A 57,671-nucleotide genomic window follows, 5' to 3' on the forward strand; every position below is an offset into this window, starting at 1 on the left:
TGATCACAGTGCCCTGCGGTAACTCTTTTAACCACGGTTGAACGACATCATGAAGGTGATCAAACTTCATAGCTGTTTTAGCTCCTCATTGAGCGTGTCATTTGGCTCAGTCGAATGCAGCCAATGCGCTTCGAGTTGGCAATCTTTGCGTTGCCAAACTTCATTCATAAAAGATTGAAACTGTACACGATAGGCTTTATCGGCTTGATAGTTGCCAAGTGGCACTTTTTCCATCGCGATGTAGTCTATTTTTACATCAATTGCATCCAAGCGTCCAAGCGTAAATGCACGGCAAATATGCTCACCCTCTAACTCATAAGCCAAAGTCGCGTTGAGCATGCCATCAAGTTGCTCAGATAACACTTCAAGGGCAAACGCTACACCACCCGCCTTTGGTTTGAGCAGATGCTTAAACGGACTATTTTGATGCGTATGTTTGGCTTTAGTATGACGAGTACCTTCCACAAAATTAATTACCGTTGTGGGATGATCACGAAAATTGCGACAACTGGCTTTGGTACGCTCTACATCCATCCCTTTAAGCTTAGGGTTTTTGGCGATCTGCGCTTTACTCGCACGTTTCATAAATGGCATGCCCATAGCCCATGCACCAGTACCAATGAAAGGCACGTACTTTAATTCATCTTTTAAGAAAAATTTAGGTGCAGGTAGTACCTCCATGGCACTAAGCACAACGATATCAAGCCAGCTAAGATGATTGGAAATTAATAAATACCACCCTTGAGCGTGTAATTCTTTTGGCAAGGTCACTTGGATTTTGTCGCACGCGATGCGCAAACCAAGGTAATTGCCTTTGCACCACATACCGTAAAAAAAGTGCAGTGCTGTAGAGATAAACTTAACTGGCACAAGCAATTTTATGATGCCAAACAATAGCACCAATAAACCACACACAAAGGTATTCACCAGCAGCCACACACTGGCCGATAGCCCGAGAAACCACTTAGGTAGTATTTGTTTTAACATCACAACATCCTTCTACTACTTTTTATCGGCAAGCTCCACAAGTTGTGCATCTTTGGCTTGCCACAAGGCGTTTAATTCGGATTGGAAACGCACTCTAAATTCGGGATCATTCGTGTAGTCGCCGACCAAGTTTGCACTGACCGGCATTACTTCCACCTGAACATCTACTGACTTCACGTTACCAGCGATAAAGTCTGCAAAAGTTGGTACACCACCGGGATAATGAATGGTGACATTCACCACTTTGCTGATTTGCTCACCCATGGCCTGCATCACAAATGCGATGCCTCCCGCTTTTGGTTTAAGCAGGTGTGTGAATGGGCTTTTCTGCTTACTATGCTTGGATTCGGTGTAACGCGTACCCTCAACGAAGTTTACAATACTCACTGGCATTGTTTTAAACTTTTCGCATGCTTTTCGCGTCGTTTCTATGTCTTTACCACGCAATTTAGGGTTTTTCTTTAATTGCGACTTGCTGGTTCGCGTCATAAAAGGAAAATCGAGCGCCCACCAAGCAAGACCAAGTACAGGTACGTAAAGCAGCTCTTTTTTCAAAAAGAAATTCAAAAACGGGATTTTGCCATGAAGCACTCGCTGCAACACTAAGATATCCACCCAACTTTGGTGATTGGCAATAACCAAGTACCAGTCTTTACGTTTTAGCTCATCCAATCCGCTAACATTGAGCGTATACGGCGCAATGAGGTTTTGGCTCACTGAATTACACGCGACCCAGTTACTTGCGCACGCTTTAGCAATATAGCTCATGGCTTTTTGCAATGGTGGGATCGGCAGGAGCTTAATCAAGCCACAAATAAAGATCGGTATAAACCAAAATATAGTGTTAACGGCATACAGCAAGATGCTGATCACTTTACGAATAAACGACATTCATTCCCTCATCGTGTTTTACGGCAGAGCTGTATCATACCTTGAAAATCACACACAATTAAGCCGACCAGTTGGTCGGCTATAATTTATTCCATTTCACTATTTGAAAATCAATCTTCGAAGTAAGTATAACCTTCAAGTCCAGCGTTTAACTCTTGTAGATACTGAGCTTTAATTGACTCTGGCAACGACAAGGCCGCGACTTGCTGTGCGTAGTTCTCAGATAGCACCGCTTTGTCATAATGAACAAAGCGCAGTACATCTTCAACACTGTCGCCCTTGATTGCATTAGTGAGTTTATAACCCTCATCACAAAGCTCAACGTGTACTGAGTCTGTGTCACCAAATAAGTTATGTAAATCACCCAATATTTCTTGATAGGCTCCCACCAAGAACATCGCAACGTGATATTGCTCTCCCGGCACATACTCAGGAATGGGTAAACTTGATTCGATACCCGCGCCCTCAACATAACTGTTGATTTGACCATCAGAATCACAGGTAATGTCCTGAATAATCGCTCTTTGCGTCAACGGCTGATTGAGCTTGTCGATAGGCATCACCGGAAATAGCTGGTCAATACCCCAAACATCCGGCAGTGATTGGAACAACGAGAAGTTCACAAACAGCTTATCAGCCAGCTTTTCATTGAGGTCGTCTAGTACTTCTCGGTGTGCTCTCGCATTCTCATTTAAGCACTCACGCACTTTATGAAGTGTCGTGAAGTAAAGCTGTTCAAGCTGCGCCCACTCTTGCATGCTGATCAAACCATGCACGTATTGGTCGTGTGCATCGCTGAACAAGTGCATAGCGTCATGGTAAGTTTCTAAGGCCATGCGAGGAGTCAGTTGTGACAACGAATGCCATAACTCTTGCAACACCAATGGGCTGGTATCTTGTGGCTGCACCGGTTCGACTTGATTTGGTGCTTTTTCTACGTCAATCACATCCGTGATAAGCATCGCGTGATGGGCAGTTAATGCTCGGCCAGATTCAGTAATAATATCCGGATGCGGAATGTTATTGAGCTCCGCAATATCATGAAAAGCATGCACCACATTTTTCGCGTATTCCGCCACCGTATAATTCATAGAGCATGAACTACGAGAACCTGAGCCTTCATAATCCACTCCTAGGCCACCGCCAACATCAACGATACGCAGCGGAACACCTAGTTGGTATAGCTCAGCATAGTGACGCGCACACTCTTTAAGCGCACGTTGAATATCACGAATATTGGCAACTTGCGAGCCGATATGGAAGTGTACCAACTGCATTAAGTGCAACCGATTATGCGACTTAAGTAGCTCAACCGCTTGCAGCACTTGGCTAGCAGTAAGACCAAACTTGCCTTTTTCACCACCGGTATTTTGCCACTTGCCCTTACCAACTGAATTAAGACGAATACGAATACCAATCGACGGTTCAATGCCTAAATCGTCGATTTCCTGTAATAAGGTATCCAGTTCAGAGAGCTTTTCAACGACTACGTTTACTTGATGACCCATCGCTTGACCAATGCAAGCTAAGCGCAAAAACTCACTGTCTTTGTAGCCGTTACAGACAATGGTAATAGGTTGGTGTGCCACACCCAAAATTGCCATCAGCTCAGGCTTAGAACCGGCTTCAAGACCAACAAGACCGCTTGGGTGCGCTAGTAACTTGCTGACAACCGAGCGCTGCTGATTCACTTTTATTGGGTAAACGCAGGTGTACTGACCTTGGTAATCACGTTGAGTTCGTGCGGCAGTAAATGCTTGAGTCAAGGTATCGACACGATGTTTTAAAATGTCGGTAAAACGCACCAAAACCGGCAAAGTTAGCCCCTGCGCTTTAAATTGCTCAGTTAACTCTGGAAGAAGAATTGGTGGCTTAGTGCGATCACCATCAGGAAACGCCACTAACTGGCCCTGTTCATTGATATCAAAATAGCCGTCACTCCAGTGAGTAACGTTATAGATAGAACGTGCTGTTTGCAGACCCCAAGTCATTGCTGCTCTCAATTAATTCTTTATAAAGCTTCATTCTAATACGCGAGGCTAGTCAATGCGACCTAAAGTTGCGTTTTCATTAGCTTACAAACCTTATAAATAGCCCATGCTTGATTAGGACTAATATGAGGCAAAGTACAAAATGTTGACTAAAATTGATTGAGCAAAGGCGCAAGCACTGGCAAAATTGCCTTAATTTTTATCAAGTGTGAACACAATCATGGCAAACTTAGAAGCAAACCGTTGGTTTACAGAAATTAGCGACCGCGATGGCAGCGCTTTTTCACTTAGAGTCAACAAAAAATTAGACGAAATCCAATCACCATTTCAAAAAGTAGAAATGTTTGAAACGACGGATTTTGGTAACCTGATGATCATTGACGGTTGCACTATGGTGAGCACGCGTGAAAACTTTTTCTATCACGAAATGATGAGTCACCCGGCGCTATTCTCGCACCCTGCACCTAAAAATGTTGTGATCATTGGTGGCGGCGACTGTGGCACATTGCGTGAAGTACTAAAGCACCCTGGCGTTGAAAAAGTAACTCAGATTGATATCGACGAAGTTGTGACGCAAATGTCTTTGAAATACTTCCCTGAGCTTTGTGAGTCTAATAACGATCCTCGTGCAACTGTGATGTTTGATGATGGCATCAAATATATGCGTGAAGCCGAAGCAGAGTCTATCGACGTTATCATCGTTGATGGCACCGATCCTGTTGGCCCTGGTGAAGGTTTATTCAATCACGCATTCTACAAGAGCTGTTTAGCAGCGCTTCGTACTGGTGGTATCATGATCCAGCAAAGTGAATCACCTCTGATGCACATGCCATTGCTACTAGAAATGCGCGATGCAATGTTGGAAGTAGGCTTTGTTGATCTGCAAACCCTGCCTTTCCCACAGCCAATCTACCCAAGCGGCCTGTGGTCAGCAACAATGGCGCGTAAAGATGAAAAGTTTGCCGGATTCCGCGAGCAAGACGTTGACAACGCAACATTTGATACTGAGTACTACAACACAGGTATTCATAAAGGTGCATTAGCAACACCTAACTTTATGAAGCGTGCTTTCGAAAAGTAGGCCGAATCAAAACATAAACTCAATTGTTAAAGTGTAGTGACTCATATCTGACTCTACAGCCTTGATGATTGGGTTAATACTTCACCTGACCTGTAGTTATGAGCGAACAGTAGATGTTCGCTCTAGTTCGTTTTTGGACAAAAACGTTTTCGGCCGTCGGCTGCATTAGACGAATTTCGCATAAAAATTTCTATGGACTAACGCCGCCAGCACACGCGGCTTTGTAGTGAAGGTGAAGCCGCAACAGAAAAGCCGTCGCTGTGCCTGACCTTGTTATGACTACTTCGCTCGCTTGATGACACATGTTCCAGACCTAATAACGACATTGGTAGCTCGTTTTGCCATAACTGCTCAAATATATCTTTTTGCAAAGGCAACAACTTTAGAGCGCCTTGCCCAGAGATGAGCCAATAATTACTCCAAAACTCATGATAAGAGCTGCCGCAACAAATGCCGCTAACACAATCAGGCCAGTTTTCTGGGCTTTTGGTACTGAGCTCCACCAATTTTTAATTTCATTAATCATAAATCTTCCTTAAAACAACCGCACGCGAAGTTACTTAGCCATAACGTTTTAGTATTTATGTGACACGCAATTTGTGTTGCATAATCGCTTGTTGAACTGAGCCGCTACCTGCTCGGTGTAACAGAGTTGGTGTTGTTTATGCTATAGCTTACTTAGAAAAAATAGGCTTTTTGGAGGCTCTCACTTTCCTAGCTAGTGTTATGTAAGCTTTCCCTGCATTGCTCAGCGCTTATTATGTATTCATTACACCTAAATTTGCCTTAATAAGCAATTATATTTTTTACGCGTACAAAGACCTCTAGCCTGAACAATTAAGCAGGTTAACTCATTGATTGTAAAAAGCTATCTAGCTGCCACCTCGTTCGTTCTACTTTGGCCGTTGTTGCATCTAACTTGAATACGCCAATTAGCCGCAAGATACCTGCTCGACAATGCTGACAAGGCCAATGTGGTATCAGCGTCACGCTTTCTTCTGTCTTTGGCCTCTCCACTTTACCTGTGTGTGATTCTTGTGACTTTATTAATGCTAACTTTCGCTTGCGACATGAATTGGCTACTCATTTACTACAAAGTGGTGCAGATATCAGAACCGTGCAATCTAAATTTGGTCATTCCGATGTGAGACAACGCAAATATATACTCATGTTTTACAGCAAGACGCAAACGGAGTTGTTAGCCCTTTGAGCAAAATTTTCTAGCTTGTTTTGGGGCAAAAACGAGTTACGCCTGCGGGTTCGCTTCTGACACATACACAACGGTCATATTTGATTGAGCCCCGTTAATAAAGACTAACAGGTCAAATTAAGACTTATTCAGATAAAGGGCTTAATTGCCCTTTATTTTTTCTAAAAACAACCGTTTTTGTTCTGGGGTTGCCTGTTGCCACCAATAGTCCAACATGCCAACCACATCTGGGTGTGCTGACTTAGGCGCCGCTGGCGTTACGGCTCTTGTGGTGGTGCTTGGCGTTGAATAACGAGGTGCTGTGGATGTTGAGGGCTCACTTGCTATCGCTGTCGATACTCTTGGTCTTTCTTGTGTCACCACCAATGTTGTCGCTAACGATTCGTTGGGTGCTTGCAACATAACCAACGGCTGATCGGCAAATGCCTTTGCCGCAACCACATTGTCAGGTCGGTTAAATTCAACCTGATACTCGCCGTCTTGATCGATACTTACTTTCGCCCAGAATGGCTTCGACTCTATGGTTTCGTGGTCGTCATAGCCCACTTCATACAAATCGGTGTAACGCATTTTGACCGCATACTCTCCTTTTGCTAAGTCCAACTCTCGCACTTTGGAGAAGAATGAGTGTTCAATGGTTTTATCATCAACTTGCAAGGGAATAATTTCTTCAGGAAAACTTAGCAACGCAGCCTGTGAAAGCGGTGACAACAGTAAAACAGCGGTCGCAAGCGTATATTTTAAGCGCATCTATTCACTCCTTCGTGAGTACCAAATCATTTTATACCAATTGTATTAAGTAAATGAGCTATTTTGAAGCGGGGAAATAGCTTTAGTAGCAAGGCAAAAATTTTGCTATTTAGTTGTTCTAAATGAGAAATTTTTAACGAAGCTAATATGATATTTCACCCTTCAAATTGATTGAAGAATTAATTCAATTGGTATTACTTTCATGAGATTACTGCATACCTGCTTATATCTCTACCCTTTTAATTGATGTGCAGTGGGATAACGCATTAAATCTATTGAGTCTCCTTGAGAGTTAGCTATGCTAGAGCAATTCAATATGCAGATAAGGAAGGACCATGAGTTCAGAAACTATTTTTACCAAAATTATTAATCGAGAGATCCCAGCAGACATCGTTTACGAAGATGAACAAGCACTCGCGTTTAGAGACATTAATCCACAAGCGCCATTTCACGTCTTAGTTATTCCTAAAACAACAATTGCGACCATCAATGACGTGACGGAAGAAAATGCTCATCTTGTTGGTCATTTATATGTTGTTGCCGCCAAATTAGCGAAAGAGCACGGCTTTGCGGAAGATGGATATCGCGTGGTGATGAACTGTAATGATCATGGTGGTCAAACTGTCTATCACCTTCACCTACATGTATTAGCTGGAAAAGAAATGGGCTGGCCGCCTTACCAAAATACGAAAAAAGTACCACTTTAGATTATTCTCTGTTAAGCAATGTAAATAAGTAAGTTATTAACAGAAATTGTTAAAAGCTTACTTATTTCAACAAATTACATTTCAATACATATTCTGTACATAATTTCGATTTATTATTTCACTTTGTTATATAGCGGATTTCTCTATCTTGTACTAAAAATTCTAATACAAAAGGTCTGAATCCCATGTTAGCATTGAGAAATCGGAAAAATTAGAGTGTGTCCTAAAATGAGCAGTAGTGCTTTTTTGTTATTAGATAAAGAACCGGTTAACACCATTGGTATCAATGTGTTACAGCCTTTGTTAAAAACCCAAGGGTTGGATGTTACTATCGGAACTGATATCTCAGATGTGCCTGAAGGCACTCGATTACTTTTCATCGAAACCGCAGTGAACGATTCTTGGGGTCAATTAAAAGAACAACTAGTCAACCTCAAAGTTAAATGCGATATCGTGCTATTCAACTTAGATGAAAACCCAGAGCTTGCCAATCGTGCGCTGCTAAGCGGTATTCGTGGTGTATTTTACACGACAGACAACGCCGACGTGCTAATGAAAGGGATCCGTTTGTTGCTTGAAGATCAACTGTGGTATCGCCGTGACGTGATGTGTAATGTGTTAAATCGCATGTTGCAATTCAATAAGGATGCATTACATAAACTAACCGAAGGTGATATCGAACCTGTTAAGCTCACTAAGCGAGAAAAAGCAATTATCGCGCTAATGAGTAAAGGCGCGAAAAACAAAGAGATCGCTGAAGAGCTAAATATCAGTCCACATACGGTGAAAACGCATCTGTACAGTGCATTTCGTAAAACCAAATGTCGTAACCGTATCGAACTCCTTTCATGGGCTCAGCAGAATATTCCTGACGAAATTCGCTAAGCTTCATATGTCTTTAACCCGCTGACGCAAGTCGGCGGGGGAAGACAGCGCTGACATCGTGATATCGAAGCTTCTGTTTCATACGGGCTTTACTGCCTCAACGAATACCTCTATGCTAAGTTTTTTCGCAACAAAAAGCAGTTTTAGGTAAATGCTCGACCCAAAAACCCTCTACCTAACCAGCCTCGTCATGACGGCAATGATGGCACTCCTTACCTTTTTAACGTGGCGAGCGAATAAAAGCACTCCCGGAACGCTGCTCTATATTTTTTACCCTCTGGTTTTGCTTTGTGCGATTTCTTCCTTTGCACTACACGGCTATTTTGACAATTGGGAAACTATTCCCATTGCTAATACCTTGCTATTCACGGCCTCCATCATCCACTGTATGGCGATAAGGCAGTTTTTAGGGGTTAAAGGCCCATCCTTTAAAGTGTTTCTCGGCGTTACAGCAGGGCTTTTCATTTTGTTGATGTACAGCAGTATTTTCTCTCCTAGCCTGAGAGACAGGATCCTTATCTCAGACTTACAACACTTAGCTGAAGCGACACTCCTGCTCTATTTCTTTATCCGCTTTGCACGAAATAAATACCCTAACGGCAGCATAGTCTATATCACCATTCTACTTATTATATTGGTGATATTTACCGGCAGAACCCTATTAATGGGAGAAGTGACGCATTTCACGCTTTTCAAAGAGAACTGGTTTACCATCACTATTTTCTTCAATGGCGTCCTTGCTCCTATTTTTTATGCCACCGGCATGGCGCTGTTATGTAACGAGCAAAGAGAACAAAACCTTAATAAACTTGCATTAAAGGCACAACAAGACCTTGAGCTGCGCGGTATGTTTTTATCAACGATCAGTCATGAGATACGAACTCCGCTTAACGGTATCTTGGGCAGCGCCCAACTTGTACTGGGACGCACCAGAGATAGTCGCAACAAGGCCTACTGTGAGGCCATAGTAAACTCTGCTGAATCGCTAAACTTACTGATTGATAAAGTACTAGACTACGCCAGTTTGGAGCAAAGTGATGAAGCCTTGTACGAAGAGGATGTTGAGCTTAGAAGTTGGCTACAAAACCTTTGCTTATTGCTAAGTCCGCTTGCAGAGCAAAAGAGACTACACTTTGAACTGGTGTACGAACTGCCCGATCAGGTGTGCTATTACTTTGACCAACAAAAGCTGAGGCAAATTCTCATTAACCTCGTTGGTAATGCCATTAAGTTCACTGATAAAGGGGAAGTAAAGCTCAAAGTTGAGATTTTAAAAGACCAACAAATTGAGCATAAAGTGCGTTTTAGCATTACGGACTCGGGGCCAGGTATTGATAGTGAAGATATTAATAAACTGACCGAGCCATACGTGCAAAGTAGTGCGGGTAAAGTTAAGGGTGGTACGGGCTTGGGGCTTGCCATTACCAGTCGCCTACTCAACCGTTTGAATTCACAACTAGATATCCAAAGTGAGCTTAACAAAGGCAGTACATTTAGTTTTGATTTACTACTAAACATTGGTGAACTGAGCTTAGTAGAGCAGCGTCCGCAGCACGATAACTGTATCACCGGTCTGAAAGTACTGTTGGTAGAAGACCTGGATCTCAACCAAAAAATCGCTATTGAGTTTATGGCAGAAGATGAGCATAAGGTTAAATTGGCAACCAATGGTAAAAGCGCCATCGAGATGCTAATACAGCACCATTTCGATGTGGTGTTGTTAGACATGAACTTACCCGATCTTTCCGGGCAAGAAGTATTAAAGCAGCTACAAAATTGTGAGCATAAAAACAAACGAACCCCTTTCCTAGCCTTTACCGCAAGCCTCAGCCCTGATGAGGTTAAAGAATACTTAGCACTCGGCATTCGCGATATTGTTGGCAAACCGATAAAGCAAGAAAAATTACGCCAAGCGCTTAGCGAGTCTCAGTCTCCCAAAAAAGCCAATGTCAGCGTCGAGTTGCCCGATATCCTATACGATGAAACGGCTGTAAATGCCCTAAAGTCTGGATTTAGTGAAGATGAAGTCTCTTCGATTTACAACGAGTTTGTGTTGTCGGCTCGTAATAAACTCATCCATATTCAGCAGCTATTAGAGCAAGACGAAGATCAATGTATTAGACAGCTTCATCGTCAAGCCAGCACCGCGTTACAACTCGGGTTTAACCGCTATGGTTCAAATTTGAAAAAAGCAGAGCGCCGCTTATTGGATGGCAAATCCTGCCATGATGAACTCACAGAAGCCATGACGCTATGGCAAGACAGTCTCGCTGCATATCTCCACTTTGTTCGTAAAGAGGCGATAGGTTAAGCGTCATTAAACGCATGTTGTTCGACATCATAATAAAACTTGTTCATGCTTAGTAAGCATATACATTAACGCTAATTTAACCGAGGCAAACTGCTCGCCTTGGGCAATAACTATAAAATTAAGGGAACATCTATGTCATTTTTTAAATCACCATTAGCCATTGCTATTGGTGCTGCTGTGATTGGTTTGGCTCAGCCAGCCAGCGCTGATGATGCCGTTACAGCCACGCAAAAAGAAGAGAAGTCAACCAAAGGCTGGGATGTGCTCAACCCACCAGGTGAAAAGCAAACCATCACCATCGATACCAACGAAACCACATGGAGTAACTTAGATGTTAGCCCTGATGGTAAAAGCATCGTCTTTGATATGCTTGGCGACCTTTACATCATGCCAATTGGCGGTGGTAAAGCAACAGCCTTAACATCCGACATGGGCTGGAACATTCAACCTAAGTTTTCGCCTGATGGCAAGCACATCGCATTTATCTCCGATCGCGCAGGTGGCGATAACCTGTGGGTGATGGACGTAGATGGCAAAAACCTGCGTCAGGTATCAAAAGAAGTGAATAATATTGTTCACAACCCTGCATGGTCGCCTGATGGTCAATACATTGCAGTTAAGCAAGGTCAAGTAACGGGGCGTACCATTCCAGGTGGCTCTATTCGTATGTATCACATCAGCGGCGGTAAAGGCGTGTTGGTTCGCGAGCGTCTACATGGTGCAAAATCGCAAAAGAACGTTGCAGAGCCCGCTTTTTCTCACGATGGCAAGAAAATCTATTACTCAGTTGATGCGACCTCTGGCGTGCGCTGGGAATATAACAAAAACTCGCTCGACGCTGTATTCGAAATTCGTAGTTGGGATTTAGCAACCGGTGAAGAAGAGACAGTGATCCGTGGTGCTGGCGGTGCTATTCGTCCAACCGTCAGTCCTGATGGTAAATCTATTGCGTTTGTTAAACGCGAAGATAACGGCAACGAAATGATCGGTTCCTTATATATTAAAGATTTACACTCTGGCGTCGAAACTCGTGTTTATGCCGGCCTTGATCGCGATTTACAAGAAGCCAATGGCGCACATGGTAACACACCTTCTTTTGCTTACACGCCGGATGGTAAATCCCTCGTTTTTTGGGCGAAAGGGGTATTCAACCGCGTCAATATCGCATCGCACGAGGTCAACGTCATCCCTACTCGCGTTGTCGCTGAAAAACAAATCACACCGGCGCTACGCTTTGCGGTAGATGTCGCGCCTGACACTTTTAAAGTCAAACTTGCACGCTGGTCGCAAATTTCTCCTGATGGTGAAACTGCACTATTCCAAGCGCTTGGCTACCTTTACGTAAAAGACATTGCGTCAGGCAAAGTAAAACGCCTCACTAAGCAAACCGACCACTTTGAGTTCTACCCAAGCTACTCTCGCGATGGCAAGTCTATCGTTTACACAACTTGGAGTGATAAAGACTTAGGCGCAATACGTGTTGTGTCTGCAAACGGTGGTAAAGGTAAAGTGATCACCCAAGAACCTGGTCACTATATCTCACCTAGCTTTTCACCAAATGGCAAAAACGTGCTATTTAAAAAGGTAACTGGTGGCTACTTGCTAAGCGGTGACTGGTCAATGCATCCAGGGATTTATCTAGTTAATGCCAACGGCGGTGAAGCAAAACGCATCATTAAACGCGGCGACAATCCGCACTTTGGAGCCGACTCTGAGCGCATTTACTTCTCCACCATGAGTGATGAAACACATCGCGAACTAAAAAGTGTTAACCTCAATGGTCAAGAAGAACGTAGCCACTTCAAAGGTGATTACGTCTTTGACTTTAAGGTCTCTCCAAATGGCCAATATGTTGCATTTATCGAGCATTTCAATACGTTTGTTGCACCTTTTACCAGTACGGGTAAAACCTTATCCATTAACAAGGGTGAGAAAGCTTTCCCAGTTAAGCAAGTGTCAAAGTACTCTGGTGATTTCCTAAATTGGAAAGCGGACAGCAGCGCGCTAACTTGGGCATTTGGTCCCACACTTTATCAGCGCAAACTGACTGACACTTTCGCTTTCGTCGATGGTGCATCTGACAACACCGACGAGCTAACCGCTGAAGGTATCGACTTGAGTTTTGAGCAAAAAGCAGATAAGCCTGAAGGTATGATTGCGTTAGTCGGCGGTAAAGTAGTGACTATGCGTAACGCTGAGAACGAACAAGAAATCATCGACAATGGTGTGATCCTAATCAAAGAGAATCGCATCGTTGCAGTCGGTAAGCAAGGTGAGCTAGACGTTCCTAGCACAGCTAAAGTAATGGATATTAGCGGTAAAACCGTGATCCCAGGCCTTATCGATGCCCACGCACATGGCAGTTACGGTAGCTATAACCTACAGCCACAGCAAAATTGGAATCAGTATTCTAATCTTAGCTTTGGTGTAACGACTATCCATGATCCATCAAATAACTCTGCCGAGGTATTTTCTATGGCAGAACTACAAAGAACGGGTTTAACGGTCGCGCCACGTACCTATTCTGTTGGACGTATTTTATATGCTGGTCACGCGCCGGGTTATAAAACACCAATCAGTAACCTTGAAGACGCAGAGTTCCACGTTAAACGCCTAAAAGACGCTGGCGCTATTTCAGTGAAGAGTTACAACCACCCTCGCCGTGAGACACGTCAGCAAGTATTGGAAGCGGCGAAGAACATGGAAATCATGGTTGTGCCTGAAGGTGGTTCAAAATTCCAACACAACATGAACATGATAGTCGATGGTCATACCGGTGTTGAACATGCCCTGCCGATCCCGAATATTTACTCTGATATCGAACAAATGTGGGGACAAACAAACGTTGGCTTTACGCCAACTTTCGTTGTTGCCTATGGCGGTATCTCTGGCGAAGAATACTGGTATCAACACACTAATGTGTGGGAAAACGAGCGCTTAATGAGCTTCGTTCCTGAGTATGTGGTAAAGCCAAGATCAATTCGTCCAAGCAAAGCACCTGAACGTCACTATAACCATATCAATGTCGCCAAAACCGCAAAACAGCTTCGCGATAAGGGTGTGACTGTACACATTGGTGCTCACGGCCAGCGTGAAGGTCTAGCTGCACATTGGGAATTATGGTCTATGGCACAAGGTGGATTTACACCTTGGCAGGCGCTTCGCAGCGGTACAATCGACGGTGCAAGATATCTAGGTATGGACCGTGACCTTGGTACGATTGAACAAGGAAAACTCGCCGATCTTGCCATCATAGATGGTGATGTGCTGTCTAACATCCGTGATTCAGAGAAAGTTGCCTACACCGTGATCAATGGCCGTATCTACGATGCGGCCACCATGAATGAAATCGGCAACTATGACAATAAACGTCAGCCTTTCTTCTTTGAAAATGGCGCACAAACCCAAATGCATCCAGCAACTGCTGAGTATATGGAAGAAAAGGCCCATACCTATCATTGGAAACACTAATACGTAGCACGATTGAAGCGTGAAACGTTAAGTTTACAAGCCCGGCTATCTAGATAGCCGGGTTTTTTATTTTTTGTCTAGATCTTAATCAATACTGTTCTATGCTGTTATAGGTACTTCCATAGCAACAAGGAATTAGGTTATGTCTGGGTTTTCGCAATTTTTTAACTCTCTTAATTTAACTAAAAAGCTGATTTTTGCATTTCTAATCGTCGCGCTCGTGCCGTTGATAGTAATTATTTCCATCGCACTTAATACCGCATCGAATGCCATGACAGCGCAAGTATATTCACAACTTGGTGCCGTTAGTGAGATCAAAAAAAGCGCGGTTAATCGTTACTTTAAGACCGTTGAGGATAAACTCGATGCCTTTACGGCAAACCCATTACTTCCTGTGATTGCACAAGAGTTTATTACCAGCTTTCCTAGCGCTCAGGCCGATATTAACTATGCCAAATTATCTCGATTTTATGATGAAGTGTTCGTACCTAAATTCAATCAAGAAAACCCCGAAGATACGAGCACAGCAAGGCTAATTGGTAACATTTCAGAGTCTGGGCTTGCGCTGCAAGCACGTTACTTAGCAAGCAACCCCTACCCAGTTGGCGAAAAATACAAATTTATTGAAACCGGTCACTTAGATAGTTATGACCTTGCTCACCGCAGTTACCATCCATATATGCTTAACATCGCCGACATTTATGAGTTTTACGATATCTTTATCATTGACCCAAGTAATGGAAATATTGTTTATTCCGTATTTAAAGAGGTCGACTTTGCTACGTCACTAGAAACGGGTCCTTATGCCAATAGTAATCTAGCTTCTCTTTATCAAGAACTGAAGGACTCAGCGGATCCAACAATCAGCGCTTTCGCAGACTACAAACAATACCTCCCCTCCTATAATGCACCCGCTAGTTTTATTGCCAAACCTATCGTGGTGAATGGCCAAACCGTTGCAATTGTAGCTGCACAGCTATCTATTGATGCCATCAATGCCATTATGACCGAGCGAGAAGGCTTAGGAGAAAGTGGTGAAACCTACCTAGTCGGCCCTGAGGGTCTGATGCGTTCAGACTCATTCTTAGATCCACAACATCATTCCGTGGTGAATTCATTTCGATACCCTGAGCGCGGCAAGGTAGCTACGCTTGCTGTCTCTCAAGCATTAAATAATCAATCTGGACAACAGGTTATTGAGGACTATAACGGCGAGGCCGTGTTATCTGCCTATACACCTGTGGAAGTTTTTAATACCCGTTGGGCGCTGCTTGCCGAAATTGACGAAGCGGAAGCATTTGCTTCTATCACCTCGCTCTCTCAATACCTGATGATTATTTTAGCGGTCACTATAGTGTTAGTACTGATCGTCGCCTATTGGTTCTCAAAAACGCTTACCAAACCTGTTCACGAGTTGGTAGAAACCATGAAATCAGTTGAACAAGAAGGCAACTTTTCATTGCGTGCCCCCATTCGTAGTCATGATGAAATAGGCAATAGTGCACAGGCATTTAATTCTCTACTGGATGCCCTACAGCTTTCTATCACAGAGGCTAATCGCGTCATGAATCAAATGGCCTCGGGCAAGTTTGACGACCGCATCAAAGTACCGTGTCGGGGCGAGCTAGAAACCTTAAAAGAAGCCACTAACCATTGTGCTAATACGTTAAGTCGAGCCATCTCTGAACTGAATGAAATTTCCATTGATATGGCAAATGGTCGCTTCGATACCAAACTTAATGCCCCCATGTCTGGCGATTTAGACAAGCTCAAAAATAATATTAACGATTCTTTGGCATCGATTAATTCGACTATGAACGGTATTGTTCATGTGATGACCAATATTGAGCAAGGTAACTTTAAGGAACAAGTCACCGTGCCCGCTAAAGGAAAATTAGCGCAACTTAAAGATTCGGTAAATAATTCCGTACGCAGCCTTAGCAGTGCGATTGACGGTATCAGCACGATTATGTCTGCACTACGCCAAGGCGACTTTTCTGCGCAACTCGATGCCCCACTCGCAGGCCAATTAGATACCTTAAAACAAGATATCAACTCCAGCATGGCAAACCTAGACAGAGTAATGAAAGAAATAGGCACTGTGATGGCTGGCGTCAGCAACGGCGACTTTAAACAACAAGTGGATGTGGTAGCAACGGGCCAACTCGCGCAACTTAAAGATAACATTAATGCTTCGGTGACGGCCGTTGATGTTGCTATCTCGGAAATTTCTACGGTGATGATGGCTATTAGCCATGGTCGATTCGACCGCACCATTCAATCTGCGATGTCTGGCCAGCTTGATAATCTCAAAGGTGATATCAACCGTTCAGTCGAGAACCTCAATCAGGTCATCGAAGAACTCGGCAGCGTAATGGGCGCAATGTCCGAAGGAGACTTTAGTCAAAAAATAGAGTTGCCACTACAAGGTCAGCTGCAACAGCTTAAAGAGAATGTAAATGACTCGACCTTACAGGTCTCTGGGGCAATCTCCGAAGTGAGCAGCGTGTTGGCCAACGTTGCTCAGGGTGACTTAAGTAATCAAGTAAATGGTGAATATTTTGGTGTGTTTAAGTCTTTGCAAAATGACACCAATACCACAATTAAAAAACTCACCAGTGTAATCGAAGGGATCCAAGCCGCTGCAAATTATGTTGCTCAAAGTGCCGGAGAAATAGCGGCGAGTAACACTGAAATCAGTCAACGCACAGAAGAGCAAGCAGCAAACTTAGAAGAAGCTAGTGCCAGCACTGGTAATATGTTAGATGAACTCACTAAGGTTTCAAACCAATCTGGTGATGCCGTAGGGCTGGCAACAAACGCAGAAAACATAGCCAAAGAAGGGGGCAGCTTATCTGCCCAAACCGTAGCCGCAATAATTGAAGTGAACAAAGCCAGTAAAGACATTAATGAGATTGTATCGGTGATTGATGGACTTGCGTTTCAAACCAATCTGCTGGCACTCAATGCCGCCGTTGAAGCGGCACGAGCGGGAGAAAATGGCCGTGGCTTTGCTGTCGTTGCAAACGAAGTACGAGAGCTGGCAGGGCGTAGCGCCGCCTCTGCAAAGCAAATCAAAGAAATTATCTCAAACAGTAATCAGAAGGTAGAGCAAGGGACTGAACTTGCCAATAGTTCCGGTGAAAAGCTGCAACAAATCGTTGGCGCCGTGAGTGATGTAAATAACAACATCATTAAAATCAATGAGTCGACTTCAATGCAGCAGCAAGCCATTAAAGAAGTGGATTTGGTGGTGCAAAGGCTAACAGATCTTATTCAAGAAAACTCTGCAATTACCGAAGAAACGATGGCAGCGGCGAGACAAATGGCCGAGCAAGCCCATGAAATGCGCTCCCAATTGAGCTATTTCCGTTTATCAAAAAATGATTACAGCGCCACAGGTAGAGAAGGTGAATTGCTTGTGCATCAATATAATGCATCTTAGGGCCAGTTGAGTTTCGAGTTAGAACATGCCCAACTAAGCCTTTTAGTTGGGCATGTTATGCCTGTACCAATGTGTATTATGCCAGCGTAAATTTATCCGCATCGAGGTGGGCTGGAAATTTAGCTTTATACTGCTGCAAATCGCTCAGTTTTAGCTTTACGGTAATAACTTCTGCTTGGTCATCTGCTGCCGAAACAATGCTATTACCATTGAAGTCAATCGCTTTAGTACCACCATTATGCGCAGTGCCATACCCGTCTTCACCTACGCGATTTACCGCAAGCACAAAGCACTGATTCTCGATTGCGCGAGCAGCCAGTAAAGTATCCCAATGATTTCGGCGTGCCGCTGGCCAGTTTGCAATATTAACCATAACCTCATAATCGGTCTGATTGCGCTGAAATACTGGGAAACGTAAGTCATAGCAGATCTGCGGTAAGAATCTAATGCCTTTTAATTCGAACACTTCACGGTGCTCACCAGCAACCACAAAATCCCCCTCATTACCCAAACAGAATAAGTGTCTTTTGTCATAATGAAGTATCTTTCCATCCGGCTGGCACCACACCATACGGTTAGCCTTTTTATCTCCTTGCGGAACCAGTATGCTGCCCGCAACAACAGCTCCAAAGCGCTGAGCACATTGCTGTAAAAACTCGATGGCTGCATCAGCATAGCGCTCAACATCCAGCTCTTTTACGGCGAAGCCGGTAGCAAATGTTTCTGGTAGCAAAATTAAATCGCTTGGCTCGACATTTTCTAGCAAACGTTCAATATGGGTAAAGTTGGCCTCAGGTGAAAGCCACTGGATATCTGTTTGAACAAGGGTAACGGTTAAAGTTGACATAAGCGTTTTGCAGCCTCTTCTAATGTCTGATTTTCCTTAGCAAAGCACAATCGTATAACCTTGTCTTCAGGTGCTTGTTGGTAAAAAACGCTGAGTGGCACTGCCGCAACCCCAACCTCTTCCACCAGATAGTGACAAAAGGCAACATCATCAAGATCAGAAATTTCACTGTAATCCAAAAGCAAAAAATAAGTCCCTTCACTTGGTAATAGCGTAAATCGGCTTGACGCTAACGCCTTAACCAGTACATCGCGTTTTTGTTGATAAAACCCACTCAGCTCATCAACGTGCTCAGGGTGTTCAGCAAGCATATCAGCCAATGCAAGTTGTGCCGGAGTGAAACTTGAGAACGTTACATACTGATGGATTTTTCTAAACTCAACAGTCATTTGCTTTGGCGCCACACAGTAACCCATTTTCCAGCCTGTACTATGAAAGGTTTTACCAAAGCTAGAGATCACAAACGCACGCTCAAACAATGCAGGATCAGTTAATGCGCTCAGATGGGGCAAACCATCAAAGGTAATATGCTCGTATACTTCATCACTGATCAATAACAAGTCATGCTGATTTAGCAGCTGTTTTAGTTGCTCTAAATCTGACGGCTTCAGCGTTTTAGCCGACGGGTTATGCGGTGTATTGATGATAATAGCACGGGTATTTGGGTTGATACTCTCTGCGACTTGTTGCCAATCAATTTGGTAATGTGGCGCAGTCAATGCAATATGCACGGCTTTCCCGCCAGCAAGTTCAATTGCAGGCTCATAAGAGTCGTAAGCCGGATCGAATACAATAACTTCGTCCCCTTCAGATACTATTGCCTGAATTGCCACGAAGAGTGCTTCCGTTGCACCCGAGGTCACCGTGATCTGTTCTTGTCCTGAAACCCTCACCTGATAACGACGTTCAATTAATGCCGCAACTTGTGCTTGCAAGCTCGGTACGCCAGCAGAAGGCGAATACTGATTTTGACCTTCGCCAACATAGTGGCTCAATTGTGACTTTAGGTAATCAGGCGCATCAAACTCCGGAAAGCCTTGCGATAAGTTGATCGCACCATGCTCGTTCGCTAATGCCGTCATTTGGCTAAATATACTAATTCCAACCTGAGGTAACTTACTTTTCACTGCAACACTCTCTTTCTTATGGTGCTAATCGTGAGTGGATGCTATCATTGCTCAAAATAGATGTATAGCCGTCCAAACGCATTTAATTTATAGGTGTTAACTATGCACACACAAGCCGCAAAACTCGCGCTTATCGACGCAGGAGCTTGGGTTGCTCAGCAAGGCTGGGTTCCCGCGACTGGTGGTAATTTCTCTATCAAAACAGACTCTGGCTTTGTTGTCACGGCCAGTGGCTTTGATAAAGGTAAATTAGCACCAGAACAATTTCTGGAATTAGACGCCACTGGCACCATCATTGCCGGTAGTGGCAAGCCTTCAGCCGAAACCGCATTGCACCTAAAATTATATGATTTATGTGCGGGTGCACAGTGTATATTACACACGCATTCCGTAGCTGCGACTGTGTTGTCGCGATTTATTCAAGGCGATCAATTTCAGATCCGTGGTTATGAAATGCAAAAGTCACTGTCTGGCATTCAATCCCATGAAGAAACCCTATCCATTGCTATTTTTGATAACGATCAGGATATAGAGCGACTAGCACAGCGGGTGGCGCAATCTCATCAAACTACACCAGTTGTACACGGTATATTGATCCGAGGTCACGGGTTATACGCCGTGGGCCGCACAGTGCAAGAAACTCGTCGTCATATTGAGGGCTTAGAGTTTTTATTTGCCTGCGAATTAGAACGCATCAAATTGGAGGGGCGCCAATGATCAAAGCCATTTTAACAGATATTGAAGGGACAATTACCCGCATCTCCTTTGTTAAAGAGATACTATTCCCATATGCCGCTGCGCATTTACCGCAATTTATTCGCGACCATCAACATGACGCCGCCGTTGTCGAGCAAATTAGTGCCGTCAGAGCAGAATTGGATAATGCCAACGCTGATATTGATACCGTGATTGCCGCGCTACTTGAGTGGATCGCCGCAGATAAAAAAATCACGCCATTAAAACAGCTACAAGGTCTCGTTTGGCAGTTTGGCTATACAAACGGCGATTTTACCGGACATTTGTATGAAGATGCCTACCAATTTTTAACACAACAAAAAGCGGATGGTCGCAATCTCTACGTGTATTCCTCGGGTTCAGTGAAAGCGCAGCAGCTACTTTTTGCGCACTCAGACTATGGTGATATTCGCCCGCTATTTAGCGACTACTTTGATACTAAAGTGGGTGCCAAGCAGGAAGTCTCGTCGTATCAGAACATTATTGCAGCCCTACCGTATGAAGCAGAGCAAATACTCTTTTTAAGCGATATCGTTGCCGAGCTAGACGCGGCAAAGGCCGCTGGCATGCAAACATTACAACTGTTTAGAGATGCACAAGCAACATCACCTGAACATCCAGTTATATCAAGCTTTGACCATTTTGATGAAGGGGCATTTTCATGAGTCAACTGACTATCTACCAGGTACAGAATCCAAGCCAAGCTTTACAACAAGAGCAAGACGCAAACATCATCGCATCTTTGCTCGCAGAGCAAGGCGTACGCTTTGAACAATGGCAGACTAGCACCGATATCACCGCTGAAATGTCACAAGACGACATTATTAATGCCTACCTGAGCGATATTGAAAGATTAAAGACGCAAGGCGGCTATCAAACTGTCGACGTGATTTCACTTGCAAAGGGCAACCCTAGTGCCTCGGAGTTGCGACAAAAGTTTCTTTTTGAGCATACTCATAGCGAAGATGAAGTACGTTTTTTTGTTAAAGGACAAGGGCTATTCTGCTTACTCTTAAACGATAAGGTTTACCAAGTTTTATGTCAGCAAGGTGACCTAATCTCAGTACCAGAAAATACGCCTCATTGGTTCGATATGGGTAGCGATCCAGAATTTACCGCCATTCGCCTGTTCAATAATCAAGAGGGTTGGGTTGCAAAAAGCACGGACTCTGACATTGCAAAGCAGTTTCCCTTACTTGATTAATCCAAGTCTGAATACTCACAGTATTAACGAAGCACTGTGAGTACTTGCTTACTCATGCTAGGCTCACAACCTTCAACAAAATACACACCAAATTCCATCACCAGATTTTACCTCATGACTCATTTCAATATTTGTATTACAACAGCAAGTAAACCAACATGGCACTGACATAATAGGTAAACTCTTGAAGAGGCCTGACTTTCAATCTACGTTTCCGTTGATATGAACGTTTTCACTTATCAAAACTAAGTCCTTAAAATGCGCATACTCTCCCTAAAACGCGTTAACTTTTTGTACCTAACTGCAAGAAAGCCTCCTTATCAACTAATCGGCTCGACATTTGATTAAAATACAAAATTATTTAATTTCTTTGAGCGCGCTGATGAGTAAGTTTATTGATGTTTGCTGCTGATGCTGTTTCAAAAGTAAATACATCACCGTTATCGCTGTATACCCAAATAACACAGATTTATACATGTATGGAAAGTAGTTTAAAAATACAGAGAGAGCAAGATACAAGAAAACAAACCCCGTGACTTCAATTTTTTTCTTCCGTTCAACCTTATTTGCTTGTTCTAATTGCTTAATAATTTCATCTAATTCTATTGATTTCGATTCTTGTTTTTCCATAATAATACCTTTTAAAGTTTGATTCGCTTATTGCTTGGTTTAGGTTAAATAAGACGACACTATAGTTTAAAGCTCGGAAAGGCCGAAATAATTTCTTTGTATAGTATCGGGTTGCTATTTTGATACGCAGCAACCCTTTGTTTGTGACTTGATTCAATAGGGGCTCCCGCGTAGAGCAGCTGAGAGATATAGAAAAAGCTGTCATTCAAACTCATATTATTCCCAGCAGCTAACTCCATGGCACTTGCCCCATTTTCAACCTGCTCTAGTGCAAAGTCTAAGGCATCTAGCCCATAGGGATCTGGCTTGACTGAAACCTTATGTCTCAGCAAATATGTCATGATTTTTGGAGTGCGTAATAAAACGGCATAGAGCAACGCATTGCGACCTAGTGGGTCTACAAAATGTAAATCCAAGTCATATTTAACGAGCGCCTTAATTAGTGGAAGGTTGTGCGTTCGCACTAAATTTAATATTGTTTGGGGACCTAGCCGTGCCCCTTTTTCAAGTAATCTAGTTATTTCATCGATACTGGCATTTGTCGAAATGGCCATGGTCAATAAAGCGTTTAGCATTTCTTGCTGCTCTATTTGCGCATTTTGTTCAGTCATATGATCTGCAGCTTGCTGCCAATTTCCTTTTTGTGCCAGCGTAAAGGCTTCTGTGATCGCCTCTTGTAACTTGGCTTGCTTTGCCTTTTCTTCATCGCTTAACTGCGCTTGTTGTTCGGTGTGTCTCGCCAGCAAAGCTTTTAATTGTTCATAACGATAATGGTCTACTGCCATTTTGTTCAGCAAATCAGGTTCTTGCCCTAAAACACGGACTATCATGCTTGGATCAGTATTCTGTTCAGTGACTGTAGTAACCAAACTCTCAGCTGACTGTTTTATCTCTTTAACATTAACGGCCTGTAACTGCTCATTATTTAGCTGTTCATATGCGTGCTCACGATTAAATACTAGCTGTATTTTTGCTCGCCCGACAGAGTGAAAGCAGGGATGGGCTTTAGACAACTTTTCAGGAGCTACTATGTCTGATAAAACGGCGCGATATAATTTATCGACACCCGATTCAATCTCATCTTGCCATTCTGACGGTATTGCATTTTCTACGTGTTGAAGCTGGGTCTTATATTGCGCGAGAGTACCATCAGAGAGCCAGTGAAGAAGCCTCTTACTACTAAGTTCGTTCGAAGGGCGCACCCCATTTGCTAGTAATAAAAGAATGATAGACTCTACTTCATCAGCTTTGTCTGTAGGTGCTGGTGAGAGTAAATCGAGGGCATTATTCGAAAATGGGTCAGCAATTGCTGGACTTCCTTCTTTAAGCCAAAACGTAGTTAATTCAGAGTTAATTGCAGCAATAGCAACATTTGTTAGTGATGTATAATGCTCTAACTCATCGTCATACCAAACTTCACTCGGTGTTAGTCCGCTTGCATCGAGTAACTGGGCCATAAGGGTTGGAGCGATACCTAGTTGCGTGGCTGTAACCAAGTCTTGATATGTCACCAAAATACCGCTCGAGGTAAGCTCTGAAATAACGTTGGAATTGTCACCTTGAAGTTGCGTCAATATGAGACTCACAGGTGTGTCGTAGACAGAAACACGCTTGCTGGCTTGTATTTTATTTTGCTGATAGGCGGTTATTAACCCTTTGATGTCTTGACTTCTAAGGTAGGCCCAGAACATATCAGCCTGTCGCTGAGATAAAATACCATTAGCGTAGTGAGGGATTGCATCTACCGATTGGTAATACTTCGATTCAGGCCTTAGCATTCGACCTCTAAGTATACCTAGGCCCGCAGCTTTTGAAATATAATCTAGCTGGTTTTCGCCTAATCCCTGATGCTGCATAGAAGAAAATATATATTGAATACGCTGCTCAGCTAGAGCTTGCCAGCTTACCATATCATCAATATCACTTGCATAGTCATTACACATCACACTGAGCGTTTCTTCTGGCTGAGTTGCAACACTTCCCGAGCTTGTATGCTGATATTGTCCAATGTTATTTGACTGCAACGGCTCACGAGTTATTACATTTTCCTCGATGTTGTCAAAGGCGAGGTATGTCCAATAAAGGCAGAGCAGTGCTAACAATGTAGCGCTTGCAATTAAAAGTGACTTTTTACTCAATATTTTGCTCCTTGCATTAATATATATCGTCAGCACTGGTACGATGTATAGGCGCAAAATGTGCTCCTATACATCACCCCAAGCGCCAGCGCTATTACTAGAGTTACCCCCTTCCCACGGATATAGTGTCCGCATTGGATATGGCTTATGGCTTATGACCTATCACGTCAATTCTTTCTACGGCAGTGACATTTTGGGTAGCTACGAGCACTATAAAGCTCAATACAAGCGTTTTTATTTTCACCTTATTTACTTGTTACGGTTTGTATGTATTTGACTAACTTTTTATAGGCGTTATAAGCATCAAACTTGACACTCCAATACCTATAATAATTGAGTGGGTCTTCAACAATAGAGAGATGCCATCACAAAAATACACTTATAAAGAAGAAAGTAAAACTTCCAAAAAAAACAAAATAACAATTATTTTCAACACCTTATTACAAAAAATTATGAGCAAATAACAAATTGGTAAGAACTTGATTATCGGGTTTAGAAATTAAAATTTTTATAAAGCAATTCAAAGCATGGATTTAAATATAACAACCCACTGAATTAACAAACACTTTAACGACTTAGACTTTCACATTACTGAATAAGACATAAATAAAAAATTTTTAATAGAACTTATTAGGCTGCCACTTACCGCTATATCAATAAAAATTATCAAAGTAAGTTATTTATCCCGACTTTAAGGCCAACTTGATTAATTAAGTACCCTATTATGAGGTGATAAAACATTGTCGATAACACGGCTACCGCGTCCTGTTGCCTCCAAGGTATCTACATCCATATAAGCAAGGCAAAATTTTTCTACTTAGTTGTTCTCAATCAGAAGTTTTTAACATAGTTAGCGTCAGGTTTGCTCCTTCAGATTGAGCAAGTATTAAGACAAATTGGTATAACTCACAAATGCAACACTCTAACCAAAATAAAGCAACCAGCATCGTTTTTTAAATATAACGGTAACTGCTTAAGACCTATACACTTTACGGTCGATAGTTTACCCATTACATCGTGAACTCGATATCTATCTCACTTGCGCATAAAATACTCACAACCTTCAACAAAATACACGCCTATATGGTTATCACGATAAGCGTGATTATATTTACCAAAAAAATCTGCTTGAAACTTAAATCCAGCGTTATCCAACTCAATCAAAAGTTTATCCACCACATCCCACGACATTGTTAGCGGTGAAAAAAGCAGAGTATTAGTGTACATGCCGGTAGGAATTTCAGCCTCAGAGGACGATATAATTAAGCTATCTGTCGCATCAATAAACAATTGTTCAAACACCTGAGGGGGGCAACTTGCAACTATATGGATGTAGGTTTTTTGCGAGTGAATAGAGTGGCAGCTGCATAAGGCCAGTACAACCACACCGATAATGAACCACCCCTTCATTAGCTACTTTACCTTACTTCAAATTCTCTATAGTAAAGCAGCTTATCCCTAAAGCTGAAACGAAGGTTTTGTGACCATGCAATAATGGGAAACTATTAATTTCTAATGATATAAGCAATAACAGCTGAATATTATTTTGAAATCTTTGATAATATCGAAATTTGTATATCCGCCTTTTTGATTACTAACTTGGTATTTTCATGGTTCTTGAAGCAACACAATCAAAGTATATTGATATAGGATGTTGGCAACTTAATACGGCAACACAAACCATCAACAACAAACACGAGCGCAAAGAACTTGAGCCTCTGCTGTTTAAAACACTTATGTATCTCATTGGTAACCAAGAGCGGATCATTACGCGGCAGGAACTGGCTGAACATGTTTGGCAACTTAACTTTGTCGACGACAATACAATTAACCGAGTCATTTTCGAGTTAAGAAAGCAGTTGGCTTGTGATCTGCAACCTCAACCAACGATCAAAACCCACTATCGCAAAGGCTACAGTTTCACGATACCGGCACCTGAACCGATTGAGCTATCTAGTAAAACATCTGACACCACAGGAAACAGCGAAGCAAGCAAGTCTTACCGAGTGCGAATACTCTGTGGCACCTTAATTGCGCTCGCCGCTTTGATCACCGTGCTATATTTCGTCACAAAGCAAACTCTCCAGATAAAAAGTGCACCTCAGCCACAGCCATCCGCTGAGATTTTCCATAATCAAATACTATCTTGGTATCGAGGTCATCATGGCAAACTGTATAACTCACCGGATCAACGTTACCTAGCCTATAATTTTAAAGCTGATACCAATGAAGTTGGGGCGTTAGGGGAGGTGAGGCTCATGGATCTTACCACCCAACATGAAAGAGCACTTAGCCTGCCGAATGGCAGCAACATTTTAGGTTGGTCGGCTGACAGTACATGGGTTTATTATTTATACCGATCTGAAGGGGAAAACCCTATCTGCGAATACCGCCGCCACCAGTTATCTCCAAAAACAGGCGCTCATGACCAGTTACTCTTTCGCTGTTCTGGCGGCCTAATTAACGCACTGTTTGATTTTGGAAAAGACCATCTGATATACAGTCGACGAGGCTATTTAGACGTACCAAACCTAGGTGCTATTTATAGCTATAATATGGAAAAACAACAAGAAACTAGGATCACAACACCGAATAACCATGGTTTTGGGGATCAGCTTTTAGCAATTATCCCTGAGTCACACCAGCTAATTTTTACTCGTAATATCGGTGATAAAGTCGAGCTACTGGTGACCACTTCAACAGGGCAAAAGACCTTAAAATTGGCAGAGTTCCCGCATTTGCTATGGGCTGCGAACTGGAATACTAAACAAAAAAGTGTGCTGTGGTTTGATCACAACACCAGTGAAATCAAACGCTATTCCATGCAAAGCTTAACGGAGCTGCCTGCCGTAAAAGTTGCGGTCGAGCCCACCTCGTACATTTTGCCAATGTCAGAAAACCAATTGCTCATGACGACCTACGGCTACGACCATGACAGCTATGTCATCGATCTTAATACGGGTAAATCAACCCTCTTTGCCAAACCGAATATTTACGAAGTAATTATGGCTTACCTTGGGGATAATGAATTTGCCTACAATGATTCCATTTTCAAAGATGTGGAATCTTACGGGGTCATGCATATAGACTCAAGCCATCGATATTCACCCATAGCGGCATTAAGTTCGGGCTACTCCATTATCGACTCAGATCCAAGCAATCAGCAAATTCTCGTCAAACATGTCGCCAACAAACAAACTGAAGTGAGAGATTGGAAGTCTCTTGATGTGCTAATAACTCTGTCCGATAACGAACAGAATGGTGGTACTCGGCTTGGCGGAAATAAGGTTGCTCAACTGCGGGCTCACAAGGTAACTGATGACAAAATTATTGAGGTTACTTTTCTGAATGGCAAAAATAACAAAATCATTACGGTTGATGACATCGTGAGTATTGATTGGTACGACGACCATCACCTAGTAACCTTATCAAGTAACCGGAATATTTCGTTACTGAATATAGAAACGGCTCAAGTGACCCCTTTGATATCCGGATCCGAGCTTGCAAACCGCACCAATGAAGTAAAAGTAAGACCAACGATCACCGCCTCCAATGGTGCAATCTACCTCTATAATCGGCAATACGTATATAAGCTTGACGCAAATCAACAAATAACAACCATCTTAGATATCAAAGCCAGCGTGAATGCCGAATCTAGCATTTACTACCTTGATGCTCATGCTGACAAGTTACTGATTTCTTACCTCACGAGATACCACAATGAGATAAAGTTATATCACCGCTAAACAGGTAAAGCTTACCGACCGATAGGCTTATAACGAAAAATGGCGAGCTCTATAAGCTCGCCATGGTTGGGATCCTTTCGATTACACTAACCTACTGAATAGTCAGTTGCTTTACAGTGAAGCCTTTACCCTCAAGCTGCTTGCTTAGCGTGTTGGTGTCACCAACTACAACATAAGTCATCTCGGCTGGAGTAAAGTACTTGCTCGCCAGCTGATTAAGCTCTTTTTTGCCAACTGTTTCAATTGTTTTAGCTCGGACATCAACAATATCAGCATCAACATTATGAGCATGCATCATCGCAAAGAAGTTTAATTTTGCCGCTGGTGTTTCGTATTTCAGCGCATCTCTTTGCGCGATCGAATTTCTTGTGAATTGAATTTCTTCATCAGTTAATCCGTGCTCACTAATCTTGCTAAGCTCTTGTTGGATTTCTGTCAGCGCATCAGCAACGTTTGCTGCATTAATGCCTGAAGCGAGGACAAACTGACCGGCATCACCATATCCAGAGAAGTGTCCTCCGATACCATATGTATATCCTTTGTTTTCACGCAGGTTTTGATTCACTCGACTGTTAAAGCTGCCGGAGAAGGCAAAGTTCATGATTTGACTTTTAAAGTGCTCCGCAGCTAAATCTTCCGCAGCGGCATGGCGTGCAACACGGATCTGGACCTGAGGTGCATTCTCTTTATGTACCAAATACACGATATTACTATCGAGGGGAGCAAATTTAGGAAGCGCCATGTCCAGCTCACCTTTTCCTTGCCACTGTGATAGCGCACTAGTTAATGCCGACATCAATTTCGACTGTGCAACATCGGATACAATTGATAATTTACTACCTTGTGGACGTATCTGCTGCGCATAAAATGATTTAACATCTGCAAGTTCAATAGTCGCAAGCTCTGCTTGAGACGGCAACCAAGGTTTACTGTAGTTTCCTTCTTGATACATCACCTGAGATAATGCGCTATCTGCCAGAAATTTTGCGCTATCGCGTTCAGATTTACTATATTCTGAAACCATGCTTTTAACTCGCGCGAAGTCCGACTCCGAAAACTTTGGTTGTAACAACTTTTCTGACAAGATATCTAGTGTCGCGGTTAAGTTCTTACTTAATGTGGATAGCTTAATCTCGATATATTCAGACTTCGCTTCGAATGCGATCTCAGCACCTAATTTTGCCAATTGCTGTGCCAGCTCTGACGGCGTACTCTGTGTTGTAGCTTGACCCAACATTTCCACCGTTAAAAGTGCGACCCCTGCATTATTTTCAGGGTCATATAAACGACCAGCTGGGATCTGAAGTAGCAATGTTGTGGTTGGCGTTTCGGTATCAAACGCTCCTAATACGTCTATGCCATTATCAGTTTTAACTTGCCATAAGTCTGGCAATGTAATTGCTTTTGCAACACCTGCCTGCGGTTTAATGCTGCGGTCAAAACTATCAGTAATCGAGGGAAGTTGTACTTCGTCTCGTACTTCCTCAGTTGCTTTAGGCTCATAAAACTTCGGCGTATAGTTGTCTTGCTGCGCGATAAGTTCTGGCTTTCCTTTTGGTACAATACTCAATACAACATTCGCCTTATTAGCAACATATTGCTCAAATACACGTTTTATATCTCCAACTTTCAAAGCTTTAACATTTTTAAGCTGTTGAGTTAGGAAACCTGGATTCTCATGGAAAGTCTCAAATTTAGCCAGCATAGAAACTTTACCCTCCACGCTCTGCAGCGCTCTCACAATCTCTGCTTCTCTTTTAGTGATAAAAAGATCAACATCTTCTTGGGTAATTTTATTTTGAATATAATCTGCAACTAACTCATCAATGCGCTTATCTAAGCTAGTCAGTGTCTCACCACTCACCGGATGAGGAAGTGCACCAAAAGCCATTTGACAAGATAGTTCAAAGCATTGATGCCATGCAAATGCCGCTACCGCTTTTTGTGTATCAACCAATTCGCGATATAACACTGAGCTTTCACCTTGCCCTGCAAAATAACCAATCGCATCTAACGCAGCTTCGTCTTTATGCCCCATATAAACCGTTGAGTACACTTTTCTAAGCATCGGTAGTGATACATTATCTTCATAAGAAACGTAACGAGACTCAACTAATGTACCGGGTTGCTTTGCAGCATCTGAAACAGTCTCCCCTTTTGGAATAGAGCCAAAGTACTTCTGTACAAGTGGTAAAACCTCATCTGGAGTTACAGCACCACCAATAGTCAACGTCGCATTATTAGGCCCATACCAACGTTTAAAAAAAGCTTTCAAATCATTTGAATTCGCACGATTTAAATCAGACATATAGCCAATCGGCATCCATGAATAGGGGTGACCATAGTCATATAGCGCTTGGTGCAGCTTTTCTAAAGCTTGCCCATAAGGAACGTTGTCGTATCGCATCATGCGCTCATTTTTTACCGCGGCGCGTTGTATCTCAAACTTTTCTTGAGTAATACCTTGAGCAAAGAATCCCATACGGTCCGCTTCTAACCAAAGCATCTTCTCCAGTTGATTTACTGGCACTGTTTGGAAGTAATTTGTTCTGTCTGTACTGGTTGTTGCATTTAACTTACCACCTGCTTCCGTCACTATTTTAAAGTGCTCTTCGTCAGCTACATGCTTTGACCCTTGGAACATCATATGCTCAAATAAATGTGCAAATCCTGATTTGCCCATTTCTTCACGTGCAGATCCAACATGGTAAGTTACATCTACATGAACTAATGGGTCTGAATGATCTTCATGAAGAATAACTGTCAAACCGTTATCGAGTTCAAACTTTTGATAAGCGATCCCAATATCACCGCCCTCAATGTTTTTTTGTTCCACTAATGTTGCACCAGCGTACTTTGACGCATCAGAAGATTGAAATTGACTACAACCGTTCAATGTTGCGGCCATGATGACTGCGATTGCAACTTTGTTTAAAAGCATAAAAAATCCTTACATTTATTTTATAATTTGGCGTTTATCTCGTATGGAACAAAGCTAGAAGCGTTCAGCGTTCCCCGTTGTTGGCGACAAGATTACAAGCCAAAGAAATTTAAGTCGCTTATCGAGTCATCATGAATTTATTTATTTTTATTAGCTATAAAATCAAATAGTTATAAATATAATGAAATTATTTTTAGCCTTTGGAACAACAAATAGTGAAGTGTTAGATAACGATAACAATGCGAATATGTCGTTTTATACCTACAGCATTAAGCCTATAAGCCATTTCGGAGTACGGAAATAGCTCGCGAATTCAGATAATAAATCCATCAATCATGATTAAAGGGTGAGAAAGCATCAATTGCTTGTTGGTGGTACTCTGTAATCGCCAGAAGATAAGAGCAGATACCAAGTTAAGGCTTGTTTACGCAATGAGTTTTATAGGGTGATAGAAACAAGCTAAAAGTGAGTCATAGTACAATAGTATTCGATGTCATTATTTGACTGAAATCGCCCACTCAACAGTGCATAAACGAAAACGACTTGCAGCTAAATGCACCAATCCCCCATTGCGTTTGTTGAGTTAGGATTAGAAAAAGGTGGAGCCCTGAATAGATAACGGGCACTCAATACGAGGCCCAGAAAATGTTCAGGGTTTAGACAACAAGCGGTTATATTCGATGAATTAGGCAAAAGCAGCCTAATTTTGCGAGCGATGCACTTCAAACTTGAATTCGCGACTGTCATCTTGTGAATACTTTCAATCATTTCAAAAGTAAACTTGTAACTCCACCCTATTTAGTACAGCTATTTCGTAGAATTCTATGCAGCCTCAAGGTAACCAACCGGTGTCATATCACCAAGTGAATCATGAGGTCGCTCATAATTATAAATATCTAACCACTCATCAGTGATTTCACGTACTTCTTGCAGTGACTCAAACAAGTATAAATCGAGCACTTCTTCACGATAACTTCGGTTAAACCTTTCCACAAAACCATTCTGGTAAGGACTGCCTGGCTCTATAAATTCCAACTTGATGTCATTTTTTATTGCCCAATCTTCAAGTGCCGTTGAAGTAAATTCTGGACCATTATCCACTCTAATCTGCTTTGGTTTTCCTCGCCAAGCAATAATTTGTTGTAGTGTTCTAATAACTCGTTCAGAAGTTAAGCTTGTATCGACCTCAATCGCCAGTGCTTGTCGGTTGAAATCATCCAGCACATTCAGTGTTCTAAAACGATGTCCATAGCTTAATGCGTCACTCATAAAGTCCATTGACCACGATTCATTATGTTGTGTAGGTGCGCTTAATGGTTCAGGTGTTCTTGTTGGAACACGGCGCTTTCCCTTACGTCTCAAGTTTAGTTTTAGCATGTTGTAAACGCGTTCAACACGCTTTTTATTCCACGGCTTACCTTTATTGCGAAGCCTTTTGAACAGCTTAGGCAACCCCCACCTAGGATGGCGCTCTACCAGCGCAAGTAATGCGTCGATAACTTCATCATCTAACGGCCGTTTATGTTTGTAATAAAAAACTGAGCGGCTTAGCCCTGCCACTTCATAAGCAAATGCGACGCTGACGTTAAATTGAGCTCTTAAATGCTCTACCCAAGCTCTGCGCCTACTTGTTTTTACAGCTTTTTTGCGATGATATCCTCAAGCATCGAGTGCTTTAGGCTAAGCGTTGCAAACATATCTTTTAGCTTACGGTTTTCTTCTTCAAGCTCTTTGAGGCGTTTAATATCAGACGCTTCCATACCGCCATATTTTGAGCGCCATTTGTAAAATGTACTTTGGCCGATGCCATGTTTGCGGCAAATTTCTGGCACAGGAATACCTGACTCAGCTTCCTTGATCATGCTGACAATTTGGGTTTCGGTGAACTTGCTTTTTCTCATCGTAAATTTTCCTATTTTAGTTAATGGAAAATTCTACTTATGAACTGTTTCATTTTTTGGGGGAGTTACAAACTCACCTTAATCGGCCTAGTCGAAAAATGCGTAACACTTACCATTTTATGAATCATAATCAATAAATTACCTTGCTTCTTCCTTATTTTTATCAAAGTGTCCGACTGTTTGCTTATTTACCGTTCTATATCCGAAAAAACATAACAAGCCAACTAGCAACCAAGTAATACCAATGGATAAGACAATGTTGCTTGTTTTGTCAGGATAGCGAAAATACAATTGAATAGGTAAAACGCCTCGGATAATGCATACAAACGCAATTAGATAAATACAAAACCTCGATAAAGGAAGTTTGCGCAATAGCCCTGCACCAGATAATGCATACAACCCAAGCACCATGAATATCGCAGACACTAGAGTTGTTCCGATTGGGGCTAGTAGAGTCCCTTTCATTGCAGACTCGATAATCTCGGGGGGAGCCATCTGTGATGAATAACACTGAGGTCCAAAGTAAATACAAGAAAGGTGCGCTAGTGCCGTGCTGAAGAAAATAGTAGCTCCTATAGCCAATAAGATAACACCTTTTTTAGCACTCATAATATTTCACCCTTTCTTATTAATAAAATTTAAAATAATCAATATAAAAATTAAAAAACATCAACTTATATACACTTTACTTTTCCAACCTACTTCCAGAAGGATAAAAAACATAAAAGTAAATACCTACCCCACCTACACAATATGCTATAAACACTACAATTAATGGAAACAAATTATCACCATTATTGTAGTTCGGCATCATAAAAAATAGAAAAGTAGCAATTGAAAGTGCAAACAAAAAATAAAAGGTAATTTTAGATTTTCCTTTATCTTCCACACTCTTTCTTTTAGAACTACCTTTAATCATGTATAACCCCTATTACCGTTGAATCAACATTGTAAGACGATGTTTATCTTTAGTTGTCCAGCCGTTATTGATACCATTTCAGGCCTCTCCGCTCGTTGAACACACTCTGAGTTCAAGCCCAGGCACCTTTAAACTACACTGTCAATTATGGTTTGTGTATTGATTACCTTAAACTGAATGATCTAACACCTTTTTAGGGTCTTGTTATCATATAGTCATGAACACCAAGTGCAGAACACGGTCAGCTTCTCCAAATAATCACACTAGCATATATTCCTACGACGTCTTTTCCCATTTGATTAAGTTTCGATTTCATAGCTTACTTTGCTGTAATACTTTCGCGCTTAGTTTTTTAACTCTCGCAATATTTCTTTTTTCTATGTTTATAAATTCTTGGTCATCTCCCTCTATAGACAACTCCAACGCTTTTCTATATGCAAGCTTAGCCAAGTCATACTCTCCTCCTTTTTCATATGCTTCACCCAAACTATCAAATCCATTTATCGAATTAGGAAAATAGCCAACAACAAACTTTAACAGCTCAATAGCTTCTCCTACTTCATCACTATTTAAACGATCGTAAGCTAATGATATTAAGATAGATTCATCTAAATCATCAGCTTTAGACGTTGAACTCGAAATAGCTGACAATCCTCCTTTCATCCAATTCCCATATATATGAAATGATTTCCTACTCAAAACAGAATCAGGGTAGTAGTGATTTGAAAGGTTCAAAAGTAGATTCGCCATACTGTAATCTTTTGTTCTAGACATACAGAATGAAGCCATTCCTAGGAGAGAGTTTTCTCTTGGTATAATAGGGTAGCCTATTCTTTTTGATAAATTTTCATAATGCAATATAACATCTTCAAAAGAACGACCAGAAATAAATTCCTCAGTAAGAGAAAGTCCATTGTATAACCAACTCAAACCCTGAATCATCCCACTCAAACTAGTTGTATTGTGATCAGAATATTTCAAAATTTCAGATCCCCAATACAAATTACCTGAGACATTACTTTTGAATATATCAACGACGTGGTTAAATTCTTTTGTAATTAGAGAGTGCTCTAGCCCTCCTAAAGAGAAATAGATTGCTCCCTCATTAACTCTTGAATTAGTGAAGTACAGCTTTAACTTCTTACTAAATTGCTTAGCATGGTGAAATGCAGGACTAATTGCAATGTGTCCATTGTAGCCAGTAGGGTTTTGCAAAAACAAGTATGATACAAATAGGCCAGCCATTGAGTGCCCAGCTATAAACTTGGTATTGTTTATCCTGAACTTTTCACTTATAAATTGCGTGACTTCATCTCTTATAAATTTTTCGTGCTTTTTTGCTAATTCGGAAATGGTATATGACTCTGAGTTTAGAAAAGGAAGGTTCTCATTAAAGTAATTATCCTTACTAGGTAGCCCAACCACAATCATTTCATGAATTTGATTTTTTGATGCAAGGAAGCTTGCAATCTCTGTCGCCAATATATGGTTTTTCTCTGCATTTAAAACATATAAGACAGGGTACTTCCTTTTTTTATCCAACGCGTAACTTTTAGGCAAACTAACTAGTATTACTCTATTTTCGTTATGTGAAGCTGAGTAGTAATTAAACTTTTCACTTACCACTTCGTAATTTGAAAATCCCTCATTTGATATAGCAACATTACAAGATAGAATTAACAAAATTATAAAAACAACAATACATTTCATTTAAAAACCTTACACAATTATCTCTTGAGAACCAACCCGAAACCACAAAGATTAAAATTAACACACCACCAACTAAAAATATAAAAACAAAGTTAAAATCACACTTTACCTTTATACGACCTTAAATAAAATCCAACTAGTATCAAAATCATTAAACCAGGGAAAAAATACTGTTTTAATAAGATTTTCTGATAAAGCTTTTTTGCCTGCTTGTTATTAACCTCAATAGATAAGGCTTTTTGTAGGTTTTCTTTTGCACCTTCTTTATTACCTCTTTCAATCTGTATTTTGGCCAGGTTTACATAAGGTATTGGCGAGTTAGGGTTCATCTTAATGGCTTTTTCAACCCAGCTTTCCGCGATTAATAAATCATCATATTTAGCAGCTGTTGCTGCTTGTATAAAAAACAACTTAGGTGTTTTAATGTCAATTAGCTCACCAACATCATTTACTTCAATTTCTAGTGGCTCATGGAGATCAGAAATAATAAAGCGATTATTATTCAAGTAACTAAGTTCAAATTTTCCCGTTCCCCAATCAACAAATAAAGTCTCATTTTTGAAGTTGATGCTAACTAAAAGCCCATTATCTAAAGCAATGCTTGCATTATTAAATCGATATAGTTCAGGGATCTGTTTTTTATCAGCCTCTTGTTGTGTTTCAGTAATCAAACTCGGTTTCGAATGCTGTTGACCCTTCGAAATAGAAATAATGCCGCTGAGCATTTTATGAATTGACTTGGCAGAAACCGTGTGTTCCAAATATGTATCAGTACGTAAAACCACCACCATATCTAGAGAAGGGTAAACAGCTAAAGTATGCCCTCCATTCCCTCTGGCACTAAAACTACCATCTTCTTCAACCCACCACATAAGGCCGAAATAAGGAGGGTATTTATCACCCATATTCGTGTTGCTTATAGCGCTAGTGCTTTTAACAACCCACTCATGAGGAATCAACTGTTTGCCATTCCAAACCCCACCTCTAGCATATAATAAACCAAACCTAGCTAAGTCGCGGGATGACATCCTAATCTGAAAAGCTGAATGTTCAGACTCAGCCTTTACATAATATCCGTCTGTAACTCGGTAATCTTGCATCTGTAAAGGGGCTGCCAATTGAGTTGCAATTGACCCAAGAATTTCCTCTCCAGTAATTTTCGAAAACAGAGTACCTGCAACATTAAAATCCCAATTGTTATACCACCAATACTTGCTTGGCTTATAACTACCTCTAGCTGGCTTGTTTAATCTCATTTCATTATTTTCGGCGGCTGCAGGAAGGTAGACTCCAGACCGAGACGATATAACATCAAAAACCTTTGCTGATAGTTCTTGATCAGTCAGCAATGAGTTATCATTACAGTTTAGATCTGCAAGGCTTGCTTGAAAGTTGATAGAACTAGAGTGAATCCCATATAGTGCACTCAATAAGCTCTTTCTAATCGAATGTATAGGAAACCTTCGGTCATTCTCCCCCCAATCTATAGCAATGGCGCCATCTTTAACTACTAAAAGCGCTGAGAAGGACTTCTTATTGTAAAACTTTTTAATTTTATCTAATCGCTCTGAAGTAAAGCCAGCCTGTTCTGGAGATTTGTAATGAAGCCAAGTAACATCTGGGTATATTTCAGCAGCAAACAAATAACTTGAAACAAAAAAGCTAATAAAAACAAAACCAAAAAAATTAAATATTTTAGTTTCAAACATTGCACAAGCCACCATTAAAACCACAAATAAAAAACATTTTTATTATAAAAACTTGCACATACCAAAACCTAACTGACTACCATCCCTTTCTAAATATCCATATTTTTTGTAGAATGTTTCTTTACCATTTGCGGAAAAAAGTCCTACTGTAGCTCCAGCGTTTGCATTTTCTGATAAATACATCTCAATTTTTTCCATTAACAAATTTCCAACTCCCATACTTTGATATTTAGGGTCGACAATTACGTCTTGAATGTAATAAAACATAGCTCCATCACCAATCACTCTTCCCATTCCTATAAGCTTTGAATCTAATCTTGCAACGACATGAAACAAGGTGTTTGCCAATGCTTTTGAAGCTGTCTTTGTATCTTGTTTTTCCCAACCTACGATACATCGTAAATCAATAAACTCCTTTACTTTTGGCGCGTTATGTTGAATTCTCACATCTAAAATCGATCTTTCTTTCATAAAAATATAATCGCTCACTTAATTTTATAAAACCAAACACAAAAGCAGAATTTTAAATTCATGACGAGCCACCTACTTCACTTAAAAAGGACTAACACATTTAAAAATCAACTTATCTCAACACCACACTAAAAATAAAAATTATAAATTCAACAAAGTTAGATCTATAAACTACTTCCTTTCCCTAAAACAAATTCTTCCCATAACAATTTCTGACTTTTAGTAGCTAAGCTATCTCTGAGCAGTTTCCTACCATTATATTTCAGCCCCATTAATTTCGCGGCGTCATAAAATGGAATAACATTAGGAACTGTTACATAATCCTTAAACTCTAAGGCTATTGATTCTCCATATAATTTACTTACTGATTTATATAGCTCATTCAAATTCATCTCTTTTCCACCTCTTGGATAGTTTTGTAGTAAATATCTCCACAGCTCATCTAAATTTCGTCTCCCTTCACTTTTGGCTCGGATTTTGAAATCAAGAGTAAGAGCTGCAATCATGCCCCCCCAATAAACAGTGGTAGATTTATCAGACTTATCAGCACCAGCACTAATCAGAGTTAACTTTCCATCGGCTTCAGCTTCATATTCTTTCATTCTATATAAAATACCATCTAAAAATTCAGACTCATTTTTTATACCTATTCTTAATAGTGCAAGTTGAGAAGCATACTCAGCTCCAAACCCCTCATTAAACCATTCATATAATGCGGACTTATCACCTTTATCATCAACTTCTAACTGATTGAATGCGAAACCGTGAAACAGCTCATGAGCAACTAGCCGTGAAATACCCAAGGGGATTTTGCTACTTTTATCTAAAAGTTTTTTGTCAGCTGGACCTACCGATATTGATATTGCTTTGCCCATGACTTCCCCTCCTCCATCATTACGATCTGAAACTATAAGAACCATTCTAGATTTTAAAGGTGATTGATATTGAGCTCCGTAATATTGAAAAAATTGGTCAACTTTCTGATTTATATCGTCAACCATTTTACGAGTATATTCACCTGAAAAAGCCGTTCTTAGTTGTACATTTCCTACTTTAAAAGAACCTTGAGTATGCTCACCCGCAAAGAATGCTGAGTTTTGCAGATCACTCGTCCCCTCCACGTAGAATTCAGTTGTACTATCATTAACACTTTCCCAAGGAGTAGTAATGGCCCAAGAATTGGGGGTTTCAAATTTTATATTTACTTTTTTACTTGGCTTCCCTGCAATAAATAGAGCACGTCCAGCCCACATTACACCATCTTCTGTTGCATAAGCAGCTCCATTATCACCAAATTTTATCTTAGGAATTACTGTGTCGTGTCCTAAAACGACATCATATGACAAAGTAATCTTTCCATTTTCGTATCCAATTAGTTCCCATTTACTATTTTCAACCTCAGAAATCTGAATAGTTTCTCCATCTGAATTTAATACTGTGAGGTTTCTTACAAATCCTCCCCAGCCATTTTTCAAACCATGAACATTTTGCTCATTCATGGAAATAACATGACCATGTGGGAAAAGAACTGCTTTAACTTTCGCTATTCTGGGGTTGTTCTTAGTGATAAAAACAGTGTAATGATCAGCTAATGCTGGAGGTGAAAAAAGCAAGGAGTAAAAAGCAAAGGAAAGTGTAACGGCTATAGTTTTGAACATATAAAACCTACAAAATAGTGTTTATCTTACGACTAGCATTGAAGCAGCCTTCAATTAGCATTGGAGACGGCTGGTGCACTTGGTAGTCAAATCGAATTTACAACACTATCCGTTTTTTAATTAGTTCTGTCTTCCCAAATCATGATTTGGGACTAAATAGGACCGGTTAACTCACTGTTTTTGTGAACTTCGGTATTTACTAGGAGTCATTCCTACCGTAGATTTGAATGTACTATAGAAAACAGATTTTGAGTTAAAACCTGAATCAAAAGCTATTTCTAAGATACTTTTGTGAGATTCTTGTGGCAGAACAATTTGTTTCTTAACTTCATTGACTCTCATGTTGTTAATGAATTCACAAAAGTTATAACCTGTGGCAAAATTTATAGACCAAGAAACGTCTTTCAACTTAAAACCTGTTTCATTCGCAACTTCTATTAGTGATAACCTTGGCTTTTTATAAAGCTCTTTTTCTAATACTACTTTTGTAATATCTTCACATAATTGTTGTGCTAATTTTAAGTTAGATTGTTGTTCACATTCTAAAACTTTCACCTTCAAGTCTTCATAGGGAACCATATCATCAAATAGCTCAGGTTGATGAGCAGTTTTAACTACTAGAAAACACATCAAAAGCAGCGCCACCAATACATCAATAAAATACCAACCAGCCTTTATCTCAATGGCGTTAAATGGCTGCAAATTTAACCTTAAAAGATCTACTAGAGCAAAGATAAAGAAAACATAAATTATCTTGTTAACCCAATCTAACTTTAATGACAGTGCGTCAGAGCGGACGGCCATTGATATGGAGTGATATCGCTTTATTAGCTTTAAAGAAGCAATTAAGTAGGTAATTTGACTAAATGTAGCAATCAAAATAATAAGCTGGACATGTTGCGTGAAGGGTAATGCTAAAATTGCAGGTGCCACATGCAGAAACTTTAATTTAGAAGCTATAGGCTTTTCATTAATTATCCATCTAACTAAAAAGTAGACTATTGGCCCTTTAATTAGTGTAAAAATGGGAGTTACTATATACCCATCTTGACCTCGTGTTTCTTCATATAAATTAAATATCATTAAGATAGAATAATATATGAAAAGAAATAAGACGCCTCGATATCTATCCATTTTCCAGACTAAAATCACTCCTAACACCGAAACCACTGTAAAAACTATTTGCAAGATGTTTACTGGCTGCAACTGAACGGTTTGTGAAAACATCGATTCCCTTATTAATTTATATAATCGGTAGTGCCTATTGCGCTCTATTACAAGAAAATTAATCTGCATCGAGAGCATTTGAAGCTGTCATAATGAATGGCTAAGCTTTGGATAAAGCATAACCGATTATGTGTGATTTCACCTAGCATGTGGCGTGATTTTGAACTGTTCTTGAATTTAAAAAGCTTTGCTCAGTTCGAATAAGATAAGTATTGAAGGTGTTAGTTGAGAAATATGATAGCCAGCATCAATTGCTGGCTATTATTGTACTTTATTACTATAACTGCATGGGCTTTTCTAAGAATGCCAGCACTTTCTTAAAGTATTTCAGACGATGTTCCGGTTTATAGAAACCATGCCCTTCATCTTCAAGTAAGTAATACTGATAAGGCTTATCAGCCTTTTTCAGTGCATCAATTAAAGATTCCGCTTGTTCAATTGGCGCTCTTTGGTCCTCACCACCATGTACGATAAGGACTGGAACCTTAAGCTTCTCGACATTATAGCTTGGAGAAAATTCCTTTAACTGCTTTTCATCGGTGCCAAGTACACGTTCTAAATATGCGACCCCTGAACTACGCTGAGCAATATCACCTTCTTCAAACATCAGTGGTAAATCATATACGCCAACCACACCTACAGCACATTGGAATAAGTCTGGTTCTAATATTGCGCTTTGCAATGCCGAATAACCACCGAAGCTCGCTCCCATAATACAAATCCGATTTTTATCAGCGATACCTTTAGAGATTAAGTCACGGGTTCCATCAATGATGTCATATTGAATTTCTTTGCCCCACTTTCTATAGCCAAGCTCTTCAAATGCATCTCCATAACCACCTGACCCTCGAAAGTTAATTTGTAATACAGCCATACCTCTGCTCGCGAGCATTTGCACTTCAGGGTCAAACTGCCAATAATCTCTTGGTCCGTGAGGTCCACCATGCGGCATAACAATCAAAGGAAGGTTTTTCTTTTCTTTACCTTGTGGTGTGGTGAGGTACCCGTGAATAGTAATTCCATCACGTCCTTTAAAACTGATGGCTTCCATCGTTGACATACTATTAGGATCAATCCAACTACGGTTTGCGACTAATAACCCAAGTTGATTTTTCTTGCTATCAAATAGATAGTAATTTCCAGGATTAATATCACTACCAGCAAAAACGATAACTCTGCTGCCATCTCGAGTACCACTTACTATGCGGATCTGATTCCCCGGTATTGAAGCTATAAGCGACTTTAGTCGTTGGCTCCATATTGAATCTTGATCTACGAACGCATACGTCGGATAATCCGGATCGAGCTCAATTGCGAAAGGAGTTTGATTAACCGGATCACGCCATATTTTAGATGGATCAACTAATTTGTCTTGGAAAAAATGCTTGAGCTTGCCAGTTTCCAGTGTCAGTTGATAAACCCCTCGCGGCTCTCCTGCTTTTGCAGCGGATAGATACGCCAATTTACCCGATTCATCAAAACCATGTAGCCAATAGTCATCAAGATCTTGTGCTAGTGTTAACTCTTTCCAGTCACTATCTTTTGTATTTTTTATAAATACAGATGTGTTACCATTATCATCAGTCGAAGCAACAGCTCTCACCTCCCCTTGATGATCTGTCAAAAAACGCCCCATCCTACGCGGAGATATAGAGACTTTTCGTCTAACACCTGAATGGACGTTGACTTCGTATACCACAGTTACTGGCTCCTTAGAGCCTGACCACGGATAAGTCACGATCAGCATTTTATCTTCATCATTGACCAAAGGGTCAAGGATGTAGGAAGTGCCATACAGAGGTGTCGCTTTTTTCAGTCGTGATCCGGTTTGAATTTCACCTTGATATCCAACTAAGTATCTCCCTCGGCTACCGTCAACATTTACACCAAATAATTCGCCATGATACTCAGGGTGATCTCGCCACCCTCGGATATACTCTTTCTCAAGTACTACACGGTTGTCGTTAACCCACTCATAACGACCAACTTGGGCATTACCGTTGAATCTCACGGCATGAATAACCTTAAATCCATCAAGCTCTAGAAAACCCAAGATACTTTTTCCTTCAGCTTTAGTGATAAAGCCTAGGTATTCACCGTTTGGTGATATTTTTACACTTGAAAACTCACTACCTTTGCTAAACGCCTCCAACGGTATGTCTTGCTGAGCAAACACAGCTGTCGCCATCAAGGAAAGAATTAAAATAAGTAACTTTTTCATCCTGTTATAACTTCTCCATTATTATTAAAAATAGTCATCACTTTAATGGGTACATTGTAACAAGAGTTTAGTCACTTAGGTAGTTGTATAATTTACAAATGTTTAACTTTGTAAAAATTCTCCCTTGGCAACATCCTCAGCCGTAAATAATCCAGTATCCAACACCCATCCGGTGATCAAACTCGCTGGTGTAACATCGAATGCAGGGTTATATACCTCAGCATTGTTGGGTGCCCATTGGCAATCACCAAAGCTGCCACTGACACCAGTTACTTCGCTTTTGGCACGTTGTTCAATTGGAATGGCTGCGCCATTTGGACAGCTGCTATCTAATGTTGTGATCGGAGCCACCACATAAAAAGGAATATTATGGAAATGGGCTAACACTGCTAGATTATAAGTGCCGACTTTATTCGCAAAATCACCGTTTGCCGCAATCCTATCTGCCCCCACAAAGATTTTATCGACTTTACCCGCCGCCATTAAACTCGCAGCCATATTGTCACAGATTAGCGTGTATGGGATTTGCCATGCATCTAGTTCAAACGCGGTGAGCCTACCACCTTGTAACAGTGGCCTAGTTTCATCAACCCAAACATGAATGTCACCATGTTGTTTTGCAGCATGATGAATTACGCCAAGTGCGGTGCCTACACCTGCCGTTGCCAGTGCGCCAGTATTGCAGTGGGTAAGAATATTGTCTCCCGCATTCACAAGCTCTGCACCTATGCTTGCCATACGGTCGCATAGCGCAGTGTCTTCTTCAAATAACTGTTCAGCGGTTGTGATCACTTGTTGTTGCCAATCATTCGCTTGTAACGCTTCACGCAATCTCGCCATGCAGTGCATTAAATTCACCGCTGTAGGACGCGTTGCTTCAAGTTCATCTATCGAACGAGCAATTGTGTTTTTGTCTTCTCCCTGTTCGGCAAGATAACCAATTAACAAACTTGCCGCTAAACCAATAAGCGGAGCACCGCGAACCTTAAGTGTCAGAATTAGCTCGCTCATCGTCGCAACGTCGCGGCATTCATGCCACTCCTGTTGATGTGGCAGTAAGTATTGATCCAATACCTGTACCACGCCCGATTCGAATTTAAGACTACGTGCAATTAAGGTTTTCATGACATCCCGCTCTTTCAAAGTGTACTAATGATATTTTACATCAAGATCTAAAGAAGTATAGACATCTAAACATTTAAAAATATAGAATGCTAATAGCAAATATCCACAAGGTGCAGAAACATGTCGAGCTACATTGAATTTGATGCAGAAAAAGTTATTGATTACATTACTAATTTAGGAAGTTTCTTTGATAAAGATGCAACCTTATCTTGTTATGAGTTTGGTGATGGCAATCTGAATTTGGTTTTCCGCGTGCAAGATACGCAAGAAAATAGCATCATCGTTAAGCAAGCTTTGCCTTACGCTCGATGTGTGGGTGAGAGCTGGCCACTGACGTTAGACAGAGCCAGAATTGAAGCTAGTGTGTTACAACGCCATGGTGAGATCTGCCCAGATACCACAGCAAAAGTGCTGCACCACAATACAGAGCTTGCGGTAACTGTGTTGGAAGATCTTGGCCATCTACGCATTTTGCGCGGTGAATTAAACCAAGCGAACACCTTTGCAAGACTCAGCAAAGACGTCGCAAATTACCTAGCAAAAACCAGCTTTTATCACTCAAGTTTTTACTTAACACCGAGTGAAAAGAAAGCCCTAGTCACCGAGTTTACTAATCCTGAGCTGTGCGCAATCACTGAAGATTTGTTCTTCGACGACCCATACCGCGATGCTGAAAGAAACAACTTTCCAGCCGCATTGCAATCGTCTGTGGAAATGCTAAGAAACAATAAGACGTTATTAGTTGAAGTGGCAAAGCTCAAAGCCCAGTTTCTCAATGCACCAGAAGCCTTGCTCCACGGTGATATCCATACTGGTAGTATTTTCGTCGATGCCAAGCACACTAAGCTAATCGATCCAGAGTTTGGCTTTTTTGGCCCCATTGGCTTTGATTTAGGCTCATTTATCGGCAATTTATTGCTCAACTACTGTGCCCAACATGCTCGCATTAACGCTTTGCCAAAACGTCGAAATATGCAAGTGTATTTACTCGATAGTATCGCCACCACCCTATCTAACTTCTATGTAACTTGGCTTGAACTGGCAAAAACACAAACACGCGACCTGTCATTGCAAGCAGATGGCTACGCGGAATACTTCCTCACTAAGGTATTGCAAGACGCGGTTGGTTATTGTGGGTGTGAATTGATCCGCCGCACCATTGGTCTCGCACATGTTGCGGACATAGATGCGATTGAAGATGAAGATGCACGCTTAGCGACACAACAGCGAGCACTGCACTTAGGTGAACAGCTCATCATTAATGCCAATAAATGCCGAACGACTGATGATGTGTATCAGCTAATCATTAGTTTTGTAAACTAAACTAGCTTAGGCTAATAAAATAAAAAAGCCCAACGTCTTTACTTTGGGCTTTTTTATTAAATGGATAATCTCGATTACTTACGTGCTTGATTCATCGTGGTTTCAATATATTTGTCGATTTGGTCTTCAAGCACAAACAATGGTACAGAGCCATGACGTAAGATTTGATGGTGGAACTCACGGATATCAAACTGATCGCCCAGTGCTTTTTCTGCTTTGCGACGTAGCCGCTTAATGGTTAGTTCACCAATTTTGTATGACAGCGCTTGAGCCGGCCAAGAGATATAACGATCAGTCTCCGTTTTAACATTATGTAAGGACAATGCAGTGTTGTCTTTCATAAAGTTCATCGCTCGCTCGCGGCTCCAACCAAACATATGCATGCCAGTGTCTACAACCAAACGAGCCGCTCGCCACATCTCGTAGGTTAAGCGACCAAAATCACTGTAAGGATCTTGATAAAATCCGGCTTCGATACCCAAAAACTCAGAATATAGCCCCCATCCCTCACCAAAAGCAGAAATATATTCGTTACGACGATATTCCGGTAGATAATCAAGCTCGGCATTCAAGGAGATCTGCAAATGGTGACCAGGCACGGCCTCATGTAGAGTCAATGCTTCTAATACATACAACGGGCGCTTATCTAGAGCGTAGGTATTTACCCAATAATAGCCAGCATCAGTATCGCTACGTGCACCAGAGTAACGCCCGGTTGTATATTTAGGTGCAATGCTCGCAGGCACTGGAGCGACACCGTATGGCTTTCTTGGTAATGTATGGAATAGCTTAGGTAGCTGGGCATCCATCTTCTTTGCTATATATGCAGCTTCTTTAAGCAACGCTTCGGGGGTTTTAGCATAAAACTGTGGATCGGTTCTTAAGAACTGCACAAAGTCGGCAAAAGACCCCTTAAAGCCTACTTTTTTAATGATTTTTTCCATTTCTGCACGGATCCGAGCCACTTCTTTAAGACCAAGCTCGTGGATCTCTTTTGGCGTCATATTCGTGGTGGTGTAGTATTTAGCACGATTCGCATAAAACGCTTCACCATTTGGTGTCGAAGAAATTCCAATTTCAGTTCTAGCCGCAGGACGATACTCATTGACAAAGAAATTAAGGTAATTTTGATATGCAGCGATCACATCACCTTGAATAATCTTTTTGGCACGCTGTTGCAGCGCTTTAAATTCAGCATCAGGTAAACCCGCTTGGTTTTGTGTAAACGGGCCATAAAACTCAGATTTTGTCACATCATCAACGATATAGGCTTCGATAGAACTTTCATAACCTTCAAGCACAGCTTTCGGCTGAGTCAGACCAATCGCCATACCTTCTTTCATCCAGTCGATATTTTGCTTGAAATAACGAGGAACTTGCTGCAAACGTGCTAAATATAGCTCGTAACCAGTACGTTTCTTAAAGTCATGACTCGAGATCATAAAAGACAGACCGGAATGAAAACCATATTCAGAGGTGAGCGGCATATAGTGACTATGAAAACGATATTCATCGACGCTATTCTGCACTTGCGCACGCAAAATAGTGAGATTGATTTGATTTTCCTCACTTAGCGCTGAAGTGTCGATATTGTCGAGCTGAGCCAAAAACTGTAGACGCTGCTGATTTGTGGTCGCCAACTTTTCTGCACTGAGGTTTGGTAGCAGAAACTCTACTTTTGTATCACTGCGACCATAGGCATTGTTATCACTTCTAAATTTCATAACGCTGCCAGCTATTTGAGTAAACTCAGCGTTATTGTCACTTCCGGTAATAGCACAACCTGATAAGGCGACGGTTAAATAAACGGCGACGCTTGAACGCTTAGTCCACAGCTTTAATTTTGGTGATAACACGCTGACTTCCTCGATACGTTGTTGTTACTCAGCTCGCGATAAAATAGCCAAAAAATAATGATTATCCATCGCTCTGAGCTTTGTTATGGTGAAATGAACTTTCTGCTAGTCAAAGTAGGAGAGTCCCGTAACAGATGCAACTTAATTCGACAGAATCACGAATATCTCAGATCGAATACAATTTACTCAACCTAGTAAAAATTGATGAGAAAATCAGCAATTCAACAAAAAAATGTAAATTTTCTATTTCAAAGACAAATTTTTTACTTTTAAATTCGGACGATACAGATTAATGTAGGTCTAGTGCAATTAGGACAAGAGTTACACCGAAGGAGTTGGTGGTAGTTCATTAACGTTTGATAATTAATTGTTGTGGTAAATGAAATGATGTTCCATGATCCCATGGCTGTTGCCCAAGAAAAAATGACACAGGTGTGCCTGTTTTTAGAGCAACATCATTTGCCGCCCACGCCTTTAAATTATCAGGTTGCTTATACCCATATTAGCGCCACGAACAAAGATCTCGACCGTGCCATCAACAAAGCCATCAAAGCGCACACAAAAATAGACTGTGTATTCATTGAGCAACTCTACTATCAGTTTCTAGATCAAGGACAAAAAACACAATCTGAATTGCTTGAAGGTGTTGATTCTTTGGTGACTGAATTACACGAAAATGCAGAAACCTCACAAAAGCAGGTTATTCGCTTTGCCCAACAAGTCAGTCAATGTGTGCATAATTTAGATGAACACAACATTCAAAAGAGTAAGCGCGCACTATCAACACTCACCAAACAAACTGAGCTATTGCTAAAACAGCACAAACAATTTAAACAAGCGTTAATAAAATCGCGTTTAGATTATGAACGTAATCAAAAGTTACTACTCGACTTGCGTAAACAACACTTATTAGACCCACAAACGGGTCTTTATAAGCGTCACTATCTTCATCAAAAAGTGTCCCTATGGCAATCACAGCAAAAATCTGTCTGTGCGCTTTCTATTCAAGTTGATAACCTTGACGAGTTTTCAACGCGGTTTGGTGACGTTGTGGGTGAAGTTGTGCTTAATCGTATCGCCAATAATATCAAACGTTATGTCGTTGAAAGCGGCTTACCTGGTCGCACAGGTAAAAAAGAATTTACGGTTATCCTTGCTGATGTAGATTTAGATACCGCGAGTGTTATCGCGGAAAAAGTGCGTAAAGGTGTTGAACGATTAAAGTTTGTCAGCGCGAAAGGGAAAATTCCACTACCCAATGTCTCTCTGGCCCTTGGAATAGCCCAACTTGCACCAGAGCAAGACTTTAATATGTTGGCAAAACGCGCAGGTTACGCTGCACAGAAGGCACATTCTCTCGGCCAACACTGTTATATTAGTCACTGATCCGCAATATCCTCTTTTGTTTGCATTTTCAACAATACAACACGGATAAGAAATTGCACCTACGGCTACCAATCAAGTACACTAGCAACCATAGTTGCAGAGTAATGATGGAACCCACATGAAAGAGTCACAAGACAATACTACCCACTTTGGATACAAAACAGTCGAGACCGACAAAAAAGCCTCTATGGTTGCAGACGTATTTCATTCTGTAGCTGCAAAATACGACATCATGAATGATCTGATGTCATTCGGTATCCATCGTTTGTGGAAGCGTCAAACTATTGCCTGCTCAGGTGTACGCGCTGGTCACAAAGTACTTGATCTTGCTGGCGGTACGGGTGATTTAACCGCAAGATTTAGCGAATTAGTTGGTGATAAAGGACAAGTTGTTTTAGGTGATATTAACGACTCAATGCTTAAAGTAGGCCGCGAAAAATTACGCGACTCGGGACTTGTTGGCAATATTGAATACGTTCAAATGAACGCAGAAATGCTGCCTTTTGACGATAATACTTTTGATGTCATCACTATTGCCTTTGGTTTACGTAACGTAACTGATAAAGATAAAGCATTGCGCTCAATGTACAGAGTACTAAAGCCAGGTGGACGCTTACTGGTACTTGAATTTTCAAAGACAGATAACGAGGCGCTGGCAAAGCTGTATGATATGTATTCATTTACACTATTACCTGCAATGGGCAAATTAGTTGCAAATGACAGTGAGTCTTATCGCTACCTTGCAGAATCTATTCGCATGCACCCAGATCAAGAAACGCTAAAATCCATGATGGATGAAGCCGGTTTTGAACAAACTGACTACCAAAATATGACCGGAGGCATCGTCGCCCTTCATCGCGGCTTTAAATTCTAGGAGTTGCTGTGTTAGCTTCATTACTTGGCGCCGTACTTGAGACGGCTTTAAACAAAGGCCTTAAACTCTCACCTGAGCTAAAGCATGTGCTAAGTAAAGGCCAACACAAAGTACTCAGTGTTGATATTCGAGATCAAAATACTTGTTTAGCTGTGACTTACACAGGCATTAACATTCACGTACTATGCCCTTTTGATGGCGAAGCCGATTGTTCAATTAGTGCCGATTTACCAACCTTGCTTGAACTCAAAGACCCAAGCCAACTCACTGCGCTTATTCGTCAAGATAAGCTCGACCTTGAAGGGGATTTGGCACTAGCACAACTATATAGTAGTGCGTTGGCAACACTTGATATTGATTGGGCGGAGCACCTCGCCAAATATGTCGGTGATGCACCCGCACAAGTTGCCGTAGATACCTTTCATAAGTTAGCACATCGCGCAAAGCAAGATGGGCAGGTAGCCAAGGCAACACTAACTGGGTTATTTCAAGATGAGTTGAAAGTTGCACCCCATCCGCTCGAATTTCAACAGTTTAAGCAGCAAGTGAGAACCCTAAACAATCAAGTCGAAAGCTTAAATCAACGCCTCAGCGCATTACTTCAGCAAAACAAAGGAAATTAGGTTGTCTTTACTTCGCTTGCATCAGATCACCAAAACATTTTTAACCTATGGTTTAGACGAAATCGTCCCTGCGCATAAGCAGCCTTGGTATGGTAAACTCGCTCGAGCGAGTTTGTTTTGGCTGCGCAACAAACATAAAGACAAACCAATAGGCACTCGTCTGCGCCTGGCGCTACAAACATTGGGGCCGGTATGGATCAAGTTCGGCCAGATGCTTTCGACCCGTCGAGATTTACTGCCACCAGACATTGCCGAAGAACTTGCATTTTTGCAGGATCAAGTTCAACCATTTGACCCCGCGATGGCACAAAAGCTCATTGAACAAGCGCTAGAAATCGACGATATTCATGAATACTTTGCTGAATTTGAATCAAAACCGCTGGCTTCAGCCTCAATAGCGCAAGTGCATGCTGCCAAGCTACAACACAAAGAAGATCTGAAGGATGTCGTGATCAAAGTTATTCGTCCCGATATCGAAAAACAAATCCATGCCGATCTCTCTTTAATGGAGCGTTTCGCTAAAATCGTTGTCAATTTACTCAGCGAAGGAAAACGTCTGCGCCCAGTGGAAGTTGTTAGGGAATACAAAAAAACCTTACTCGACGAGCTAGACTTGATGCGAGAAGGCGCGAACGCAATTCAACTCAGACGCAACTTTGAAGACTCAGATTCACTGTATATCCCTGAGGTATATAGTGATTATTCACGTAAAAACGTGCTGGTGATGGAACGCATCTACGGTATTCCGGTTTCAGACACCGAAGCCTTGTTAGCGCAAGGCACCAATATGAAATTGCTGGCCGAGCGCGGCGTGGAAGTCTTTTTCACACAGGTCTTCCGTGACAGTTTTTTCCATGCAGATATGCATCCTGGCAATATTTTTGTCGCTCGTGAAAATCCTCATAACCCTAAGTACATTGGCATAGATTGCGGCATAGTCGGCACCTTAAACCGTGAAGATAAAAGGTATTTGGCCGAAAACTTTATCGCCTTTTTTAATCGTGATTATCGTCAGGTGGCACAGCTTCATGTGGACTCTGGCTGGGTTCCTGCAGATACCTGCGTAGAAGAGTTTGAGTTTGCCATTCGCACCGTATGCGAACCTATTTTTAACAAGCCGCTTGCAGAAATCTCTTTTGGCCATGTGCTAGTGAATTTGTTTAACACGGCAAGGCGCTTCAACATGGAAGTGCAACCACAATTAGTATTATTGCAAAAAACCCTGCTGTATGTAGAAGGTCTAGGGCGTCAGCTTTATCCGCAGTTAGATCTGTGGAAAACAGCAAAACCATTTTTAGAGCATTGGGTACAAGAGCAAGTAGGCCCTTTCGCGGTGGCGAAAAAGCTATATGCAAACTTACCATTTTGGGCTGAAAAAATGCCTGAACTGCCAGATTTGATTTATCAAAATCTCAAGCGCCGCCCACCTCCACCTGTCACACAAAAAGCAGATACTGCTACAAAGCCGCTGTTGTTAGGCTTAGCAGCGAGTAGTTTTGCAATAATATCGGGATTGAGCTTTATTTTTGACAAACCTGTCGCAAGTAGCCTACTTGCGATTATTGCCGTGCTAGTATTTATTGGCGCATGGCGTAAAACAGGGTGATTTTTTGCTCGCTAGGCGTATAATCATTATTCATAAGCAGTAAGTATCAATGGAGTTATTATGGGATTCGGTGGGATCAGTATTTGGCAATTACTTATTATTTTAGCCATCATTGTTTTGTTATTTGGAACTAAAAAACTACGCGGTATTGGTAGTGATTTAGGCGGTGCAGTTAAAGGCTTTAAAAAGGCGGTATCGGATGAGCAAACTGCGACCGACTCTGAGCCAGAAAAGTTAAAAAATACAACAACTGAGCAAGCACAACCTGTATCAGAGAAAGAAAAAGATAAGGTGTAATTCAACATGGGTATGTGGGAGTTAGTGGTCGTTCTTATCGTTGGCCTAATTGTACTTGGCCCTGAACGTCTTCCCGTTGCAATCCGCACCGTAGCGAGATGGATAAAAACGGTAAAGTCTGTCGCTAATTCAGTCAAAGCTGAAGTAAGTGAAGAGTTACGCGTTCACGAGCTACATAATAATTTAAAGAAAGCGGAACAACAGGGAATGCAAGATTTGGCCCCCGAACTCAAGCAATCCGTTCAAGAATTACAGGAAGCGGCTGAATCAGTCAGACATTCTTATAAATCAACCGAAAATAATAAAAATAAAGACTAATCAATCTACCAGTTAGATAGTTAGAATGGGTTCAAGTTTTGGATATTTAGACATCCAAGCAGTACCTTTTCTCTTATCCAATTGACATTATATTCGTACGAGTCAAGTTACATGACAGAATCAGCCCAGAGTGGATTTATAGCTCACCTTGTTGAGTTAAGAAACCGCTTAATGAGAGCGTTAATGAGCGTTTTCGTTATCTTTGTTTCCTTGGTGTATTTCGCCAATGATATCTATGCGTTTGTTGCGGCGCCGCTAGTAAATAGCTTGCCTAGCAATACAACAATGATCGCAACAGATGTTACAGCACCGTTTTTTGCCCCCTTTAAACTAACATTATTCGTGTCGTTATTCGCTGCAGTGCCATTTATTTTACATCAAGTGTGGGGCTTCATCGCACCAGGCTTATATAAGCATGAAAAGCGGATGCTTATACCGATATTACTTTCTAGTGTACTACTATTTTATGGCGGGATTGCCTTTTGCTACTTTGTTGTCATGCCTATCATTCTCGGTTTTTTTACCAGTGTGGGACCGGAGATGATGACATTATCACCAGATATTAGCAGTTATCTTGGCTTTATCCTGAAGCTATTTTTTGCTTTTGGCATCGCCTTTGAAATTCCCGTTGCCATCATGCTTATATGTTGGAGTGGTATGACAACCCCTGCGAGTTTAAAAGAGAAACGGCCTTATGTTGTCGTTGGTGCTTTTGTCATCGCAATGTTTTTAACCCCCCCTGATGTTCTATCTCAAACTTTATTGGCACTACCTATGCTACTCTTGTTTGAGTTGGGGCTCATTCTAGCCAGATTTTATAGCACTAAACCACAACAACAGGAGTCAGAAGAATGAAAAAAACCATGATACTGTTTGCAGTTGGCTTTACCTCTCTTTGCGCTGCAAAGCCGATCAATACACAGGCTCTACAAGCTTGTACCCTGATTGAGAATGATTTTAAGCGGCTCATGTGCTATGACAATGTGATTGCAAATAAACCAATCACTGAAGCGCAGTCTGGCAAAGCAATCACAAGCAAAAATAAGGTAAGTGAAGCGCGAAGCGTAGAAAAAATAGAGTCGAAAGAAGATGGTTTTGGCTTAGAGTATAAAGTTAAAGCAGCAAGCGAAGAAATCGAAGAAATTACGGCTAAACTAGTTAAAACCTCTACCCAAGGCCGTAATAAAATGGTCTTCACTCTAGACAATGGCCAAGTATGGCGACAAGTTTCATCAGAGACCTTTTTTGCCAACGAGGGCGATACATTAATTATTGAGCGTGCTTCTTTCGGCTCATTTTTGATGAAAAAAGCGGGTTCAAACCGCACAACGCGAGTTAAACGAGTTAACTAATGGACAAGATGATCGATGCTGGTGTAAACCTCACCAGCTCGCAATTTTCATCCGACTTGGCCGAGGTAATTACTAGAGCCAAAGAAGCAGGCATAGAATCTATGCTAGCAATTGGCTGCGATTTAACAAGCAGCGAGCAAAGTATTTCACTCGCTGAGCAATACCAACTTTATTGTACAGCAGGTGTCCACCCACACGATGCCAAAGATGCACCTGACACGCTCTACGATGACCTCCTCACTCTTTTAAAAAGTAGCAACAAGGCTATTGCTGTTGGTGAATGTGGCTTGGACTTTAATCGCGACTTTTCACCAAGGCCAATACAACAAAACGTGTGCTTGACGCAACTGCAGCTAGCAGAAGCTATTAACTACCCAGTGTATCTACATGAAAGAGATGCGCACGATGCGCTATTTGCGCTACTGCAAGAAGTTAAAGTTCAAGGAGTACTACACTGTTTTACTGGTGACCGTACCGCACTGCGCCATTACTTAGATTACGGATTAATGATTGGCATCACAGGCTGGGTTTGCGATGAACGTAGAGGCACAACGCTGCAAGAGCTCATTCAATACATACCTCTTGACCGTTTACTTTTGGAAACAGACGCGCCGTACCTACTACCAAGAACAATTAACCCAAAACCTAAATCTCGCCGCAATGAACCAATGTACTTATCCTATGTAGCTGAGCAAATTGCACGCTTAAAACAATGTCCCATTTCAGAAGTTATATCCACAACCACTACCAATTTTAAACAATTGTTTGTGAGGTAAAACCAATAATGCGCATTGTGTTATCTTTACTTTTATTGTTATTCAGCTCCGCCGCATTTTCTACTGTGACTATTTCTGAGTCATTTAAGGTAGAGCACCAAATAAAGTTAAGTTATACACTGAGTGAAGACGCCTCTTTAGCTAAATTACTTGCAGCCCCAGCCGAATGGCATGAAAGCATTCAAGTTCCAAAAGGCCTCCGGCCTGTTGAGAAATTTTTATGGTTAAAGATTACAATACACAACGCGAATAACGCTCTCACACCGGTGTTAGTCAGTATAAACAATAACCTCATTGATGCGGTGACTGCTTATCATGTTAAACCAAACCATCCTATATTTACTCTTGATATGGGTGATGCGCTACCACTGATAAGACGACCACTTAAATATGAGTCGTTAGTCATTCCACTTGAGCTACAGCCACAAACGCAAAGCCATTTATATTTGCAAATCAATGATGATGGTGTGTTCAATGCACCTATTGCTATCTGGGAGCCTAACGAATACCTTCAATTTAAGAGTAAATTTAATCTTATTTTTGGGATTTTAGCAGGCTTTGTATTAGCACTCGCTTTAACTAATGCCACACTTTATTTTGTTACCAAAAGAAGTTACTTTCTATGCGCAACTTTATTCATCGCTATAATCTGGCTATTGAACGCTCATATTTATGGCTTTGGCTACCGCTACTTGTATTCTACTTGGCAGTGGTTCCAGCAGTATGGCCAAGGTGTCATGACTTTGCTGCTCAGTATACTACTGTTGCCTACTGCTAGTTATTGCGCAGAAAGAAGGTTACTCGCTCACCCTCTGCTTACACGTAAAAGAATCATTGCGGTCATAGTGAGTTTGTTCGTAATAACCGCTTTTCTGCCAGTTTCTCAGTCACTTTTATTAGCTCAAAGTATCAGTTTTATTATCGCACTAATACTTATCTACATACTTACCCGATTTAGCAATAAAAACCGCAATATCTTAATTGCGATTGCACTTTGCCACTTTATTGTGATCAGCTACCCATTTACAGTTGAACTCGGTGTTCAGTCTGGAAGCTTTTTAAATCACTTGGGGTACTTTGGTATTTTTGCGATAGAAGCGACTTTACTCAGCTATTTACTAGTACGCCTTTACATTTTTCAAAGAGACGAAAAGCTGGTTAAGCAACAACAACGATTGGCGCATACCCAAGCTGAAGATGCCTTATTAAAAGAGAAGCTCAAACTCCAAGAACAAGCACAATATGATTTAGAATCCAATATTGAGGAACGCACTTTTGAGCTACAAGTCACGTTACGAGAACTCGAAGATAAAAATCGAGAACTAGAACGGATGAACATGGAAGACCCACTCACTAAAGTGAAAAATCGTCGTTACTTCGATAAGCGCTTACAAATGGAAGTACGACGCTCAAGACGGGAACAGACAGTACTGAGCCTCGTCATTTTTGATATCGATCACTTCAAAAAAATTAACGATAAATATGGCCACTTGGCTGGTGATCAGGCTATTTGCGAATTTGCCAATTTAATTAAGTCACACTTACGGCGACCGCATGACGAAGTGTTCCGTTATGGCGGTGAAGAGTTCATTTTACTTCTCCCAAATACAGCTGAAGATGGCGCACGTGAAGTAGCTGAGCGATTAAGAATCGCAACCCAAGAGCTCAATATCAAACTTGGGGAAAACACATTAAATATGACCACTAGCGCTGGTATATACAGCGCTGTGGTTTGCGATCCGCATAACCCACAACTTTATACGGACAATGCAGACAAAGCCTTGTATCAAGCAAAACAACAAGGCCGTAATCGCGTTGTTACTTTCAAACCTAACCAGGAGAACTAACGTGGCTCAATCAGGACTCGATCTTTTCCCCCTTACTCGTATGCGTAGAATGCGCCGCGATGATTTTTCAAGACGTCTAATGAGCGAAAGTACGCTAACGGTTAACGATTTAATCTATCCAGTGTTCGTGCTTGATGGTGAGTCTAAACGTGAAGCGATCCCATCTATGCCAGGTATTGAGCGCTTATCTATTGATCTATTAGTTGAGGAAGCCAAACTATTAGTAGAGCTAGGTATTCCTGCTATCGCCTTGTTCCCGGTAACACCAGCAGAGCAAAAAACATTGCTCGCTGAAGAGGCATACAATCCAGAAGGAATTGCACAAAAAGCCATTCGTGCAATCAAAGCAGCATGTCCCGAGCTCGGTGTGATCACTGACGTTGCACTAGACCCATTCACAGTGCACGGCCAAGACGGTATCTTGGATGAACACGGTTATGTCATGAATGAAGAAACCGTAGAAGTACTGGTCAAGCAAGCGCTTTCTCATGCAGAAGCCGGTGCCGACGTTGTTGCACCATCGGATATGATGGATGGCCGAATTGGCGCTGTACGTGAAGCACTTGAAGAGTGTGGCTTTATCCATACTCGTATTATGGCCTACTCTGCCAAGTACGCTTCAAGCTACTATGGCCCTTTCCGTGACGCAATTGGCTCTGCGGGCAACCTTAAAGGTGCAGACAAAAAAACCTACCAAATGGATCCTGCTAATTCTGACGAAGCATTACGTGAAGTGGCTTTGGATTTACAAGAAGGTGCCGATATGGTGATGGTAAAACCTGGCATGCCATATCTAGATGTCGTCAGACGCGTTAAAGATGAGTTTGGGGTGCCAACATTCGCTTATCAAGTCAGTGGTGAATATGCGATGCATAAGGCTGCAATTGACAATGGTTGGTTGGCTGAAAAACCTGTCGTACTAGAATCTTTACTCGCCTTTAAGCGTGCTGGTGCAGATGGTATTTTGACTTACTTTGCAAAGCAAGCTGCTATTTGGCTTAACGAGAAGTAAGCGTCATTATTTGGAGCAGGTGAAATTTTCACCTGCACAGCTTCAACTTACCTAATCAAGCTTTCTGCTTTTAAAAGCTCATCACTATTCATTTTCCAACTAAAGAAGCGAATGACACGACCGTCATCAAGATACACTTCTGGGATACTTAAAACACCTAAGGAGCGTAACCTAATCGCCTGAATATGTTCCGCATGGATATAATGAGTCTTACCAAAAAAGTTATAGCTAACTCCCGCTTTATCTATATGAAGAAAACGCTTTCCAGTTAATGATAGTGCCAATGTTGTTAGAGTAAACAACAGTAAAATTAATGTAACTATTTGCAACAATGATGAGGGAATAGCCAAGATAGAAAACAGC

The 57,671-nt window shown here is 41.4% G+C and carries 46 protein-coding genes and 2 pseudogenes (2 of these 48 cut by a window edge); 23 read left to right on the forward strand and 25 right to left on the reverse strand.

Annotated features, from left to right (window positions below; translation table 11 throughout):
- From QSH61_RS17715 to speA, 4 genes are all read right to left on the reverse strand, one after another.
- On the reverse strand, positions 1 to 70 hold the 5' portion of the coding sequence (locus QSH61_RS17715; protein ID WP_174170269.1) for a mechanosensitive ion channel family protein. Its footprint begins 1,160 nt before the window's first position; 70 of the gene's 1,230 nt are visible here — the first part of the coding sequence; it begins with the start codon at positions 68 to 70; its stop codon lies beyond the left edge, outside the window.
- The gene (gene yihG / locus QSH61_RS17720) at positions 67 to 987 is read right to left on the reverse strand and encodes a 1-acylglycerol-3-phosphate O-acyltransferase, YihG family (protein WP_174170268.1); all 921 of its coding nucleotides are present in this window, start codon (positions 985 to 987) and stop codon (positions 67 to 69) included. The genes QSH61_RS17715 and yihG (QSH61_RS17720) overlap by 4 nt, the downstream gene beginning before the upstream one ends.
- A 15-nt stretch (positions 988 to 1,002) precedes the next feature.
- Positions 1,003 to 1,878, reverse strand: a complete 876-nt coding sequence (yihG, locus tag QSH61_RS17725) for a 1-acylglycerol-3-phosphate O-acyltransferase, YihG family (RefSeq protein WP_045964780.1) — start codon at positions 1,876 to 1,878, stop codon at positions 1,003 to 1,005.
- Between the two features lie 110 nt (positions 1,879 to 1,988).
- Positions 1,989 to 3,869 carry a biosynthetic arginine decarboxylase gene (speA, locus tag QSH61_RS17730; protein ID WP_206471200.1) on the reverse strand — a complete coding sequence of 627 codons (1,881 nt, stop codon included), beginning with the start codon at positions 3,867 to 3,869 and terminating at the stop codon, positions 1,989 to 1,991.
- A 220-nt stretch (positions 3,870 to 4,089) separates the two neighbouring features.
- Between speA and speE the strand changes: the two genes are divergently transcribed.
- Positions 4,090 to 4,950, forward strand: coding sequence for a polyamine aminopropyltransferase (gene speE, locus QSH61_RS17735; RefSeq protein ID WP_010606838.1), 861 nt, complete (start codon positions 4,090 to 4,092; stop codon positions 4,948 to 4,950).
- Between the two features lie 382 nt (positions 4,951 to 5,332).
- Here speE and QSH61_RS17740 read toward each other — a convergent pair whose 3' ends face one another.
- Positions 5,333 to 5,476, reverse strand: coding sequence for a hypothetical protein (locus QSH61_RS17740; RefSeq protein ID WP_158299133.1), 144 nt, complete (start codon positions 5,474 to 5,476; stop codon positions 5,333 to 5,335).
- Positions 5,477 to 5,796: 320 nt separating this feature from the next.
- Positions 5,797 to 6,033, reverse strand: a pseudogene (locus QSH61_RS24440) (hypothetical protein); the annotation flags it as partial.
- Between QSH61_RS24440 and QSH61_RS17745 the strand changes: the two are divergent.
- A pseudogene (locus QSH61_RS17745) lies at positions 6,014 to 6,174 on the forward strand (tyrosine-type recombinase/integrase); the annotation flags it as partial. The pseudogenes QSH61_RS24440 and QSH61_RS17745 sit on opposite strands and share 20 nt — an antisense overlap.
- Positions 6,175 to 6,301: 127 nt before the next feature.
- Here the strand turns inward: QSH61_RS17745 and QSH61_RS17750 are convergent.
- Positions 6,302 to 6,910, reverse strand: a complete 609-nt coding sequence (locus QSH61_RS17750) for a DUF2057 domain-containing protein (RefSeq protein WP_206471201.1) — start codon at positions 6,908 to 6,910, stop codon at positions 6,302 to 6,304.
- Between the two features lie 335 nt (positions 6,911 to 7,245).
- Between QSH61_RS17750 and QSH61_RS17755 the strand changes: the two genes are divergently transcribed.
- The 5 genes from QSH61_RS17755 (at position 7,246) to QSH61_RS17775 (ending at position 17,729) form a co-directional block, all read left to right on the forward strand.
- Positions 7,246 to 7,617, forward strand: coding sequence for a histidine triad nucleotide-binding protein (locus QSH61_RS17755; RefSeq protein ID WP_206471202.1), 372 nt, complete (start codon positions 7,246 to 7,248; stop codon positions 7,615 to 7,617).
- A gap of 228 nt (positions 7,618 to 7,845) precedes the next feature.
- Positions 7,846 to 8,502 carry a helix-turn-helix transcriptional regulator gene (locus QSH61_RS17760; protein ID WP_010606850.1) on the forward strand — a complete coding sequence of 219 codons (657 nt, stop codon included), beginning with the start codon at positions 7,846 to 7,848 and terminating at the stop codon, positions 8,500 to 8,502.
- A 151-nt stretch (positions 8,503 to 8,653) separates the two neighbouring features.
- Positions 8,654 to 10,813 carry an ATP-binding protein gene (locus QSH61_RS17765; RefSeq protein WP_174170265.1) on the forward strand — a complete coding sequence of 720 codons (2,160 nt, stop codon included), beginning with the start codon at positions 8,654 to 8,656 and terminating at the stop codon, positions 10,811 to 10,813.
- A gap of 132 nt (positions 10,814 to 10,945) precedes the next feature.
- Positions 10,946 to 14,284, forward strand: coding sequence for an amidohydrolase family protein (locus QSH61_RS17770; RefSeq protein WP_102057702.1), 3,339 nt, complete (start codon positions 10,946 to 10,948; stop codon positions 14,282 to 14,284).
- Positions 14,285 to 14,426: 142 nt separating this feature from the next.
- Entirely contained in the window at positions 14,427 to 17,729 is a 3,303-nt protein-coding gene (locus QSH61_RS17775) for a methyl-accepting chemotaxis protein (protein WP_206471203.1), read from the forward strand.
- 76 nt (positions 17,730 to 17,805) lie between these two features.
- On the opposite strand, the gene QSH61_RS17780 is transcribed toward QSH61_RS17775, so the two are convergent.
- A complete protein-coding gene (locus QSH61_RS17780) occupies positions 17,806 to 18,576 on the reverse strand; it encodes an amidohydrolase (protein WP_206471204.1) in 771 nt (256 codons plus the stop codon).
- On the reverse strand, positions 18,564 to 19,703 hold the full coding sequence (locus QSH61_RS17785) for a methionine aminotransferase (protein WP_206471205.1): 1,140 nt from the start codon (positions 19,701 to 19,703) through the stop codon (positions 18,564 to 18,566). The genes QSH61_RS17780 and QSH61_RS17785 overlap by 13 nt, the downstream gene beginning before the upstream one ends.
- A 102-nt stretch (positions 19,704 to 19,805) precedes the next feature.
- Here QSH61_RS17785 and QSH61_RS17790 point away from each other — a divergent pair, with 102 nt between their 5' ends.
- The 3 genes from QSH61_RS17790 to QSH61_RS17800 are packed head-to-tail and all read left to right on the forward strand — an operon-like array spanning position 19,806 to position 21,642.
- On the forward strand, positions 19,806 to 20,420 hold the full coding sequence (locus QSH61_RS17790) for a methylthioribulose 1-phosphate dehydratase (RefSeq protein ID WP_206471206.1): 615 nt from the start codon (positions 19,806 to 19,808) through the stop codon (positions 20,418 to 20,420).
- Positions 20,417 to 21,103, forward strand: coding sequence for an acireductone synthase (gene mtnC / locus QSH61_RS17795; RefSeq protein WP_206471207.1), 687 nt, complete (start codon positions 20,417 to 20,419; stop codon positions 21,101 to 21,103). The genes QSH61_RS17790 and mtnC overlap by 4 nt, the downstream gene beginning before the upstream one ends.
- Positions 21,100 to 21,642, forward strand: a complete 543-nt coding sequence (locus tag QSH61_RS17800) for a 1,2-dihydroxy-3-keto-5-methylthiopentene dioxygenase (RefSeq protein WP_206471208.1) — start codon at positions 21,100 to 21,102, stop codon at positions 21,640 to 21,642. Before mtnC ends, QSH61_RS17800 begins: the two co-directional genes overlap by 4 nt.
- Positions 21,643 to 21,999: 357 nt before the next feature.
- On the opposite strand, the gene QSH61_RS17805 is transcribed toward QSH61_RS17800, so the two are convergent.
- The 3 genes from QSH61_RS17805 to QSH61_RS17815 form a co-directional block, all read right to left on the reverse strand.
- Positions 22,000 to 22,272 (reverse strand): hypothetical protein, encoded by a 273-nt coding sequence (locus QSH61_RS17805; RefSeq protein ID WP_010606859.1) that lies wholly within the window; start codon positions 22,270 to 22,272, stop codon positions 22,000 to 22,002.
- A 59-nt stretch (positions 22,273 to 22,331) separates the two neighbouring features.
- Positions 22,332 to 24,410, reverse strand: a complete 2,079-nt coding sequence (locus QSH61_RS17810; RefSeq protein WP_206471209.1) for an ankyrin repeat domain-containing protein — start codon at positions 24,408 to 24,410, stop codon at positions 22,332 to 22,334.
- Positions 24,411 to 25,445: 1,035 nt separating this feature from the next.
- Positions 25,446 to 25,820, reverse strand: a complete 375-nt coding sequence (locus tag QSH61_RS17815) for a hypothetical protein (protein ID WP_206471210.1) — start codon at positions 25,818 to 25,820, stop codon at positions 25,446 to 25,448.
- Positions 25,821 to 26,020: 200 nt separating this feature from the next.
- On the opposite strand from QSH61_RS17815, the gene QSH61_RS17820 reads away from it, so the two are divergent.
- On the forward strand, positions 26,021 to 28,156 hold the full coding sequence (locus QSH61_RS17820) for a winged helix-turn-helix domain-containing protein (protein ID WP_206471211.1): 2,136 nt from the start codon (positions 26,021 to 26,023) through the stop codon (positions 28,154 to 28,156).
- Between the two features lie 91 nt (positions 28,157 to 28,247).
- On the opposite strand, the gene QSH61_RS17825 is transcribed toward QSH61_RS17820, so the two are convergent.
- The 11 genes from QSH61_RS17825 to mtnA form a co-directional block, all read right to left on the reverse strand.
- Positions 28,248 to 31,097, reverse strand: a complete 2,850-nt coding sequence (locus QSH61_RS17825; protein ID WP_206471212.1) for a M16 family metallopeptidase — start codon at positions 31,095 to 31,097, stop codon at positions 28,248 to 28,250.
- 822 nt (positions 31,098 to 31,919) lie between these two features.
- Positions 31,920 to 32,998 (reverse strand): IS3 family transposase gene (locus tag QSH61_RS17830; RefSeq protein WP_502935075.1). Its coding sequence is split into 2 segments (ribosomal slippage): positions 31,920 to 32,746 and positions 32,746 to 32,998, totalling 1,080 coding nucleotides; the frame shifts between segments, so codons are not numbered across the junction.
- Positions 32,999 to 33,136: 138 nt separating this feature from the next.
- Positions 33,137 to 33,607: a hypothetical protein gene (locus QSH61_RS17835; protein WP_010606865.1), complete on the reverse strand. Its 471-nt coding sequence runs from the start codon at positions 33,605 to 33,607 to the stop codon at positions 33,137 to 33,139.
- Positions 33,608 to 33,683: 76 nt separating this feature from the next.
- Positions 33,684 to 33,917, reverse strand: a complete 234-nt coding sequence (locus tag QSH61_RS17840; RefSeq protein ID WP_010606866.1) for a hypothetical protein — start codon at positions 33,915 to 33,917, stop codon at positions 33,684 to 33,686.
- 312 nt (positions 33,918 to 34,229) lie between these two features.
- Complete coding sequence (locus tag QSH61_RS17845; RefSeq protein ID WP_206473452.1) at positions 34,230 to 35,627, reverse strand: alpha/beta hydrolase-fold protein; 1,398 nt, start codon at positions 35,625 to 35,627, stop codon at positions 34,230 to 34,232.
- Between the two features lie 98 nt (positions 35,628 to 35,725).
- Positions 35,726 to 37,336 (reverse strand): serine hydrolase, encoded by a 1,611-nt coding sequence (locus tag QSH61_RS17850; RefSeq protein WP_206473454.1) that lies wholly within the window; start codon positions 37,334 to 37,336, stop codon positions 35,726 to 35,728.
- A 42-nt stretch (positions 37,337 to 37,378) separates the two neighbouring features.
- Complete coding sequence (locus QSH61_RS17855; protein ID WP_174170250.1) at positions 37,379 to 37,807, reverse strand: GNAT family N-acetyltransferase; 429 nt, start codon at positions 37,805 to 37,807, stop codon at positions 37,379 to 37,381.
- Between the two features lie 164 nt (positions 37,808 to 37,971).
- Positions 37,972 to 39,465, reverse strand: coding sequence for a M61 family metallopeptidase (locus tag QSH61_RS17860; protein ID WP_010606870.1), 1,494 nt, complete (start codon positions 39,463 to 39,465; stop codon positions 37,972 to 37,974).
- A gap of 171 nt (positions 39,466 to 39,636) precedes the next feature.
- On the reverse strand, positions 39,637 to 40,692 hold the full coding sequence (locus tag QSH61_RS17865) for a helix-turn-helix transcriptional regulator (protein ID WP_010606871.1): 1,056 nt from the start codon (positions 40,690 to 40,692) through the stop codon (positions 39,637 to 39,639).
- A gap of 277 nt (positions 40,693 to 40,969) precedes the next feature.
- On the reverse strand, positions 40,970 to 42,913 hold the full coding sequence (locus tag QSH61_RS17870) for an alpha/beta hydrolase family protein (protein ID WP_010606872.1): 1,944 nt from the start codon (positions 42,911 to 42,913) through the stop codon (positions 40,970 to 40,972).
- Between the two features lie 102 nt (positions 42,914 to 43,015).
- Positions 43,016 to 44,038, reverse strand: coding sequence for an S-methyl-5-thioribose-1-phosphate isomerase (gene mtnA / locus QSH61_RS17875; protein WP_010606873.1), 1,023 nt, complete (start codon positions 44,036 to 44,038; stop codon positions 43,016 to 43,018).
- Between the two features lie 120 nt (positions 44,039 to 44,158).
- Here mtnA and mtnK point away from each other — a divergent pair, with 120 nt between their 5' ends.
- Positions 44,159 to 45,361 carry an S-methyl-5-thioribose kinase gene (gene mtnK, locus QSH61_RS17880; RefSeq protein WP_010606874.1) on the forward strand — a complete coding sequence of 401 codons (1,203 nt, stop codon included), beginning with the start codon at positions 44,159 to 44,161 and terminating at the stop codon, positions 45,359 to 45,361.
- Between the two features lie 74 nt (positions 45,362 to 45,435).
- Here the strand turns inward: mtnK and QSH61_RS17885 are convergent, their stop codons facing one another.
- Complete coding sequence (locus QSH61_RS17885; RefSeq protein ID WP_206473456.1) at positions 45,436 to 47,217, reverse strand: DUF885 domain-containing protein; 1,782 nt, start codon at positions 47,215 to 47,217, stop codon at positions 45,436 to 45,438.
- Positions 47,218 to 47,601: 384 nt separating this feature from the next.
- On the opposite strand from QSH61_RS17885, the gene QSH61_RS17890 reads away from it, so the two are divergent.
- The 11 genes from QSH61_RS17890 (at position 47,602) to hemB (ending at position 57,308) form a co-directional block, all read left to right on the forward strand.
- Positions 47,602 to 48,603 carry a GGDEF domain-containing protein gene (locus tag QSH61_RS17890; protein WP_010606876.1) on the forward strand — a complete coding sequence of 334 codons (1,002 nt, stop codon included), beginning with the start codon at positions 47,602 to 47,604 and terminating at the stop codon, positions 48,601 to 48,603.
- Positions 48,604 to 48,721: 118 nt separating this feature from the next.
- Positions 48,722 to 49,477, forward strand: coding sequence for a bifunctional demethylmenaquinone methyltransferase/2-methoxy-6-polyprenyl-1,4-benzoquinol methylase UbiE (ubiE, locus tag QSH61_RS17895; RefSeq protein ID WP_010376465.1), 756 nt, complete (start codon positions 48,722 to 48,724; stop codon positions 49,475 to 49,477).
- 8 nt (positions 49,478 to 49,485) lie between these two features.
- Entirely contained in the window at positions 49,486 to 50,100 is a 615-nt protein-coding gene (locus tag QSH61_RS17900; RefSeq protein ID WP_206473458.1) for a ubiquinone biosynthesis accessory factor UbiJ, read from the forward strand.
- Position 50,101: 1 nt separating this feature from the next.
- Positions 50,102 to 51,706 (forward strand): ubiquinone biosynthesis regulatory protein kinase UbiB, encoded by a 1,605-nt coding sequence (gene ubiB, locus QSH61_RS17905; protein ID WP_010606878.1) that lies wholly within the window; start codon positions 50,102 to 50,104, stop codon positions 51,704 to 51,706.
- 60 nt (positions 51,707 to 51,766) lie between these two features.
- The gene (gene tatA / locus QSH61_RS17910) at positions 51,767 to 52,003 is read left to right on the forward strand and encodes a Sec-independent protein translocase subunit TatA (RefSeq protein ID WP_010376470.1); all 237 of its coding nucleotides are present in this window, start codon (positions 51,767 to 51,769) and stop codon (positions 52,001 to 52,003) included.
- A 6-nt stretch (positions 52,004 to 52,009) separates the two neighbouring features.
- On the forward strand, positions 52,010 to 52,321 hold the full coding sequence (gene tatB, locus QSH61_RS17915) for a Sec-independent protein translocase protein TatB (protein WP_010606879.1): 312 nt from the start codon (positions 52,010 to 52,012) through the stop codon (positions 52,319 to 52,321).
- 111 nt (positions 52,322 to 52,432) lie between these two features.
- Complete coding sequence (gene tatC, locus QSH61_RS17920; RefSeq protein WP_010606880.1) at positions 52,433 to 53,176, forward strand: twin-arginine translocase subunit TatC; 744 nt, start codon at positions 52,433 to 52,435, stop codon at positions 53,174 to 53,176.
- Entirely contained in the window at positions 53,173 to 53,673 is a 501-nt protein-coding gene (locus QSH61_RS17925; protein WP_206473460.1) for a hypothetical protein, read from the forward strand. Before tatC ends, QSH61_RS17925 begins: the two co-directional genes overlap by 4 nt.
- Entirely contained in the window at positions 53,673 to 54,449 is a 777-nt protein-coding gene (locus tag QSH61_RS17930) for a TatD family hydrolase (protein ID WP_174170242.1), read from the forward strand. The genes QSH61_RS17925 and QSH61_RS17930 overlap by 1 nt, the downstream gene beginning before the upstream one ends.
- Before the next feature lie 8 nt (positions 54,450 to 54,457).
- Positions 54,458 to 56,296, forward strand: a complete 1,839-nt coding sequence (locus QSH61_RS17935) for a sensor domain-containing diguanylate cyclase (protein ID WP_206473462.1) — start codon at positions 54,458 to 54,460, stop codon at positions 56,294 to 56,296.
- Position 56,297: 1 nt separating this feature from the next.
- Positions 56,298 to 57,308, forward strand: a complete 1,011-nt coding sequence (hemB, locus tag QSH61_RS17940) for a porphobilinogen synthase (RefSeq protein ID WP_174170240.1) — start codon at positions 56,298 to 56,300, stop codon at positions 57,306 to 57,308.
- Between the two features lie 47 nt (positions 57,309 to 57,355).
- On the opposite strand, the gene QSH61_RS17945 is transcribed toward hemB, so the two are convergent.
- A protein-coding gene (locus QSH61_RS17945; RefSeq protein WP_174170239.1) for a hypothetical protein crosses the window boundary here: on the reverse strand, positions 57,356 to 57,671 show its 3' portion. Its footprint extends 74 nt past the window's final position; 316 of the gene's 390 nt are visible here — the last part of the coding sequence; the start codon falls outside the window, past its right edge; its stop codon occupies positions 57,356 to 57,358.

Source organism: Pseudoalteromonas sp. JC3, assembly GCF_030291895.1.
In the GTDB taxonomy this organism is placed as follows: domain Bacteria; phylum Pseudomonadota; class Gammaproteobacteria; order Enterobacterales; family Alteromonadaceae; genus Pseudoalteromonas.

What these genes read in the sequence shown, in the direction of transcription:
- yihG (WP_174170268.1), bottom strand. Translation starts at nt 987, where the DNA reads ATGTTAAAACAAATACTACCTAAGTGGTTTCTCGGGCTATCGGCCAGT.
- yihG (WP_045964780.1), bottom strand. Translation starts at nt 1,878, where the DNA reads ATGTCGTTTATTCGTAAAGTGATCAGCATCTTGCTGTATGCCGTTAAC.
- speA (WP_206471200.1), bottom strand. Translation starts at nt 3,869, where the DNA reads ATGACTTGGGGTCTGCAAACAGCACGTTCTATCTATAACGTTACTCAC.
- speE (WP_010606838.1), top strand. Translation starts at nt 4,090, where the DNA reads ATGGCAAACTTAGAAGCAAACCGTTGGTTTACAGAAATTAGCGACCGC.
- QSH61_RS17740 (WP_158299133.1), bottom strand. Translation starts at nt 5,476, where the DNA reads ATGATTAATGAAATTAAAAATTGGTGGAGCTCAGTACCAAAAGCCCAG.
- QSH61_RS17750 (WP_206471201.1), bottom strand. Translation starts at nt 6,910, where the DNA reads ATGCGCTTAAAATATACGCTTGCGACCGCTGTTTTACTGTTGTCACCG.
- QSH61_RS17755 (WP_206471202.1), top strand. Translation starts at nt 7,246, where the DNA reads ATGAGTTCAGAAACTATTTTTACCAAAATTATTAATCGAGAGATCCCA.
- QSH61_RS17760 (WP_010606850.1), top strand. Translation starts at nt 7,846, where the DNA reads ATGAGCAGTAGTGCTTTTTTGTTATTAGATAAAGAACCGGTTAACACC.
- QSH61_RS17765 (WP_174170265.1), top strand. Translation starts at nt 8,654, where the DNA reads ATGCTCGACCCAAAAACCCTCTACCTAACCAGCCTCGTCATGACGGCA.
- QSH61_RS17770 (WP_102057702.1), top strand. Translation starts at nt 10,946, where the DNA reads ATGTCATTTTTTAAATCACCATTAGCCATTGCTATTGGTGCTGCTGTG.
- QSH61_RS17775 (WP_206471203.1), top strand. Translation starts at nt 14,427, where the DNA reads ATGTCTGGGTTTTCGCAATTTTTTAACTCTCTTAATTTAACTAAAAAG.
- QSH61_RS17780 (WP_206471204.1), bottom strand. Translation starts at nt 18,576, where the DNA reads ATGTCAACTTTAACCGTTACCCTTGTTCAAACAGATATCCAGTGGCTT.
- QSH61_RS17790 (WP_206471206.1), top strand. Translation starts at nt 19,806, where the DNA reads ATGCACACACAAGCCGCAAAACTCGCGCTTATCGACGCAGGAGCTTGG.
- mtnC (WP_206471207.1), top strand. Translation starts at nt 20,417, where the DNA reads ATGATCAAAGCCATTTTAACAGATATTGAAGGGACAATTACCCGCATC.
- QSH61_RS17800 (WP_206471208.1), top strand. Translation starts at nt 21,100, where the DNA reads ATGAGTCAACTGACTATCTACCAGGTACAGAATCCAAGCCAAGCTTTA.
- QSH61_RS17805 (WP_010606859.1), bottom strand. Translation starts at nt 22,272, where the DNA reads ATGGAAAAACAAGAATCGAAATCAATAGAATTAGATGAAATTATTAAG.
- QSH61_RS17815 (WP_206471210.1), bottom strand. Translation starts at nt 25,820, where the DNA reads ATGAAGGGGTGGTTCATTATCGGTGTGGTTGTACTGGCCTTATGCAGC.
- QSH61_RS17820 (WP_206471211.1), top strand. Translation starts at nt 26,021, where the DNA reads ATGGTTCTTGAAGCAACACAATCAAAGTATATTGATATAGGATGTTGG.
- QSH61_RS17825 (WP_206471212.1), bottom strand. Translation starts at nt 31,097, where the DNA reads ATGCTTTTAAACAAAGTTGCAATCGCAGTCATCATGGCCGCAACATTG.
- QSH61_RS17835 (WP_010606865.1), bottom strand. Translation starts at nt 33,607, where the DNA reads ATGAGTGCTAAAAAAGGTGTTATCTTATTGGCTATAGGAGCTACTATT.
- QSH61_RS17840 (WP_010606866.1), bottom strand. Translation starts at nt 33,917, where the DNA reads ATGATTAAAGGTAGTTCTAAAAGAAAGAGTGTGGAAGATAAAGGAAAA.
- QSH61_RS17845 (WP_206473452.1), bottom strand. Translation starts at nt 35,627, where the DNA reads ATGAAATGTATTGTTGTTTTTATAATTTTGTTAATTCTATCTTGTAAT.
- QSH61_RS17850 (WP_206473454.1), bottom strand. Translation starts at nt 37,336, where the DNA reads ATGTTTGAAACTAAAATATTTAATTTTTTTGGTTTTGTTTTTATTAGC.
- QSH61_RS17855 (WP_174170250.1), bottom strand. Translation starts at nt 37,807, where the DNA reads ATGAAAGAAAGATCGATTTTAGATGTGAGAATTCAACATAACGCGCCA.
- QSH61_RS17860 (WP_010606870.1), bottom strand. Translation starts at nt 39,465, where the DNA reads ATGTTCAAAACTATAGCCGTTACACTTTCCTTTGCTTTTTACTCCTTG.
- QSH61_RS17865 (WP_010606871.1), bottom strand. Translation starts at nt 40,692, where the DNA reads ATGTTTTCACAAACCGTTCAGTTGCAGCCAGTAAACATCTTGCAAATA.
- QSH61_RS17870 (WP_010606872.1), bottom strand. Translation starts at nt 42,913, where the DNA reads ATGAAAAAGTTACTTATTTTAATTCTTTCCTTGATGGCGACAGCTGTG.
- mtnA (WP_010606873.1), bottom strand. Translation starts at nt 44,038, where the DNA reads ATGAAAACCTTAATTGCACGTAGTCTTAAATTCGAATCGGGCGTGGTA.
- mtnK (WP_010606874.1), top strand. Translation starts at nt 44,159, where the DNA reads ATGTCGAGCTACATTGAATTTGATGCAGAAAAAGTTATTGATTACATT.
- QSH61_RS17890 (WP_010606876.1), top strand. Translation starts at nt 47,602, where the DNA reads ATGATGTTCCATGATCCCATGGCTGTTGCCCAAGAAAAAATGACACAG.
- ubiE (WP_010376465.1), top strand. Translation starts at nt 48,722, where the DNA reads ATGAAAGAGTCACAAGACAATACTACCCACTTTGGATACAAAACAGTC.
- tatA (WP_010376470.1), top strand. Translation starts at nt 51,767, where the DNA reads ATGGGATTCGGTGGGATCAGTATTTGGCAATTACTTATTATTTTAGCC.
- tatB (WP_010606879.1), top strand. Translation starts at nt 52,010, where the DNA reads ATGGGTATGTGGGAGTTAGTGGTCGTTCTTATCGTTGGCCTAATTGTA.
- tatC (WP_010606880.1), top strand. Translation starts at nt 52,433, where the DNA reads ATGACAGAATCAGCCCAGAGTGGATTTATAGCTCACCTTGTTGAGTTA.
- QSH61_RS17925 (WP_206473460.1), top strand. Translation starts at nt 53,173, where the DNA reads ATGAAAAAAACCATGATACTGTTTGCAGTTGGCTTTACCTCTCTTTGC.
- QSH61_RS17930 (WP_174170242.1), top strand. Translation starts at nt 53,673, where the DNA reads ATGGACAAGATGATCGATGCTGGTGTAAACCTCACCAGCTCGCAATTT.
- QSH61_RS17935 (WP_206473462.1), top strand. Translation starts at nt 54,458, where the DNA reads ATGCGCATTGTGTTATCTTTACTTTTATTGTTATTCAGCTCCGCCGCA.